Consider the following 55,816-nt stretch of genomic DNA (forward strand, 5'->3'; position numbering starts at 1 on the left):
TAGTTTATAAACCTGCTCTCCGATCACACCCTGGTCCAGTCGCGCAGCGACTCGGAGTCCGAGGCTTCGTAGTACAAAATCCGGCGGATTGTGCGTCGTCTGCATCTCAGCTGGCAGAGCCGTTGGCCGAGAGCCGTCGCGTAGCGAGTACATCAACTCATATGCGTATGTAATTGCATCGCGCACCAGGGCTTCCCGATCCGATTGATCAATCTTCGGAAAAGAAACGCAGATTCGAGCGAACGAGCGCATCTCGCCCACCATCGCGCCGAGCTGACGCCGGGCCTCCCACCAACGGTCGTAGCAGGCGCTGTTGCGGAAGCCCAGAAAGATCGACAGCGCGACTCCAAGCAACGTAAAGGGCGCTACTGTCCATGCCCGCAGTGTCGTGGCATAGCTATTGTTCAACCACACGACCAGGCAGGACCACAACAGAATAGATGCAATCTGAGGTGCAATCCTGCGAAGGATTGACAGCCGCCACATGCCTATCAGTTCCCAGAAAGTTGGTTTATCCCGAACGATCACCAAAGACTCCTAAGCTGAATATAGCTAAATCTTTGGTTAGAAAGCATAGATCGTCGCCCAGGAGAACAACTGCCTTGATTCAATCCTCATCAGTATGTCTCGTCTGATCTCGATAGGGCTGCTCGCATACTTGGGCGCGTCCAATATAACCGCGTTTGTGAGAACGCTCGCACCGTGGACATGTGACAACCTCGTCATAGCACTTCCAGTAGAGACCAGCCTGAATCACCCAATCCGAGAGCGCGCCGGAGAAATAGCAGTGCACCTTGCCGACGTAATCCAGGCAGCTTTCTCGCTCGCACTGACAGTCGCACTCGCGAGCGATATCGTCCTTATGGAGCCAATATCCGTTGTCGAGTCGAATCAGTTCAGCCTGGGCCGGCTGCCTGGGCGCAAGAACCTGAAGGTCGCTAAGACCAATAGTCTCCTTTTCAAGCGCCGCACGTATCAACCCGATCACCTTGTCCTTTTTGGCATCGGCGCCGATCTTCAATGCCGTTTTGCGAACTGCGGGGGCATCCCGCAGCAGTTTCTCCAAAACAATGACGTTCGCCGGAGTCAGTTTGAGGTTTTTGACGCCCTTGTTCTGATTGCAGTGCGGATGACAGGGCAGCCAGTTTTCGAACCCGTTTATATTGAAGTCCTCAGGAAGACCCCAATGGACAAGGATCGTGGCAAGTTTTTGGGGCTGTTTGAGAAGGGACTCAGGAAGAAAGTGATCGATTGTCGTGCTCTCGAGGCGCAATGGCTCTTCGCACAGCCAGCAACGTTTCTCATGGTGCCACCAGACGGCATATCTTTCGGCAGCAGAAAAAGTTCGTTTATTCATACTTTCGATTACACCGCTCAAACTCTTGAGCCAGTAGAACATGGATGGATAAGTACCTCCTCCATGGCGTAAACCCGTTGATCCGAGGAGTTCAATATTCGTGCGCAATAGTGGAAGGCGAGGCATTGGGTTGCGAAGAATAAGGCAGCCGCAGCCGAATAGGCGAACGCATGAAATCGCGGATAAGTAAGTCGGGAGGATCTTCGGCTATCGCTGAGGGTCTTCCGATTTGCTCATTTCTGCATATGTTTTGTCTATTTCTGCATTAGTCTCAATCCAAGGAATCTCGCGTCTTTATGCATCTGAGTAGCTCTTTTCATACTGATACCCTAACCTACGATGAAAAGCATCCGTCGTATTCTTTTCCCCGTCGACTTTGGCGCACGTTGTATTGCCGCCGCGGATCAAGTCACAATTTGGGCTAATCAATTCATGGCTGAGGTCGTGACGTTGTACGTCGTCGATCCACGTGATTTTAGTAACGATCCCGACCGCTATGCAGATGATTTCTTCGAGGCGAGACCTAATCTCGAAAAACGAGCCCAGGACGATCTTGAGTTTTTTTGTAACCAATATCTTAAGAACCTTACCGTTTGGAGAATCGTCAGTTCGGGCGATACCGCATCGCAAATTTCATCCTATGCGGAGTCTGAGAAGACAGATTTGGTGATGCTTCCGCGAGATCACCAGAACATCGGGTCGAGATTCATCGGCGATTCGATTACTGGAAAAGTCCTGGAGACCTGCTCTATCGCCGTCTGGACCTCCGAACACGTGAAGAGCCAGAGGGCAGAAGTCCCAAAACAGATCCTATGTGCTTTGCACATAGGCGACGAACTTTCGCTCGATGCCGAAAACGAGCGGCTGTTGGAGACTGTCAATTCTGTCGCGAGTTGTTTTGGAGCCGAAGTGACATGCCTCTATATCGGCGACGGGAATGCCACTTCGCTACCGGCAATAGCCAACAGACTCGCTGGCGTTCGGCACAAGATCCAGGCGATCGGTAGCCTGGAGACCACATCAGGGAGCGTTGGGTCTGGAATACAGAAATCAGCCAGCGAGCATCAGGCGGATTTGATCATGGTTGGAAGATCGCGCCCCGGGACATTGTCATATGGGGCTCAGGCATCGGTTCTAAAGATTGATCACCGGGCAGAGTGCCCCGTGTTGAGTATCTTCTGAAACCTTCGGCGAACCGAGCCTTTGTCGGTTGGCCGTGGGTTTACGCTGCTGTGTGAAGAAGTAGAGTTTGGCCTGCATACCTTTCGGTGTCGGTCGGCTCAGTCAGCCAGTGCGATATGCCAACTCGCCACGCTATGCCCCATGGGTACTCATAGCTTTCAACGAGTGCATTGGATTTTGGCGTAAGCTCATGATACTAAGCGGCTCCCTAAGCGGGAAGTCTTCCGTCGTCTCACGTTCTCGAAGGGAAGTTATCAATGAACCTGCGCTCGATTGGCCTGTTTCTCTTGTTGTCTGCCATGCCCGCTGTCGCTCAGGTTTCGACCGGCATCGATGTTCTGGAGCAGCAGAATTTTGCGCCGCTTAAAGAGATTGCAGCGAAACATGGTGGACATCTGCGGCTTGGAGTGCTGACGAATCCGGTCGGAATTGATGCTCATGAGAGGAGGACGATCGATGTCTTGCGCAAAGACGCCGCCGCCGCGATTTCTGGTCTGAGCGTCAACGTCATCTTTACTCCGGAGCACGGGATTAAGGCCGCTGTTGATAAGTTTGATATCGATAACGGCACGGATATCGACAGCGGCTTGCCTATTGTGAGCATCTCCGGCTCTACTCCGGCCCAAAAGCGTCCCTCTGCTCAGCAGCTTAGCGGTCTCGATGCAGTTGTGATCGATCTGCAGGATGTGGGCGCGCGCTACTGGACCTTTCAAGTACTCATGGGATATTTTCTGGAAGCATCTGCAGCGAACCACGTAGACATAGTCGTCCTGGACAGACCAAATCCGATCAATGGTGTGGCCGTGCAAGGCCCACTGGCCACGCCAGGGCGTGAGGATTACACCTGTTACTACGCCGAGCCGCTGCGTCCCGGAATGACCATGGGAGAGTTGGCCGAACTCTTCAACGGAGAAAAACATCTCGGCGCGCAATTGACCGTTGTGAAGATGACAGGCTGGCACAGAATGGATTGGTACGACGATACCGGTCTGCTTTGGGTGAATCCGTCACCGAACATTCGCAGCCTCACGCAGCAAATGGTGTATCCGGGAATCGGGGTGATTGAGGGCACCAACGTCAACGTGAAAGGTCCGGTCGAGCCTCCCTTCGTACGTTTTGGTGCGCCGTGGATTGTTGCCTCCCAACTCGCGGCTTATCTGAATGCTCGCAAAATTCCCGGTGTGAGTTTCATGGCCATCTCGTACACCCCGCCGAGCGGCGAAGAGCCCTATCCCTACCGTGGAAAACGAGTGGAGGGCGTCGAAATCATCGTCAACGATCGCAATGTGCTGGACGCACCGGAGCTTGGCATCGAGGCTGCATTCGCCCTTTGGAAGCTCTATCCAAACCGCTTTCAAGTCGACAAAGTTGATCGCCTGTTGGTGAACCATAGGGTCTTGGACCAGATAAAAGCTGGCGAAGACCCGCGTAGAATCGCGGCGGGATGGCAATCTGAGCTGGAAGCTTTCAAGAAAGTGCGAGAGAAATATCTACTCTATAAGTAACTCGCTTATCCGCGAATTGAGCTGCCGGTCCCGACTCCAAGCTTCTTGGTTGCACATTTCTATGGCGTCCCTTCCCAACTTATTGAGTTGCGGCGGTACGACATAGTTTTGGCGCTGGAGAATACACCCAACTCAAATGCTTCGCGGTGGAGATCACGCGGGCAGAACAATACTGCTGGGCGTCGCCAAGAAAATTCAACCCAGACACATGCCAACGCGTCTGATAGATACACGGCTGATCTCGACCAGCTGTGATCTCATGCTGGGGACTGGAAGCACGATGCCAACTTTTTCAGATCACTTTTCTACTGCACTCCCTTATGATCGATATCTCGCAAACGGCACAGAGGAACAGCAACGGCGCTGGATGCAGGTCTACGACATTGCGCAACTCGATGCCACGCAGCAGCAGTTGGTAGCGGGTTTCCAGCGGGAGATGAAGATCCTGATCCATAGCGGTATTTGGTGCGGAGATTGTGTCGAGCAATGTCCCTTGATTCAGCGAATCGCCGAGGCTAATTCTGCGAAGATCGATTTACGGTTTGTCGAACGTCAGATGAGCAGGGAACTCGCGGAGGAGTTGCGAATCAACGGCGGAAGCCGAGTACCCGTCGTCCAATTCTTCTCTGAAGATGGATTATGGTGTGCCACGACTGGGGATCGGACGCTCAATCGCTACCGTGCCCTCGCTTTGAAGCGGCTTGGCCCAAGCTGTCCCACAGGTATTCTTCCACCCGAGAAGAGTGAGGTGGAGGCTACGCTCGCCGACTGGCTCAACGAAGTAGAACGCGTGCAATTGATGCTGCGGCTTACCCCGAGACTTCGGGAAAAGTATCAGGATTAAGAAGCATGACGGCTCATGGTGGTGCGGCGCCTGCATGTCGTTGCCGGCAGCTTTGTCTGAGTTTCGAGGTTAGAATCAGCCTATGAAATCAGGTGAAGCTCTCGGACGAGCCTTTTGGATATGTGCTGGGTTCACGCTCTTCAGTGCGATCGTGAGTGCGGGTTTTTCGCTCCTGTCACTCCGTATGGCTGGCGGACACCAATACGCACTCTATGCGGCTTCGCGCAGTGCGGCACTTCCTTTGGCGGTAATCTATGCGATGGCGCTCCGGTCAAATGGCGGTGTGGCAACGCTTGCCGTTACGATGACCCTGGTGCAATTATTTGACGGTTTTATCGGGTTCCAGCTTCATGATCCTGGCCGGGCATACGGGCCCCTTGCGTTTGCCGCGATTAACTTCGGGCTGTTCGTATGGATGAAACGTACTGCGTCGGCTCAAAACTCATGGTTATAGCAGGCCATCTGAGATCGCAGGCTCCACGGCGTCCGTAGTAGGGCCGAACACTATCAGCGGTGATTAAGAAACACTATCAGCGGTAATTAAGAATTGACCCGGTTCTTCGGGGCATGGTAGCGTCACAACATGACGTTTCCTCTGACCTATTGTTGTCGCTGCAACCAACCCTTCGTCGGTTGAGCCGCGACACACTCAGATTTTTCTGAAACGCCTTCTTAAGCTCATCCGAATTACTCCATCATCAGCCCATGTACCTGTAAACAAGCCGGCACTTGTACCGGCGCTTGTTTGCGACGGTTCAGCTTTGGAGAAATTCCATGCAACTTGCAACAGAGGAAGACCTTGGTCCTGAGACCAGCAGCCCGTCGGTGTCAGCCCGCGCCATCTTGAAAACGACTGAACAACTCGCCAGTATCGTCTCGCAGTTCGCGTCTTCGGATGGATGGATAGAAAAGGTGCGGTTACGGGCCGAAGGGCGCTGGTACGAGCGTCTGTATCACGGTCCGGACCACGACATTTGGGTGATCAGTTGGCTGCCAGGGCAATCCACTGGCTTCCACGACCACGGTGAGTCGTCCGGAGCTTTCGTCGTAGCGACCGGGATCCTGGAGGAACTGCGTGAAGGTGGGCGGACAGTCGCAATACATCCGGGCGAGCCGCGGGCATTCGGTCCTGATTACACACACGATGTCCGTAACTTCTCCGTCGCGCCGGCCATCAGCATTCATGCATATTCGCCTCCTCTCAGCGAGATGAACGAGTACGAACTCGATGGGGATCAACTGGTCCCGCGGGGACGCCCGTCTCGGCAGACTGAGACGCACGACCAGGAGTGGCCCGTGAAGGGTGGGAACTCAGCAGAGCGGCCCGGTGGCCGGAGCATTGAGCAGGTACTTTTAGCGGCCCGCGCCCGACTGCGTCGGCTGTCTCCGATTGAGGCCTATGAGGCGACGGGCGAGACAGAGGCGATCTTTGTCGATATTCGTCCCGAGGGCCAGCGCACAACAGAGGGTCGTATTCCTGGGGCGGTGATCGTTGAGCGCAACGTGCTCGAGTGGCGGTTTGATCCAGCCTCCAGCGCGCGCCTACCGATCGCGGCAAATCATGACGTTCAGATCATCGTGTTTTGTTCGGAAGGCTATACCTCAAGCCTCGCGGCGGCTGCTTTGCAGGATCTCGGGCTCTGGCGGGCGACGGATATGGTGGGGGGATTCCATGCCTGGCGAGCGTTGGGTTTGCCAATTGTTTCGCCAGATTAACTTCCCGAGAGCTCTCTTGCTGATGGGCGCATGTTCGATAGGCCCGTATGTTGATTCATTGACGTGTTCAAATCCACATGAAACGCCCCCAAAAACTCAGCCAGAATGAGCTGTCAGTTGCGGGTCTTTTGAGCGCATGGACGACGCCTGTGTGTAACGGCGGAACCCTTCGCTGCAGAGGCTTGGTGAAACTATTCTCACTAAACGCGTTGTGCGCCGGCACGCGAATCCTTCCAGTTGTTGTTTCCTTATAATCGATTCCTTGGAAGTCATATTGCGAATGTAGCAATCGCTATCTTCGATAGGGATCGTTGGGTATTGAATACGGATGCTGGAATTTCCCCCATTTCGCCTGGACCTCGTCAATTGTTGTCTGCTACGCCGCGAATACAATGGTCGCGAATCGCGCATTCCTCTTGCGCCTAAGACATTTTCTGTCCTGAAATATCTCGTTGAAAACGCGAATCGTCTTGTCACACATCAGGAACTGCTGGACACCCTTTGGCCGAATACATTTGTGGAACAAGGGGTACTGAGCGGATACATTCGAGATCTGCGAGCAGTGTTAGGCGACAGTCCCCGTAACCCTCGTTTCATCGAAACTGTGTCGCGCCGAGGATATCGCTTTATAGCTCAGATTCAGCAACAGAATATGGAGCGCGAGAACTTCGTAGCCTCGGCGTCTCCCAGGCTGGTTGGCCGAGAAGTCGTTTTATCGGTAGTTGAAGGGCGATTTCAATCTGTCCTTCAAGGACACCGGCAGATGGTCTTCATAACCGGGGAACCCGGCATTGGGAAGACCTCTGTATGTCTTCAGCTATTGGAGCAGTTCGCGGTGGCGAGTATTCCGCCTTATGTGGCATGGGGACAATGTATCGAGGGATACGGGGGAAGGGATCCATACTTCCCCATGTTCCAGGCGATAGGGGGGCTTTGCCGGGAGGTTGGTGAGTCGGTAATCCAGACCATGATAGAAAAGGCTCCCACCTGCATCGTTCAGCTTCCCGAGCTTCTAACCCCACAGGAGCGGGAGGCAGTGCAACGTGACGTGATGGGTGCAACTCCGGGGCGCATGTTGCGGGAGGTTGTAGAAGCCCTGGAGGCGATCGCCGCAGATCGCCCGCTTGTTCTGTTTCTCGAAGACTTGCAGTGGGTGGATAATGCAACGGTCGATGTCATCTCCACGATTGCACGTGGTCGCCGTTCCACTCAATTATTTGTCATGGCAACATATCGACCTCTCGATGCTTTTGTGACGAATAGCCCCATCCGGCGGGTGAAAGAGGATCTGGTTGTGCGCTCCCTTTGTATTGAAGTAGAACTAACTCCTCTTACCCATACAGACATCTCCAAATATCTTTTGTTCTCGGGCGCAGAGCACGGACTAAATCAAGCTTTAGCCGATGTTCTCTATCGTCTTTCCGAAGGAAATCCCCTCTTTGTTGTTGCAGCGCTTGAGCATGCCCTCGAGCAAGGGGTGCTCGCTCGAGAGGGCAATCATTTAATGCTCAAGGGATCCTTATCCGAAATGGATCTCACGATACCGAAAAGCCTTCGCCCGCTTGCGGAAGCACAGATCAGTCAGCTTAGTAGCTTCGATCAGCAGATTCTGGAGGCAGCCAGCATCTCCGGTCCCGCGTTCTCTCCGTTTCTGATCGGTCCGGCCTGCGGAATCGATTGGCGCGAGGTCGATGACGTTTGCCATAGACTGGGCGACGGAAAACACATCATTCGACCAATCGAGCGCCTTGACTCCGTGGGCACAGCATTTCCAGCATATGGGTTTGTTCATCTTTTGTACTGGGAAGTCCTCTACCAGCGCCAGGCGCCTGGGCGCCGATCGGAGCGCCATCGCCTGATCGGCGAACAACTCGAACAATTTCACCATAATCGTCTCGATACAGTTGCCAGCGAACTCGCGTATCACTTTGAACATGCTTTCGACTGGAGCCGAACCGTTAACTATCTGACTCTGGCAGCGGAGGGCGCTCTGCAACGATATGCTCCGCGGGAGGCTCTCGACCTTCTTGAGCACGCTCTGACTTGTGTCACTCGACTTGCTGACCAAATAAGGCAGACAAAAGAAGTGGCAATACTTGCACGATTAGCCAGTCTCTATTTCGCGCTCTTTGATCCTCGTTGTATCGAAGCGCACGAGCAGCTTATTCAGAAGACGGCAGCCTATGGAATGATCGTACCGGAGATTCAGGCCTATCAGGGATTGGCCGCGTGTCTGGCGTGGGTGAGCTCAGAACGGTGCCTAAAGGCTATAGAGCGTGCCTTAGCTTTATCAGCTGAGGTCGACGATCCTGTAATTCAGACACAGATTCGATTCAACAGCTTATCTTTCCGTGCCTGGGCCGGCGATTGGACCAACAGTACTCTTGTTCATTTACGCGAGTCCTTCGAAGCCATCAATCGGCAGGATGATCGGCGACTGGCCACTCCACATTTAGTGGAATATGGCAGGATTCAATGGGCATGTTCGGAATACCGTGATGCGCGGCATTACCTCACTTTGGGCATGAAACAGCTGGAGGAGCGTTCAGGCGAACAGAATCCTTTCCTCAGCTCCGCGTACCAGCAGGCTCAGTTCTTCTTACCGTCAAGTCTTCTCTTTCTCGGAGATCCAGGCGAAGGTTTGAGACAGGTGCATACCTTTATCGAGATGGCAGACAAAAACGGAGATACCTTTCCCGCCCAGGTTCTTCGTCTGAACCGGGCATGGATACATCTGAACCTGATGGACTTTTCAGGCGTCGTGAAGCAGTGTGATCTTTACGCTGATGACAAAGGCAATTTCGGCGACAGTTTCAAGTTTCTTTCGCGGAGCAGATTGATTCTGGTCGGTTCGGCTAAGGTTGGACTGAGACTTCATGAGGAAGCCCTCGATCTTCTCTTGCGGGCACGGAGCGAGATGGAAAACCAGACTGTCATGCTTGACTGGTACCTCCGTTTGCCTCTCCAATGTGCGCTTGCGGAGATGTGGCTTGAGCAGAAGGTGCTGGCGAATGCGCGTGAGGAAGCGGATATGTTCCTCGGCACCGCGCTGTCGACCGCGGAGCGGACTTGGCAGGCTCTGGCCTGGGATATGGATGCCAGAATCTCGATTGCAGAAAACGACCGAAAGCGTGCCGAACGTTCGATTTCGATGGGCCTTGACCTAGTGAACGGGCATCAGCTGCCATTGGCAGCCTGGCGCGTCTACGCCACCGCTTCTGTGCTTCACCGGTCTGATCATGCTCGGATGATGAGAGAAAATATCCTCCAAATTGCGAGTTCGTTCCCCGAGAGCCATCCTCTGCGTGCCGCATTTCTTTCCTCGAGAGCTGTTTCTGCGGTCCTGCCCGAGAACGATATCGTGCGCCTTCTGTAGGGCTGAACGGTCGGCCGCCTGGTCAGCAGGCATTCTCCAGAGAATCTCCAGAACAAATTCACGAATTCGGAGGGCGCCTCCCTTTACCCTCTCTAAGGAAGTGCCCAGTACGCATACGAATTTCTTGCCTACCTGTTCACTGGCTGAACTAACGCTGTCTGTAAATCTCCGGAAAGTTAAACGAAGAGGTGGCCGCACCTATGCGATCAATTGAAAGAACGGATGCTCCTGAATCAAACACAAACGAAATCAAGGAAATGTCGCGTCGGAAGATTCTAATCGGCGGGGCGACCATGGTCGCAGGCATGAGTCTATCCCGAGCCGCCTCGGCTCTGTCTACCTTCCGATCCGATTCCACAAACATAAAGGGGAAAAGCATGTCGCATCATCTCGACTCACCTATCGCTCGGCAGGACCTTCGCCTCGACATCACCGACCTCTATGCATTTCGAGGAGAGACCGGAACGGCGTTTGTGATAAACGTCTGCCACTCCATCGGAAAGCCGCCAATTACCGGCTACCATCCGGAAGGCATGTACGAGTTCAAGATCGATCTCAACGGCGATGCTGTTGAGGAACTTACCTATCGCTTTACGTTCGAAGAGCGCGACGCGCAGGGAAAGCAGAAGTACACTATTCGCCGCATCAGCGGCAAAGACGCCGTCGATCCGCACGCGCCCGGTACGGTGGTGGCACACGGAGTGACTGACGAAACTGTAACCTCGCCATCAGGACTGCGTGCCTGGGCTGGTCACGCCGGTGACCCGTTCTGGATTGAGCCAGATGTTCTCCATGCCGTTGGCCACGCGTTTGAAGATGGGACCAAGGTGGATCTCACGGGGTGGGATCCAAGCAAAGCACACAACTTGTTTGCCGGTCATACCGTGTACGCAATGGTATTGGAAGTACCCGATGCCGAACTGCTTGCCAGTGCAGGCGACAATCGAAAGATCGGTGTATGGGCTGTGGCTACACTCGCAACGGATGCAGGCGGATGGCGTTCGATCAACCGTATCGGACTACCGATGATGCCTCCGCTGTTCGCTCAGTACGACGAAGATTTCGGCAATCGGCTCAATGCCGGACACCCCTCTGAAGACTTCGCAACCTACGGAGGGCACATTACCAAGTCCATCGGATCTGTGGTCGCCGCATACGGAACGGCTGAAGATCCGCACGCATACGCCGAGAAGATCGCCCATCGTCTGTTGCCCAACATGCTTCCTTACACCGTTGGCACTCAAGCATCGCTTGGCTTCGTCGAGTGGAACGGTCGTTCCCTCACGGACAATGCGCCCAATGTCATGTTCTCCACCGCGGCGAACACTCCGATCCAACTCGGGATCGGCAAGGAATCGGTTACTTCAAAGCCTCGCAAGATGTTCCCTTACGTTCCACTGGCAGTGTAAGAAATCGATCGACTGGGCCGGAGCCGAGCCCAGTCGATCAACCGTTTTCCGGCTGACAAATTCACCGCCGGAGTTCAGATGCGCAGTTCAGGAAACAATGCTTTCGGCGACGTGAGGGTCAGAATATTCGGCATTTACGGGCTATTACTGATCTTCAATGTGGGGGCATGGCTCTGGGCTCTGATAGCCTTTCGCCATTATCCAGTGCTGTTAGGGACAGCGTTTCTTGCCTATAGTTTTGGTCTGCGGCATGCTGTCGATGCAGATCATATCGCGGCAATCGACAATGTGACTCGCAAGCTGATGCAGGAAGGCAAGCAACCGGTCGCAGTCGGATTGATGTTTTCGCTTGGGCATTCAACAGTGGTGTTCGTTGGGTCGATAGCGATTGCCTCGGCAGCTTCGGTGCTTCAGCACCGCGTCGATGCCTTCCGGAGTATCGGTGGGATGATCGGCACCCTGGTATCGACCATCTTCCTATTCGGCATCGCCTTCGTGAACCTCACCGTGCTGCGTGCCGTTTACCATGTCTTTGTACGTGTCCGCAATGGCCTGCCCTATGTCGAGGAGGACCTGAATCTGCTTTTGGCAGATCGGGGGTTGCTGGCACGCCTCTTCCGACCAATGTTCTCGATGATCCGGCAGAGTTGGCATATGTATCCGCTTGGGGTTCTGTTTGGGCTCGGGTTCGACACAGCTACGGAGATAGGCCTTTTAAGTATCTCCGCGACGGAAGCCTCGAAAGGGCTGCCGGTGATGTCCACGCTTGTTTTCCCAGCCCTCTTCGCGGCAGGCATGTCACTTGTCGATACAACAGACAACATCCTGATGCTGGGAGCTTATGGATGGGCATTCGTTAAGCCCATTCGGAAGCTCTACTACAACATGACCATCACGCTCGTCTCGGTGATTGTTGCCGTGGTCGTGGGCGGCATTGAGGCATTAGGCCTATTTGCCGGTCAATTTCATTTTGGCGGAATGTTTTGGGACGCTGTGCGTAAGCTCAATGAGAACTTTGGAACGCTCGGATACCTCATCGTCGGGTTCTTTGCGTTGAGCTGGATCATATCGGTTGCCTACTACAAATGGCGGCGCTTCGACGACATCACACTGTTTGAAGGTTCTTGATGAGCCAAGCCCCGAAGGTGAGCTGCGGGTCGGTGCGAATTGGTTCCGCGAAGCGCGTCCCACAGGCTAATAAAGTCAATGCGCGCCGGTTACAACGTTGCCTGGGTGTCCCCGTAACGGAAGAGCTTACTTAAGCGCTTGCGTGAGTAAAGGATGTAGCTTCTCCCATAAGGAGACAAGCCCGCTTGATACACCAACGGCTTTGCTCAACCCGTCTAGCATCGGACCGATTACGGCGCGCCGACGAGCTTCTTTAGGTTTCGTCAGCTCCTCAGAAAGCGTCGCTAGCTGCTCCGCCATTTCTCGCTTTTGATCGTCAGCAACAGGCGCATTCGCCAGCGCGTCCGTGAATGCTTTAAGAGCTGCCGCCAGGTCCGTGTTCCCCTGCTTCTCCGTATTTCCAATCGCTACCGCTATGCTTTGCGCCGAACCGGTAGTGATCGCTCCAACCGTGCTACCCCCCTGCACATTCACGCTGTGAATCGTGTTGTATTGTGCAGAAGGCTTGGCAGGTATATTTATCCTCGGGGTTGTAGAGCCTAATCCAACCATCCAATCCATTTCGGCTGTCACGTGATTTTGGTGCGCGTACAGGAGCCGCAGTTGGTCGTTAGAGGCTTCCAGTTTCGCCGTTTCTGTTTGCTGCAGCAGAGCGTAACAGCCAACGCAAAGGGGATGATTTGCGATGTTTACGAGGGCCGGTTTTCCGCACTGGTCACAGGAAGACATGTAGTTGAAGTCTGACAGAAGAACGGCATACAGACCAGTGTAAATTCATGCTCCCGTGCTTCGAGCCCGTTTGAGATCTTTGAACCCACCGTCTCAGCCAAGGCCGCGCCGATTGATTGGTACCGACAATTTCGGGTTTTCGGACGTAAGTTCGCTTAAAGAGTGCATTGGTGATTCTTCACTCGATGAAAGCAAGTGCTATGAATTCAATCACAACCAAGCCATGGCACCGCTCTTCCTACCAATGTTCTCGATGATCCGGCAGAGTTGGCATATATATCCGCTTGGGGTTTTGTTTGGGCTCGGGTTTCGACACGGCTGCGGAGGTAGGCCTTTTGAACATCTCCGCTACGAAAGCCTCGAAAGGGTTGCCGGCGATGTGCGCTTGTTTCCCAGCCTTCTTCGCGGCAGCATGTCACATGTCGATACATGCGACAATATCCTGCTGCACGAAGTGCAGGATGAAAAAATCAAGCAAAGAAATATAACTATTTGTTTTAGTTAGCAGAATAACTACATGTATTGCTTGAGGCTCTGACGGCATTCAAGATTCCCACTCACCATTCTAAAAACAAATAATCTAGTTCCACAACTATTTGTGCTTGTGGAAGTCATTTGACTCATCGGAGCCAAAGGACATCCCAGGTCCCAAGTGGGAGCTCGGTGTCCAGTCAAGCTTTCTCTCGGTTTATCGTCTCGAAGGGTCCTGCACAGCAGGATTGGCCTTCGCAAAAGCGGCGCGGCGCACTTAGCTCATGCAAGTCAGCTTGGCGCACCTCTTTTTAAAGCCATTGAGAACATAAGAGGGTTGAACATAAGCATATTCAAGAGCAAGCTCAGATGTTGCGAGTTCAGCGCTCGATTTTGCCATGGGGTGCAGACGCTGCTGGCTCCGATTTAAGAAGATGATGACGCCAAGTGTGTCGTAGCGACGATTGTGCTAATTCGACCCCTGCTGTCCGCTGGATACTCTATAGAACCCGGCCGGCACCATTTAAGTAGCCCTATTTATGTCTCATGGTATGCCTGTTGTAGGCTGGAGAAGAACGTATTGCGAGACTTCTATGACGGTGCCAGAACGCTGGACAGGTGACGAGTGCCGCAATGTAATGAGCGCAATCCCCGTATACGTGTGGTCAGCGCTGCCCGACGGCACGGTTGATTTTGTCAATCCTCAGTGGGAAGAGTATACCGGCCTCCCCGGGAGCGCCGCTTTTGGTTGGAAGTGGGCATCGGTAATTCATCCTGAGGATGTAGAACGGTACACCTCAGCCTGGAAACTATCGCTTGAGTGCCTCGACCCGTTGGAACAAGAGATTCGCGTTCACGGCAAAAATGGGATTTATCGATGGTGGCTCATTCGATGCACTCCTGCTTATGACGAATCCGGCCAGCTCCTGAAATGGTATGGCGCAGGTTTCGATATTGATGACCGCAAACGTGTGCAGGAAGAGCTGCAACGTCATCATGAAACCGTTCGTGATCAAATTGAGCAAGAACTTCGCGATACGATCGATGCGATTCCAGTTCTTTGTGGAACGCTATCGTCTGATGGAAACGTCGACTTTTTCAACCGGCGCACGCTCGAATATTATGGCCTGTCTTCCGAGGAAATGATTGGTTTTAACTGGAAGAATGTGGTCCATCCGGATGATTTACCCCGCCTCGTAGCGGCTCAACTTGAATCTTTTCCTGCCGGACGGCCGCTAGACATTGAGACGCGGTGTAGACGGGCGGATGGGGTATACCGCTGGGTGATCCATCGCATCGTGCCCAGATATGGCGAGCACGGGGAGATTATCAAATGGTACGGCATCACCTTCGATATCGAAGATCGGAAGCGGGCTGAGGAAGCGGTGCTGGAGCAGCGTGTCTTTGAACGTACGAGGATTGCGCGCGAGCTGCACGACACCCTGCTGCAGAACTTTCAAGCGACGCTGCTCATGTTGGGGGCTGCGAAGAACCTTCTCGACGGTGGGCCGGTTAAGGAAACGCTCGAACAAGCCCTTGTTACGGCTGATCGCGCCATTGCTGAGGGGAGAGAGGCAATCCAGGGACTACGTCTGGGCACGGAAGAACCTGGCGATCTCATCACGGTACTTACCACGTTGGGCAAAGGATTAGCCGCCGGGCTCGGGACCGGCGGCTGCCCTTCGTTTCATGTAGAGGTTTCAGGAGTTCCAGCTCGGCTGAACCCCTCCGTTATCCACGAAGTCGTGAGTATCGGTAGCGAGGCCCTTCGAAATGCCTTCCGTCACGCTCGTGCAAAGGATATACGACTGCACTTTCGATACGAGGCAGAGGAATTCCGACTTGCCGTAGTTGATGACGGAACAGGCATCGATCCCGCTATCCTGGCAACGGGTCGCGGCGAAGGCCACTTTGGTTTGGCAGGCATGCGCGAACGTTCAAAGATTGTCAGCGGCAACTTCACTCCCTGGAGTGAACGTGGGCTCGGGACCAGAATTGAACTGAAAATCCCGGGGTCGCACGCCTACGATGTCTCGTGAACAGCAAGAACCAGGTTAAATGCACTCATTACCTCCGTGTCTCTATCACCAGCCTTCGCGAATTGGCCACGCCTGGTGACTGTATTTGCGCATCACGCTTATGTTCGGAGGCGCCCCCTTCACTAAAATGACCGTGGCCTCGGAATAATCGTAGATATTGATCCAAGATAAACCGTGGCCCTGAGCCTAGGAGCGCGCACACACGAAAGTGTAGTTCGCATACCCATCTACAGCGGCGTTGAAAATGAAGACGACTAGAGCACAATTGGCTTGCTTAGCCGAACAGGTGAGGAGCAAGCATGTCGAATTCAAGCGATATCAAAAGCGTCGTGATTATTGGTGGAGGTTTTGCCGGGCTCAATTGTGCACAGAAGCTGGCCGCGCATAAGAATCTTAAGATCACCATTCTTGACAGAAACAATTATCAGCAGTTTCAGCCATTGCTGTATCAAGTCGCCACAGGCACTCTATCGCCAGACAATGCAGCGTTCAATCTACGGGCTGTGTTAGCCGGACACGAAAATGTAGACGTTGTCATGGCGGAGGTGAAGTCCGTTGACCTCGCCACACGGACAGCTTATTCAGTCGGTGGCGACGAATTTCAGGGAGACTTCCTGGTGCTTGCCGCAGGCGCAGAGCCAAATTTCTTTGGCATCCCTGGCGTTCAAGAGCATGCGCTACCGCTTTACTCGCTGCTTGACGCAGAGCACCTGAGATCACGCCTTATCGGTGCTCTTGAAACCGCAGATCGAGATGCCGGCAAGAGAACGGAACCGCTGCGGTTTGTCGTGATCGGTGGGGGTGCTACGGGAGTTGAGATCGCCGGCGCCATTGGTGATGTACTGCAGCGCACATCGTTGCTTGCGTTCAAGCATGCCGATCTAAAACACGCATCGGTGACGTTGATCGACATGGGGAAGACTGTTCTCGGCCCGTTCGGCAAGCACTCTCAGGAGTATGCAACGGAAATGCTGAAAAACCGCGGAATCGAGTTACTGCTCGGGGTCTCCGTAAAGGAGGTAGCAAAGAACGGTGTCACCCTCTCGGACGGTACCCACATTCCTGCTGAACTGGTGATTTGGGCCGGAGGGCTTAAGGGGGCGGCTATTTCCAACTCACTCGGTATCAAGGCAGGGCGCGGCGGTAGAGTCGATGTTCAACCAGATCTAAGCGTCGCAGATTTTCCTGGAGTGTATGCGGTTGGAGATTTCGCAAACTTCCAGACCGTCGATGGCCAGGCGCTACCGCAACTAGCCTCGGTTGCCCAGCAAGCAGGTCGCCATTGTGCAAAGAACATAGCCGCAGCCGCACTAGGTAACTCCGGCAAACGTTTTGAATATCACGACAAGGGAATCATGGCTATGGTCGGCCGGAACGCGGCAGTAGCTGAAGTAGGTTCAAACCGGCATACGGTGACCGGAACGCTCGCATTTGCCGCGTGGCTCGGAGTGCACGCCTTGTTGCTGACGACGGTACGCGCGAAAGTCGAGACCTTCGTTGAGTGGGCATGGGAATACTTCGGCCATGTTCACGTCGACGCGATTCTGGATCGACCTGACGTTGACTGGTCGAATGGGATGAATACTCCACCCGTGGATTAGCACTATCGCCACTATGCCGCTCGCTGCTCAAACAGGTCAGCCTCTGTGAAGAGAAACACAAAACCCCTCAGCTTCAGACAAGGAGAAGAAGAAATGTCCTCGTACAAACCCATTCAACGCATCGCGATTGTTGGTACAGGTGTCATCGGCGCAAGCTGGGCCGCGTATTATCTCTCGCGCGGATTCGATGTGGTCGCTACCGATCCTGCACCAAACGCAGAGGAAGGCCTCCGGAAATATGTGGCGGAGGCATGGGGATTGCTCACTAAATATGGACTGGCCCCAAATGCATCGATGGAAAGGCTGGAATTTGCATCTTCCATGCAGGAGGCGCTCCGCGAAGCAGATTTTGTGCAGGAGAATGGACCCGAACGCCCTGATTTCAAAATCAAGCTGTTCGCCGATATGGATGATGCTACCCCGCCGGAATCCATCATCGCTTCCAGTTCTTCCGGCCTCACCATGGACGTCATCCAATCGGGCTGCAAGCGGCCGGAACGTTGCGTGATTGGTCACCCGTTCAACCCCCCGCATGTAATTCCTTTGGTCGAGGTCGTGGGCGGTGCCAAGACCTCAGAAGAAGCCATTCTGCGAACGATGGAGTTCTACACATCGATCGGGAAGAAGGCGATTCGGCTGCACAAAGCTCTACCCGGCCATGTGGCGAATCGTTTCCAGGCCGCTCTCTACAAAGAGGTCTTGTATCTGGTTCAGGAGGGTGTGCTTAGCGTTGAGGATGCCGACATTGCAATCTGTTACGGGCCGGGACTTCGTTGGGGAGTCATGGGGCCGAGCCTGCAGTGGCATCTCGGCGGAGGCGCCGGGGGTATTCACCACTACATGGAACACCTCATGCCCCCGCTAACAGCTTTGATCGGATCGCTTGCTGCTCCAGATGTCACCGATGCACTCAAGCAGACCGTTGTCGACGGAGTTCTTCATGAGGTGGGTGAGCGTTCCGTCGATGAGTTAGCAAATCAGGAGAACGAAGTGCTTCTTGGGCTTCTAGCATCTCGTTCCAGGGTCGGGCTCTGATCTCACCGACTGATAACCAGAAAAGGAGTGCTGCATCTATGTCTGCAATTGAAAGCACCTCAAAAAGCGCGCTAGAAGGTGCGCGGATATTTTTTCTCGATCTTGGGGCAGGCCGGATTCTGTCGGCTCGACCCGATGGGTCCGATCTGAAGGTCATCATCGGGGGCGGTCAAAGGCACCCCGATGGACTCGCTGCAGATCCCGAGCGACGACATCTCTACTGGACCAACATGGGGAACCCTGTTGCGAACGATGGCTCCATCTTCCGGTCCGATCTCGATGGTGGAAACATCACGGTCATCGTTCCGCCCGGATCGACTTTCACGCCTAAACAGCTTCAGATCGAAGCGAAGTCGCAGAAGCTCTATTGGTGTGATCGCGAGGGTATGCGCGTCATGCGCTGCAATCTCGATGGCACAGAAATAGAGACGCTGGTGCAAACCGGGGAAAACGACGACGATCGACATGACCAAACCCGGTGGTGCGTAGGGATCGCAGTCGATGCGGACGGCGGAAAAATCTACTGGACCCAGAAGGGCGGCGACAATGCTGGGCAAGGGCGTATCTTCCGCGCCGGCATTGAGATTCTCTCGGGCGAAGGACCTGCAACCCGCTCAGACATCGAGCTGCTGTTCGAGCATCTTCCCGAGCCGATAGACCTTGATATCGATCCATCAAGCAGGATGCTGTATTGGACTGATCGCGGCGATCCACCACGAGGTAATACAGTCAATCGCGCTTCAATGGATATAGCCGCGAACTCTCACACCGAATCGCAAATCGTGATTACACACTTAATGGAGGGAATCGGTCTGGCTCTCGACGTGAACGGCGGACGTATGTTCGTCACCGACCTTGCCGGGTCTGTGTACAGCGCGAATCTTGATGGGACGAATCCCAAAATGTTGTTGGCCGCCGAAGGAAACCTGACCGGTATCGCCTACGTGGCTTGAAGCAAACTGCGCTGGGTGCCCACTGATGTCCTCACACACACTTTTGACGGTCACGAAAGGAGCATTATGTATTCCTATCAACCTGTGAATAACCATCAGGACCTGCTGAATGTGGTCGACGGTCTGCTATTAGAGGCTGGGCTCCAGCGCGAAGACTTTGGCGGCCAGATTACGTTTGCGGGCATGGATCCTATCCGTCCGACCCACCTCAAGGTAGGTTGCGCTTCGGCTTCTGTCAGTGGCGCGAACGCTATAGCCTCGGCAATCATCTGGAAGCATCGGACCGGTGAGAGCCAGGATATCCATATCGACCTGCGAAAAGCCTACGTCACTCAGAGCCCCTGGCAAGATTTGCTTGCCGGCTACACTCTGGTCAACGGCACGCCTCAGATGATGGGCGGCAATGTCGGGGAACTAGGCTCGCATATTCTTCCGACCCGGGATGGCCGCTTCGTTATTCTCACCTCGCTCTACGCCTCGAACACAGAGCGAATCATGCAACTGTTGGACAGCGGAACGTTGCCCAAGCAGCTTGAGCACGCTACGCGTAAGTGGGATTCGGCAGACCTGGAAACCGCGGCCCAAGACTCAGGCGTACCGTTAGTCATCTGCCGCACGAGCAAGGAATTTCGCGCCACAGAACAGTATCAGCGCCATGCAAGTGCGCCCCTGATCGATATCGAGAAGATTGGCGACAGCGATCCGGAACCGTTGCCTCCAGGTGCACGGCCACTTTCAGGTATTCGCGCGCTCGGTATGACGCATGTCGTGGCGGGGCCTGCGGTGTTGCGCCAACTCTCAGCGCAGGGAGCAGATGCTTTGAACCTGAATACGCTGAACTGGATCGAACAGCCTACGATGTATTGGCAGACCCAGGCCGGAATTCGCCAAGCATACATGGACGCACGTATCGACGGCAACCGTAAGGCGATTTATGAACTCGTCAAAGATTCTGACGTATTCGTCGAGAATCTGCGTCCGCACCTGGCGGATAAACAGGGGTTCTCAGCGGACACGCTGGCGAGCATTCGTCCCGGAATCATCTACGTCAAGATCAAGCTCAACACACCTACCGGACCGTGGGCCGACTGGATGGGATACGACTTCACCGCCGCGGGTCTTTGTGGAATGCTTTGCGATCTCGGTTCAGCAGACCAACCCCAATTGCCACACGGCGTGCAAGTGGTATGCGACTTTCTGACCGGCTATCTGGCAGCCATTGGGGTACAGGCTGCATTGCTGCGGAGGGCTAAAGAGGGCGGCAGCTACAAAGTGACGGTCACCTTATCCCAAACAATCATGTTCGAGCAGGCTCTCGGTTTCGTAGACAACGCAACGCTTCTCAATCTCGACAATCTGGGCCCGGACCACAAGCCGATCAAACCTAATCTTCAAACGGGCCTGACAGCATTCGGCGAATTCACACGTCTCGGTTCACAGATCGAGATGTCGAAGACGCCCGAATATTGGGCAGATCCGATCATCGCACCGATCGGTTCCTCGAAGCCGGAGTGGTTATCCCGATAAAAAAGGGCGGCCCTACTCGGGTCGCCTTTGTCTTTCACATTTGGCAGAACGAGCCATTCGATTCGCACAGCGGTGAAATGTCTAGGCCGCAGCCGTAGCTCCGGCGCCAGGAGGGACCTTGGACGCGCTTACGCTCCATCGAATTCACTTTGGTTTCACGATCACGTACCACTACCTCTTTCCGCAGCTGACCATGGGGCTGGCATTGTTGATCGTCATTCTCAAGACGTTCGCGCTACGGTCATCCGATCCGGAGGTCTCGAAAGTATACGAGGACTCCGCTCGCTTTTGGGGAAAACTATTCGCAGTTAACTTCCTTCTTGGCGTCGTTACTGGCATTCCGATGGAGTTCCAGTTCGGCACCAACTGGTCCGAATTTTCTCGTCGAACTGGCGGCGTCATTGGTATGCCGCTCGCGATGGAAGGAATCTTCTCTTTTTTTCTGGAGTCGGCATTCCTTGGACTCTTTCTCTTTGCCGAAAAGAGACTGTCTCGCCGTATGCACTGGCTTTCGGCATTTCTCGTTTTCCTCGGTTCCTGGATATCCGGATTCTTCATCATTGTCACGAATGCGTTCATGCAACATCCAGTCGGCTATCGCATTATGAGCAATGGCGTCTTTGAAGTTACGAGCTTCCGAGATCTTTTGCTGAATCCATGGGCGTGGCTGGAGTATGCGCACAATATGTGTGCAGCGGTAGTGACGGCATCGTTCTTCATGTCCGCTGTTGGGGCGCTCTACCTGCTTCAGGGGCGAAAGGGTCCATATGGGCGTACCTTCCTAAAGCTCGGAGTGATTGCCGGGATCATCTCCTGCACGCTGCAGGTTTTTCCAACGGGAGATCTGCACGGCAAGTACATGGCCAAGCATCAGCCTATGGCGATCGCGGCCATGGAAGGACAGTTCCACACAGAGAAAGGTGCCGGGATGGTGCTTTTCGGTCAACCCAACTATGAGTCCGGAACTATCGACAATCCCCTTGTTGTCAACAAAGTTCTGAGCTTTCTCATTTATGGCACAACATCTGCCGAGGTCCAGGGACTCGACCATTTCCCGAAGGATCAGTGGCCAACCACACTTCCACTGCTTTTCTACAGCTACCACATCATGGTCGGTCTCGGGACGTGGTTTGGCGCATTGATGGGACTATCAACTCTCCTGCTATGGCGCGGCAGGCTCTATTCTTGCCGATGGATGCTTTGGCCGATTCTGCTTAGTTGGCCTCTACCTTACATCGCGACCACCGCGGGATGGATGACCGCAGAGATCGGCCGCCAGCCTTGGCTTGTCTATGGTCTCATCCGGACGTCACAGGGTTACTCCCCGCATGTGAACGCAAGCAATGGCCTCTTTTCGTTGCTCGGCTTCCTTGGAATGTACAGTGTGCTTTCGCTTCTGTGGATCATCCTTCTCTACAACCACGTTCAGTCCGGACCAACCGTTGCAAAGAGCGACCGGGCATCTGCCGTCACCGCGTGAGGAGCAAAACAAATGGGTACGCTGTGGTTCTGGATTGTCGCACTGATGTTGACTGCCTACATCGTTCTCGATGGGTTCGATCTCGGGGTCGGCACGATCTATTTATGGATTGCCCGCACGGATTCGGAACGCTCTCAGGCGCTCCGCACCATTGGCCCCTTGTGGGACGGAAATGAAGTTTGGTTGCTTGCGTCCGCCGGCACACTCTTCTTTGCGTTTCCGCTGCTGTACGCGACCGCGTTCAGTGGATTCTATCTTCCCTTGATGATCGTTCTCTGGCTGATCATTCTTCGTGGGATCAGCATTGAACTTCGAGGTCATTCTTCAGAGCCTCTCTGGCGAACGTTTTTTGAAGCGATCTTTTTTCTCTCAAGCGCTCTGTTAGCTATCTTCTTTGGCGCTGCTCTTGCAAACGTCGTCCGTGGAGTTCCTGTAGGTGCGGACGGGTACTTTTTCCTTCCGCTCTGGACGAACTTCCGCACCGGACCCAATCCTGGCATCCTTGACTGGTACACGATTCTTGGCGGCGTCCTTGCGTTGACGGCCCTCTCGCTCCACGGTTCTCTCTACCTCGCGTTGAAGACCGAAGGGAACGTAGAAGAGCGTGCCACCCGGCTCGCGAAGCAGGGCTGGACCGCAACACTCGTCCTGTCAACAATAGGCATACCAGCTACCGTTTTGGCTCGGCCCGCTTCGCTCACTGACTACCTGCGCCATCCAATTGCATTCATTTTCCCATTGATAGGTGCTGCCTGTCTGATCGCGATTCGTCTTACCCTGTCGAAGGGCAATCAGTTCCGTTGTTTTCTCGCCTCTTGCGGCTATCTATCTTCCATGTTTCTCGGGGCGGCGTTCGGTCTTTTTCCAGTTATCCTTCCCGCTGTTGGCACTCAAGGGCGGGACCTTACGGTGGAGCAGGCTCTATCCCCGCCGCACACGCTACGGGTCGGTCTGGCCTGGTGGTCCGTAGGAATGTGTCTGGCAATCACATACTTCTGCATCGTCTATTGGCTCTTCCGGGGGAAAGTTCCTATCGACGATGGCGGTTACGAACACTGAGGGCAGGAGCGAGAGTGGCCGATGACACGAACAGATATCTTAAGGGTAGACATTACACTGAATTAACGATCTTAGACGGGAAGTGATTCTCCGCCAATGCGATCGTGCTCAGAAATCAATCGCCTAAACTGATATGTGGGCGGAGATCATCAGAATCTGCCAGGTGCAGCTCGGCAAGACAGAAGGGCGGAGGCAGACATGCTACCGAAACGGATTACTGTGATGTGCGTAGACGACCATCCGCTCATGCGGGATGGTATCGCTTTTGCTCTTCAGCAGGAATCTGACATCGAACTTGTGGCTCAGGCTGAAAACGGAATCAACGCCGTCAGAGCATATCGCCAGCATCTTCCAGACGTCACACTCATGGATCTGCAGATGCCGGAGATGGACGGCATCGAAGCCATGTCGGAGATCCTCGCAGAGTTTCCGAAGGCTTGCATTGTCATGCTTACCACTTATGCCGGAGATATCCAGGCAAGCCGAGCGCTCAAACTCGGGGCGATGGGATATTTGCTTAAGGGGCTCCTTCGTACAGACCTCGTTACGACGATTCGTGCCGTCCACTCTGGTGTTCGCTGCGTTCCATCAGAAGTTGCGAAGGGAATTGCCACTCATCTCGCGGTAGACCACCTTTCCGAGAGAGAGCTTCAGGTGCTCCGTCTGGTCGCGGATGGAAATTCCAACAAGGTGATAGCAGACCTTCTGGGAGTTACCGAAGATACGATCAAGGGCCACATGCGAAATGTCATGCTGAAATTACAAGCGAACGACCGCACCCATGCTGTGACCATAGCGGCAAAGCGCGGTTACCTGATCGGCTGACGCGATCCAATGATCGCTAGAATCCAGTGACTAAAACAGGTTGCTTCAAAAGTCCTCCCTCCCCGGCTTCATGGAATAAAACATCCCCCTGCTCGTCTCTGGCCCACCTGATAGCCCCACGAAAGTGTAGCTCCGCGACTACCGCAAAGGTCGTTCTTCAAACTGCGACATCTCGTTACGCTTCAAAGAGGCCAAGGGCGTCTCTCCAGAGACGCTTCTTTAGGAAGATCCAGCACCGGTCGAACCTAAAGGAAGGGGCGAATGAAGACAATGATGATCGCCCGAGGGGCATATGCGAAATCAAATGTTTGCGGTTGCCGTCCACCCCGACCCACCTCAGTTGCCTTCGTGACAGTTGAATCACTGTTCTTGGTCGGTTGTGGCGGAGCGCCTTCCATTACGATAGCCGGCGCCTACTTTCCGGCATGGCTTCTGTGTGCCCTTATTGCAGTCCTTGTCGCGGTGGTTGTACGAGGTCTGATGGTCGCGACTGGACTTTCGAACCATATTCCTTACCAGCTGGCGGTTTGTTCATCAATCGGTGTCATTGTTGCCCTTGTCGTTTGGCAGCTCTGGGTGGTGCGCTGATGATGGAAGCTCGCGGAATTCGTAGGCGCAACCCTTTAGGCGTGGTTATTGTCATCCTTCTTGTTGTGCTGGCCATTTTCTTCTGGGTCCAGACGTCACTGAGGGCGAAGCCCAGCACCGATGACGCAAGCATCGACGGGGAAGTCGTGCACATCGCACCACTGGTCGGTGGGCGGATCATTGCATTGGCGGTCCATGAGAACCAACTAGTGCACAAAGGCGATCTCCTGTTTCGGATCGATCCCGTTCCATATCAAATCAACGTTGTTGCAGCGGAGGCCAACCTCGATGTAGCGCGTGCGACGGTAGGCTCTAAAAGACGTTTTGTTACGACGCAACGTTGGGACGCGGATATTGCAAATGAACAGATCAGCCGAGCGAGAGATAATCTAGCCCTCTCACAGAGAACACAAGAGCGTCTCGGACCGTTGGCGGCTAAAGGATATATTCCGCAACAACAGTTCGATCAGGCAAAGGTCGCGACTCAAGATGCGACAACCTCACTCGCGCAAGCAGAAAAACAGCAAAGTGCCGCACAAGGCGCGGTGGACACGGAAGACGCCGTCGTCGCGGGTGTGCGGGCCGCTGCCGCCACGCTTGCCAATACACGCCGTGCTCTATCAGACACGGAAGTGCGAGCCCCGCATGATGGACGTATCGTCGGCTTGACGATATCCACCGGCGAGGTCGTTGCTCCATCGCAAGCGCTGTTCACCCTTATCAACACAGAGGAGTGGTTCGCTTCAGCAGACTTCCGAGAGGTTGACATCAATCGAATCGAGTCTGGGGTTTGTGTGACCGTCTACTCGATGATCGATCGCAGTGTGCCGATAAGAGGTGTCGTGGAGAGTATCGGATATGGAGTGCTTGACGCAGATAAGATTGAGCTGCCCAGAGCAGCTCCATACGTGCAACCTTCGCTCAATTGGGTCAGGGTAGCTCAACGGTTTCCGGTGCGCATTCGCCTGGAGAACCCGCCAGAACGCCTGGTAAGGCTTGGTGCCAGCGCCGTCGTGGAGGTTGCACATGGCCGTGCGTGCAGATAGCGGTATTCGATGGGCATCCGTATGGCCTCTTATTCTTGAGTCTTCTCAGGCTCGGCTAGCATTCGCCGCGCGTATCGCGTTGACCTGCACGCTCGTGGCCGTTTTTGCAGAAACCTACAAAACCCCTGAGATCGCCCTCACTGTCTATTTGGTGTTTTTCCTAAATAAGCCAGACCGTATGTCCAGCATGGCGCTGACCATCGCGATCACAATACTCATAACTTTTGTCGTGGCTCTACTGCTGCTTCTCGCGGAACCGGTTTGGGCAAGCCCAGCCGTGCGAGTGCTCGTGATGGCATCGATCTCGTTCGTCATGCTGTTTTTCGCCTCCGCTAGCAAACTGAAGCCGTTGGCTTCCACGATAGCGCTTGTTCTTGCGTATGCGCTGGATGTATTAGGTTCGGTTCCGATAGGGGAGTTGGGGACGCGGGGTCTGCTCTATGCGTGGCTCTTTGTCGGAATTCCCGCGCTCATCTCAGCCTTCGTAAACCTGCTCGTCGCACCATCTCCACGGAGCCTCGCACAGAGGGAGATCGCGGAGCGGCTTCGTGCCGCCGCGGAGCTTCTGGGTGAGGGCGATAGTGCTGCGATTCGTAAGTTAGCGCGGCTAGCGTCGATGGACGATGCGGAAACTCAGGTTCACCTCAAGCTCGCCGGTCTCGAGAAGACAAGTAGGGATGAGGATATTGCTGCGTTGAAAGGTGCCTCCGATTGTGTCGTCATCGTGCGTTCCGCAGTACAGCTCATGCTGGACGAACCTCAGGCAATGCCTCCCCAAAACATCAAGCGGACAATTGAGATCAGACTGCTGGAGATAGCTTCTATCTTTGCCGCCGGTGGATACGCAGCCAAGGTCGATTCGGTAGACATCGATGACGCTTGCACGGACCTCGCCGCTTCAGCCGTGGCCTTTCTCAACGCCGGGCTCACGCAGTTTGGCGAGTTGAGACTGCCACAGAGTTCGAAGAAGCCAAAAGAGAGCACAGGGTTCTTCGTGCCAGACGCGTTCACGAACCCCGTGCATATGCAGTTCGCGTTCAAGGTCACGGTGGCCGCTATGCTCTGCTATCTCATCTATTCCATCCTCAGCTGGCCTGGTATTCACACGGCGCTGATCACGTGCTTTATCGTCTCACTCGGAACGGCTGCGGAGAGCGTTGAGAAGTTGACTCTGCGCATTCTTGGATGCCTGATGGGTGCTGGGCTGGGGCTACTGGTCATGCTCAAGGTGATTCCTTGGGTGACGAGCATAGAAGTTCTGGCAGTGCTTGTTTTTGCAGGCGCGTTCCTCGGAGCCTGGATTGCGGCCGGCGACAAGCACATCTCCTATGCTGGATTTCAGATTGCGTTTGCATACCTTCTCTGTGTCATCCAAGGCCCGGCGCCTTCCTTCAACATGGTGGTTGCCCGTGATCGCGTGCTCGGCATTCTTCTGGGAAACGTAGTTTCGTACTTCGTCGCGACTCGGATATGGCCGGTCAGCGTTGGTCCGCGTATTGATGATGCCCTTAACAGGGCCAAGGAGAATCTGGAGGGCATGGTCGAATCCATCGATAGATGGTCCCGGTGGCGTCTGGCCTCTGAGACTCACTCGATATTGAACGGGATCACGAGCGATATTCATTTAGCCTCCTACGAGCCTGCATCGATCCGTCCTGGAAGCACCTGGCTCGATGCGCAACAACATGCGGTAGAAGCGGCTCGAAGGTTGGAACCCGCGCTCCTCAGCTTTGCAGAGTTGGCACCCGAACAGGAAAGAAGCCGCCTTCGCGACCTCCTGGACTGGCGGGCTGCGGCAGGATCCTACGCCAACCTGAACAGTCACACTGAAGCTAAATTGCTCGTGCTGCTGGAGAATCTGGTGCGGGTTCGAATCAGCGCGTTCCAGCAGGCTTTGTCTCACCTCAAACGGGCGGAACAAGATGAATAAAACGCTCTTCATCCTGATCGCACTATTGATTCCGTTCAGCACATCTCCCATCCATTCGCAGAGTGTAGACCGAGCCTCATCATCTCCTAAGGGCCCTCTACCTGATCGCGCGAGGCGACTGAGGCTTCCTGATTCGCCGTTCCCACCGGGAAGTTTTGTCTTGTCGCCGAATCCAGATGCAGGACACATGCCGGCGCCTCGCACTGCACTCTCCAGAGACCATGAATACGATCTGGTGGAGTTGATAGACATTGCCGAACGAGAAAACCCAGAAACCCGGCTGGCTTGGGAAAGAGCGCGTAATGTGGCTATTGGTGAGGGCATGGCCGCGAGCACCTATTTGCCCGTTATCACTGCCAATGTGCTTGGCGGTTATCAGGGAGCGAACGGTCAGAACAGTATCTTTGGAGCCACCGTTCCTGGTTCCGGAAATGTGTTCGGCAGCGTGGAGGCTGTGTCCGTGGAGTGGCTTCTTTTCGACTTTGGCGGAAGAAAGAACATTGTTGGTGCGGCGAGAAAATTGACCGATGCGTCTAACATCGCTTTTACCGGCGCTCATCAACAAGTCATCTATGCTGTCTCCGTTGCCTATTATGCATATGTCGCGGCAGTCGAACGCCATCTGACCGCTATAAGGGCACTGACTAACGCCAAGGAAATCGAGGCTGCTACCGAGGCGCGTTACAACCACGGCGAAGGCACAGTCATTGAAACTGCCCAGACTCGCAACCTATCAGCACAAGCGCAATTCACTGTGGTCAACACACAAGGAGCCGAACAGCAGGCATACGCGACGCTGCTTGCGGCGACAGGGGTGTCGCCGCTGGAAACGATCCGGATTGCGCCCGTCATGCACCATTCGCTCTCCACGGACAATCTGGCGCCCGTCGATCAGATCGTTCGTGAAGCTCTGGCCCGTCGTCCGGATGTGCTGGCAAGTTACAACACGCTGCAAGCGAGTCAGTCCTCCGTGAGAGTCGCCGAAGCCCAGAACCGCCCGAAGATCTTCCTCTCGGGTACCGGCGCTTATGTCAACGGTCAACTTGGACTCACAGCAGTTCCTGCTATCGGAGAGCAGTTACCGACCCTGAATATCACCGGTAATCAATGGAACGGAACGGTCTTGGTGGGAATGTCCATTCCGATCTTTGACGGCCATCGGCGTGCCAACGCAATTCGTCAGGCGAAGAATAACGAGGACAAAGCTTCGGCGACTCTCGATCAGCTACGCCTAAACGCAATGCGGGAGATTGTTTCTGCACAAATCGCTCTGCGGACCAGCTTGGCGGCAAACGATGCAGCACTCGTCTTGAAAGCTGCCGCGCAGACCTCCTATGACGCAACCCTGGATTCCTACAAACAGGGGGTTGGCACAGTGACAGCAACTGTCGACGCCGAGACACATCTCTTTCAGGCAGAGCTTGCCGAAGATGATGCCTACACATCTGCTTTGTCCGCTGCGGCCACGATTGCTTTTGCGACAGGAACGCTCGGAACAGCGCCCCGATGATGGGACAGTCACACGAAATTTACACAGGTGCTGCGGCCAAGTCACATGGAACGCTTTGCCGGCAGGGAACTCGCACTTGCTCCCAGCTAGTTCTTGTCAGGAGTCATATGCTGCGACTAAATGAAATAGATTGGAGGCGAAGAATGCGGAGAGCTTCCGTCTGCGTAGCCCTATGTATCGCTGGTTTTTGTGTCCTTGTACTGAATGCTCAGACCTCACGTGGCGTGGATCAGAACGCACCGGAAAATACGGTGGATGCCAGGCCTCGGATTGGCCTTGCCTTGGAAGGAGGAGGCGCTCTTGGTATCGCCCATATTGGCGTCCTTATGTGGCTACATGATCATCGCATCCCGGTCGATGAGATAACGGGGACAAGCATGGGAGCGCTGGTTGGCTCTCTGGCCGCCTCTGGACATTCCGCCAGAGAGCTTGAACACTTGGTAACCGATACAAATTTCGACGGTCTCTTCACATTGAAGCCCTCCATGAGCGATCTCAGTTTCAGGAGGCGAGCGGATCAAAATGAGTTGCCCCAGGCTCTATCGATAGGTCTGCGCCATGGGACGCCGTCAATCGGAAACGCGCTGATAGCGGACGGCGAGTTGAATGCCTTTCTTGCTCGGCAATTGAGTGCGTACAACAGCGAGAATCTGGACTTTGACGCATTGCCAATTCCGTTTCGCTGCGTTGCGACGAACCTAACAACATTGCAGCCCGCGGTGTTTCGCTCGGGCTCCCTTCCATTTGCCGTACGCGCCTCCATCTCGATCCCAGGAGTATTTCCACCTGTGCGAAGGGGGCAAGATACTTTGGTCGACGGAGCGATCATGGACAATCTACCTACAGATGTGCTCCGTAGCGAGCTGCATGCTCAGATTGTGATTTCGGTGTATCTCGGTGATTCACCACTTTCAGACCAGGATGCGACTTCTCTAGTAGGAATCTTCGCGCGCACGCTCTCGGCTGGGACTAGCCGGAATGTCCAGCTGAATCGTTCTTCCGCAGATATCGAGATTTCTCCTCAATTAGACAACTTCTCGGTGACGGATTACACCAAAGCGAAAGCTCTTATCAAGGCTGGATATGATGCTGCCGAAAAGCAGGGAAGCAAGCTACTCCCGTTAGCAATATCTGAGTCTGATTGGCAGGTCTATGAAGCTGCACTAACGGCGAAGTTGAGGCGTCTGCCGGCTAACATCCAGGTGACGAGCGTGTCAGGCTCAGACCCATCTGTCTCTGCACATGTGGCCGCGGTTGCGAAGCGGTTAGAGAATCGTCCCTTTGAGCCAGAACGGGCGGAAGCCGTTGTTTCGACGGTGAGAGGTAACGGCGCCCTGGATGCATATTATGAGACCTTCAAGAGCTCGGCCGCGGGATCGAACACTGGCGGCAATACATCCGTTTTGCCCGATGATGGGGTTAAAATCTATTGGGACAAAAAAGCAGACGGGCCGCCCTACTTGTTGTTGGGGACTGAAGTCGTGGCTTCTACTTCGAACGTTACCAGCAGCATTTTCGACATTCGATTCGTCGATCAAAACTTGGGCGGCTACGGCTCGGAACTGCGATCGGATGTCCGTGTTGGATACCTCACGCAAGCGGGTACCGAATACTATCGACCGCTGGGGACCTCGAGATTCTTCATTCAGCCGAGCGTACAGATTCTCCGGGAGCCCGTTTACCTCTGGGAGGATCAGAAACGAGTGTCTGAGCGATTCCTCCAGCACGCGGGTGGCGGCTTCGATTTCGGTTTGGCGGTCAGCCAAAATCTGCAGGCGTCGCTAGAGTATCGGGCAGCAACAATTCGGTGGAAACTTGTCAGCGGAGCGGACTCGAGCCCCACACCGCAGCTTTCCGGACGTGTGGAGAGTGTAGCGGCGCACTTTGTCTATACCACGAGAACCGCAGCGATTGCATCGCCGCATGGCACCTTGATCGACTTCACGGCTGGCCATCTTTTCGACACCTCAGCGAGTGCAGATGCGCCCTTTGCCAAGCTGAGTGCAAGACAATCGTTTACCTTTGCGGGGACTAATCTCATCAGTCTGTCGACTGAGGTAAATACGTACTTTCGAAGCACGGTAGCTGACCCCTTGCGTTTCACGCTTGGCGGCCCCCTGCGTCTCTACGCATCGTCAGTCGATGAATATCGTGGCACGGATACCGAACTTCTACGTGCAATTTATTTGCGACGAATTGCTTCACTTCCAACCGGCATAGGTCAGGGAGTTTATCTAACCGGAGGATACGAACAAGGCAATGTATGGTCCCCGGAGCATCCGGCTATCTTCAGACAGGACGGATTTGGAGGAGTTTTGTTGAGCACACCTGTCGGCGCGATTACGCTCGGCGGCGCTATAGGCGGTGACGACCACCGCAAGATCTTCTTTACCTTCGGCAAGTTATTTTAGACGGCGTCTGGAAAGGGATTTCGATTGAGCATGAATCCAGCAGCGATGAGTGCATTGGCGGTCTTCGGAGGCGCAGCTATAGGGTCGCTCTCTCCGGTTCTCAGCAATTACGTTCTGCAACGGCGAGTTGCGCGTAGAGATTTAATTAACCGCGAGATCGCAGAGAGGCAAAGATTGTATTCCGACTTCATTTCCGAAGGGACACGCCTTCATGCCGATGCGATGACCAATAACACCTTCGATCTTAACGAGTTGGTGAGTCTGTACGCCTTGACGAGCCGCATACGGCTGGTCTCCCAGGAAGAGGTGGTGCATGCGGCGGAAGAGATAGTCAGGAACATCGTGCAGCGGTATGGGGAAATCAATGTGACCCTCGAAGACTTGAGGGAGGCAGCCCTCGCTTCCAAAGCCGATCCTCTTAAGCGGTTTAGCACGACCTGTAGAAAGGATCTGCAAAGGCTCGCTCGATTGGCAGGATGACACATATCTAATCTGTACTGTCACAGGCATTTTTGTTTACCTCAAGATTGATAGGTATGGTGACATCCGATGACCTTCATTCGCCATTAGGGCCCAGTTGGCGCTCCGTCTTCTAACTGAGTTTTTTGTTCAAAGAACTTCCTTTAGACTATTTGTATCTCATAGAAATAAGGGGCGTCAGTCTACTGGATTCGTAGCGGCACTGGAGATGAAATTTCCCGTAACGGAGTAGGCCCCAGGGCAAATTCATGGCCGACAATAAGACCAAGCCTACAGCGATGAGCGTTCCGGCATTCCTCGATACATGCCTTGACGAGACGCGCCGCACAGACGCCAAGACTCTAGCCAAGCTTATGCAAAAGGTCACGGGCAAGAAGCCCGCGATGTGGGGACCGTCGATTGTCGGCTTCGACAGATACCACTACACCTACGAGAGCGGGCGTGAAGGCGATATGCTGATCGTCGGCTTTTCGCCGCGCAAAGCTGCGAACGTTTTGTATGGCACGATAGGCTTTGATGGCGCGGAGGTGTTGCTAGCCAAGCTCGGTAAGCACACCACCGGCAAGGGATGTCTGTACATTAAAAAACTCGCGGATGTGGACATGAAGGTGCTTGAGACACTTGTTGGAAAGGCCGTCGCATCAACGAGGGAGCGATACCCAGAGCAAGTGTAGCCTCGTCGTTTTGCGGTTCGGCTGGATTCGTAACAAATTGCACAGATCAATGCCGATAGGTCAGCTTGTTGTTAGTGATGACAACGTGACGCTACACAGGAGGCCGCCCTTCCGTTTGTCCTCACATCTCGCCCTTCGGGACAACACCGTCACTCGGCGAACCGAAGGAAAGGACCTCTGATTCGCCGAGCATTTATGTTTACGACTTTATGAATTCGAGAAGATCGGCATTGATCTGGTCTGCATGTGTGGTCGGCATGCCGTGCGGAAAGTCTTTGTAGACCTTCAACGTGCCGCGCTTCAAGAGCTTAGCGGCCAGCGGGCCTGAGTCGGCGAACGGCACGATCTGATCATCTTCGCTATGCATCACCAACACAGGAACGGTAATCTTCTTGAGGTCGTCAGTGAGGTCAGTTTCCGATAAGGCCTTGATGCAGTCATATTGCGCCTTGGTTCCACCCATCATTCCCTGGCGCCACCAGTTATCGATGACCCCTTGCGAAACCTTCGCGCCGGGCCGGTTGAACCCATAAAAAGGACCCTCGGGAACATCGCGATAGAACTGAGCTCGATTGGCCATCCCGGCACGAAAGCCGTCGAAGAACTCGATCGGCAGACCACCCGGATTCGACGCCGACTTTATCATGACCGGAGTGATGGCACTGATCAAGACTGCCTTGGCTACCCGGCCGTCGCCTCCGTACTGGGCGACATAGCGCGCTACTTCGCCGCCACCAGTAGAGTGGCCGATGTGGATGGCGTCTTTCAGGTCGAGATGCTCCACCAAGGCGGCGCTATCGGCCGCATAGGTGTCCATGTCGTTGCCGAGATCGGTCTGGCTTGATCGGCCGTGACCGCGGCGATCATGGGCGATGACCCGGTACCCACGCAGCAGGAAGAACAGCATCTGGCTGTCCCAATCGTCTGCGCTGAGCGGCCAGCCGTGATGGAATACAATCGGCTGGCCTGTTCCCCAATCCTTGTAGTAGATCTCTGTACTGTCCTTCACTGTGATGTTGCTCATGAGTCGTTCTCCTGTTGGGTTATGTTTCTTGTTAATAGGCAGTTACTTCACTTCGGCTATGGCGAAGGCCGGCGCAAGGCGTTAATTAGAATGGGACCGGGCGCACTTAGACGAAACTCCGTCTCAGCTAGTAGAGTCGAGGGTATTCCTCATGAGAAGAGTCCCAAGTGACAAAAACGGCGCCGAAACTGCCACTCCTTCGAAGAACCGAACCTCTGAGGTCGGGATTGTGCTCTATTCCGGAGCGCAAATGTCAGCTGTTCTTGGATTGACCGACCTGTTTACGGTCGCGAACAGACTTAGTGTTGAACGAGCAGGTGCAGACGCCAGAGAACTCCGGATCAGCCATTGGCAGGCAGAGAACGAGACCGATCGCTTCGTGCGTGTCTTCGGCTCCCATCCGGATAGCCTCCCGCAACAGGAAACATCGATTGAGTGTCTGATTTTGCCACCGACTGTAGATGTAGATCCTCAGGAAAAGCAGTCGGTGAGGGATTTTGAGAAATGGGTAAAAGCGCAGTATGCGACTGGCACGCTACTCTGCTCGGTGTGCGGGGGGGCGTTCTGGCTGGCCACAATCGGATTGTTGGATGGCCGCTCGGCCACTACACATTGGTCCTATGCTGAGTTGCTGGCGACACGCTTTCCCGAGATCCGCGTTGAAAAGGACAAACTGATCATCGATCACGGGGATGTCATGACGGCGGGAGGCGTGATGGCCTGGATCGATCTTGGATTGAAGTTGATCGACCGTTTCATTGGCCCTACGATCATGCTGGAGACCGCCCGTTTCTTCCTTGTCGATCCGGCCGGCCGTGAGCAACGCTTTTACGCAAGCTTCTCCCCCCAAATGAATCATGGAGACGTGCCGATGTTGCAGGTTCAGTTGTGGCTTCAGTCTGGCAACGCAGAATCGGTCACTATTAGCGAAATGGCTGCAAAAGCTCGATTGGGAGAGAGAACCTTCCTACGCCGGTTCCAAAAGGCCACCGGACTTACACCTACCGAATACGTACAACATTTGAGAGTGGGGAAAGCCCGCGCTTCCCTGGAGTTTACGTCCCTGACAATCAATGAAATCTCATGGAGCGTGGGATATGAAAACGCCAGTTCGTTTCGTAAAGTGTTCCAAAGAATCATGGGGCTAACGCCAAGAGATTACCGCCGCCGCTTCGGAGTCGGTGACAGGCAAAATGGTAATTCGGTAAATGGGTGAAGTCGGGTACTACTGTTGCCCCCGAATCATCAGAGGATCAGTTGTCGATACAGGCCAATGCATTCATTGAACGCTCGGGCCGAGCGGATCACTTCCGCAAACAGCCTTTGTACTAACGTTTATGAGGACTCACCTTTTTCGGCAGCTCAGGAGACGGTAGCTTCGCCCGTTGAGTGTCAGCGATCAAGTCCCTTTGTCGAGACTTCGGACCCAGATGGTACGTGGAACGGTTCTACGGAGATACGCTCGTACCGCACTTCCAGCACGGTCAGGGTTTCAGTGCCGCCCGGCGCATGAAGAAACACTTCATCGTCTTCTGCCGCTCTCATTAATGCGCGCCCCAGGGGTGAGGCCCAACTGATGTGGTTGCGGTCGAGATTGACTTCATCTGTGCCGACGATGCTCACCACTCGCTCTGCCCCCGCGGCATTCGCATAGCGCACGGTGGCTCCAAAGAACGCCCTTGTCGCCCGCTGCCCTGTTCTCGGAGCTTCCGGATCTACCACCTCCGCGGCTTCGATTCGTTTTGTCAGGAAGCGAACCCGTCCATCGATCTGCCGCAGTCGTCGCTTGCTGTACTGAAAGTCGGCGTTTTCACTGCGATCGCCATTGCCCGCAGCCCACGCTACCACCTCCACCACGGCTGGGCGATCCTTGGTGAGCAAAAAAAGGCGCTCATCTTTCAGGCGTTCGATCCCGCCTGGAGTGATGTAGTTTTTGTCGTGGTTCGCCGCGGGCTCCTCTACTTTCGGTCTTCTCGTAAACCCTTTTCGCATCCAGCGGCCCTCCTTAGCGAGCGCCCGGAGCAGTCTTTTGCATGACACGAAGATCCCGCCGTTGCGCCCACTCCAGGAACGATCGTTCGTCCTTCACCTCGAAATAATTGCTACGCGCAACGCCGATCCAATTCGCCATATGGGCCTTACTCCACTTCGGTCTCAGAGTGCATCGGAGACCCATAATTGCAGCTGATATCGTACATTAAATAGCGTTGTTCAGAGATTCAATGACTCAGTGGGCTGGAATAAAGCATGTCTTGACCGGGCAACTGTTTGTTCATTGAAAGAGAAGACTGAGCATTCTTCGGCCGGACAAGTTGCTTACCCCTGTCGCTGGTCTCTCGCGCGCTCTACCAGTATGACCAAGGCTATAAACGACCAGACGATAGCAATCAACATCACGGTTGCTCCGAGCAGAGGAAAAAGCCAGACAATCTGAGAGTTTCGAAAAGCCAGACTCCCAAATGCCGCGGCGAAGCAGTGGAATTAGTTGCCTCCAATACCACTTCGAGCGCGGGAAGGTTTGCATGAACATCACTGAAGACAACTATTCGATAGCTCTGCCGAATTGTATAGCCTCAAACTTTGAGTATCTCGAAGCGTGTCTGCCGGTGATATGCAATCTTTGCGAAAATAAGATGGTTCAGCTAGGCGGAGTGATCTAAAAGTTCTGTGATGGAGCGAGCTATACGCTCGTTGTCTCGCTGGGGGGTAGCAGTGATAGGCAGGAAGATTGCGGTTTCTTCGCGGCGGCAGAGAATATTGCTTGCCACAAGACGGCGCATCGTGCTGATCGCCGACGTGACACTCCCGCAGTCCAGGCCTATCCAGTTGGCATAACAGTGTTCTGTGGTCCGGAGACCGGTCGCATCTTGAAGCGTATGCTCGATGCTTTTGCGGACGTCCGCATCCTCGCTCATTTTCCAGGTAGGTTGGAGCAGCGGTGCTTGGTTGTCGAGCTGATAGAAGAGGTTTGCGATTCCAAGCTTCTGGAGGCGTATGAGGTGGCCGCTCCAATAGTGGGTCGTCTTGGCGATCACTGTGATGACGTTCTTGATCTCCTTCTCTACTCGGAAGGCGGGCCCGGCAGGAAGCAGGATCGCGTCCCCGTCCAAGCGCACAGACACGTTCTCCATTGTGATGGCGCGGAGCAGCCACCCGGCCATAGCGTCGTTACTGCAAGGCACGCGCAGCCAACCTGGTGTGTCGGAGGGTGCCACCCGCAAACGCGCGGCGAGTTCGACGCCGCGCGCGATTTCGTCGCAGACTTCGGCGTAGCGAACCGGCTCTGCGGCGATCGACTCCGGGGTGCCGGGTTCCAACAGCTTGCCTTTGTGTGGCGGGCCGCCTGCCATCGCAAGGTCGCAGAACGAGCCCCACATGCGGTCCCATTGAACGTTACCGTTTACATCGAACGCCAGCGGCGCTGATCCCATAGACACGGGCTGTACCTCGTCGGTGCGGCCTCGGTAGATACTGGGTAGCAGCGTCTGCAGACGATCCTCGGCCGTCTGGATTGCGTTGGACAGGTTCGGTTGTGTAATGGTTTCGTTCATGATCATTGCTGAGGTGCGTTGTGCTCCCAATCGATTGCAGTATCACTCACAAGTATACGAAAGATCGCCTGTCCAATGGTGATAACAAAAGCGGCACATTCGTAGCGGATACCTATTAACTTGTAACCATTATTGGAATTGCGATTCGATCTCAATTTCGGAACGAACCTGCGTGGCCCATGCTCAGCGACGAAGGGAAGATCACTATCGACGTAGAGATGGTCCAGAAGTGACGCCCCTCAATTCAGAAGAGAGTTCAGCGGGCGCAACAGACGGTAAATCTGCGGCGCCGCCGTCGGACTCGGCTGCGGACGTGGTCACGACTTCCGTTTTCGCGCTGGTCTTTGTCTTCGACACTTGCCGGGCCGCCTTTGTCACTCGGGCCATCTCTTCCTTGGCAAGCTCAAGCGTGTTCTTGAGTTCAAGGTGTGCACCACCGAACTAGGCACGCGTCGAGGGTAGATGTTGGTCGAACTCCTCGGGAGTTCCGGTAAGGCCGACGGCAGTGGCAAGAGCAGCGACTCATTGTGCCAGTTTAGACGCATTGCAGGGATGGTCACGACTCGCCTTCCCGTTCCTGGCTACTGCAGGCTGCGCTTTCCTTTCCTGAGGAAACGCGGGCTGTTTTCTGACGGGCTAAATCAACTGATCGAAAATCGGAAGTGGGGAGTGTATGCCTTCCGGTCCATCCATCTCGCTGGCTGGCGCGTCATCGTTTGCTGCCGCTTCGTCGAGCAAGAAGTTGCTAAGGCCCACTCCAACCAGACGGTAGAGTTGCCGAGGCCCAAGGTCGATTCGACTACGCAGGCTGAGCGCAAGCTCAGTGAGCTCAGCGCATGTCGAAATGGAACTCGGCTGCGTGAGACTACGTGTGAGGGAGTTGAATTCTTTCGTCTTTAGCTTCAGGACGATCGTCTTTGCCTTGCGGGCATTGCCGTGCGATGCGGTCCAGACTTTGTCTGCGAGCCGCCGAATGTGAGGTTCACACTCTGTGAGCGGAATATCTTCGGGGAAAGTATCTTCGGCAGAGACCTGTTTTCGAATTCGATTGGCGACTACGGGATTATGATCGATGCCTCGAGCCAACTCGTGGAGCCGCGAAGCCCAGCGACCGAAGTGAAGCTCCAGGGCAGGGAATTCCATTGCGCGGATATGGCCGACCGTGGTGATACCAGCCTCAGCCATTCGTGCTTCTGTCACCTTGCCGACGCCGGGAATACGGCCCATAGGAAGTGTCAGAAGAAACTCCTGGGCCTCATGGGGCTGGATCACAAAAAGACCGTTCGGTTTCTTCCAATCCGAAGCGATCTTCGCAAGAAATTTGTTCGGAGCGACGCCGGCTGATGCGGTAAGGTTCAATTCCTCCCGGATCTGCTGCCGAATGGTTTTCGCAACAAGCGTAGCAGTCGGCAGTCCCAGCTTGTTCTCTGTCACATCGAGATACGCCTCATCGAGCGATAGCGGCTCGATGGCATCCGTGTGACGTTCGAAGATGGCTCGGACTGCATGGGAGACAGCTTTATAACGAGTGAAATCCGGAGGGATGAAAATAGCCTGCGGGCAAAGACGTTCTGCGCTTACGGCGGGCATCGCGGAATGTACGCCATAGCGCCGCGCTTCATAAGAGGCGGCGCAAACGACAGACCGCTTTCCCGTCCAGGCGACAACGACCGGTCTGCCGCGCAGGGCGGGATCGTCCCTTTGCTCGACGGACGCATAAAACGCGTCCATGTCTACGTGCACGATCTTGCGAATACCCAGCTCTGCGACTAAGTCAGGCATTGCATAACTCGCACGTACTGTAGTGCTCTGCGAAGGCGTCCCACTCACGGAGGTCAGCAAAATCGGAGTTTCGGAGGTCCACAAGGTCACTCGGCTTCAGAGATGCGAAGTCCGAAGGCCACTGCTCTCCGAAGCTACGCAAAAGTGCGGTTCCTTCCGGACAAGGAGGCCCCTTATCCACCGGGAAAAGCCGCTCTATAGCTGCGTCGCTCACTTGCCTCGCCATTACACCCCGCTCGACATAGAGGTATTTTGCCATATTCGCCTTGTATTCGCCTAGTCTTTTAAGGCCAACCAGCGTGTATTGCGGCAGAAGCGGAATGTCGCTGCTTGGCGCGACATAGCGAGATGATTCGGATGTGCATCGTAGTTTAATGATGGTTCTCAGGAGACAAGCGATGCCCATACGTCCGACATGGTCCGGTTCTGTCCAGATTTCACTGGTTTCGATCGCTGTAAAGATATTTCCAGCTACCAATCCGGGGCGGCAGGTCGAGTTCCATCAGATAGATCGCAAAACTCATGAGCGTATTCATCATCGAGATGTCGACGAAGGTGGTGATGTGAAGAAAGCAGACATCGTGAAGGGCTACGAATACGCCAAGGACCGTTATATCGAGATCGATCCGGAGGAGTTAAAGGCGCTCCGGATTCCAACAGCGACGACGATGCAGATCAAGCAGTTCGTCAAGGTTGAAGAGCTGCCGACATCCTTATATGAGCGGCCGTACTTTGTTGCTCCGAAAGACGAGGTTCAGGCCAAGGCTCTCTCGATCATGCGCAAAGCTCTTGCCGACACGAACACGCTCGGAATTGGAGAGATTGCATTCAGCGGCCGCGAGCATCTAGTGGCGATTGGAGCACCTTTAGACCCTAAGCAGAATGGACTCATGCTCTACCTACTCCGCTATGAGGATGAGCTTCGTGACGCGAAGTCCGCCTTGTCAGGCGTAAAGCAATCCACGGTGGCCGCTGATGAGTTGTCTTTGGCAAAACAGCTCATTAAAGGTGGTACGTCAAAGTTTGATCTATCCGCGTATAAGGACGACTATGAAGCCGCCGTCAAGAAGCTGGTCGATGCAAAACGGAAAGGAAAAGAGTTGCCCGCGCCCGCGCCAGAACCCACAAGCACGAAGGTGGTCAACATCATGGATGCTCTACGTAATAGCCTCGCCGCAGAGAGAAAGCCGAAGAAGACTGCAACTAAGAAGACCGGACGCCGAAAGAGAGCCGCATAGCCATTGGCTGTCCGAGTATGTTCGCGTTCGAGACGCCTTGGCGCAGTCTGCTTCAAATATTCCGCGCGATCTCGTTTACTCTTTTCAACTCGTTCGCTGATTCCTGGTCTCTGTTTTCAGTCGAAAGGAAGCAAATGACTGCCCTCGATAGAAATCAGGCTCCCATCGATTGAAGTTGAGGGGGCTTACCAATAGTGGCCGCATGGATCACAACAGCAGACTTGCAGGAACCCTCCGCGAGGCGGCGTTCGGCTCATGCCTGTGATTGAAGCTTCATTTCTGTTGACGTCCGCATTCGTTTTCATGCCCTGGAGCGCCTGGCGAAGGCCGAGTACATTGTGCCGCCAAACCGAGATGGCCGCGTTGTCAGTTTTTCCAACTGCTCCACTCCAAGCTCGTTGAGAAGTTCGCGAAGCCTCACAGAGCCGACCGGATATGGCCCCCACGGATTTGGCTTGGAGCGCTCGTATTCGACAATCAATAGGCTATCCGTCAACGATAAGAGCCTTCTCAGGAATGTGTGCTGGTCCCTAATGAAGTGCAGGGCGTTTGCCAGAAGCATTCCATCGGTCGACGGAATGCATAGGCTAGGGCTCTGGATGTCCCCAATGATCTTGCGAACTTCGACTTCGTCGTACTGGTCCGGAATCCGATCTAATGCTCGTTGATCGAAATCGATTGCATAAATCGTGCTGCCTGGCGCGAGCAACTGAGCAAGCGCAGCGGTGAACGCTCCGTTGCCACAACCAAGATCGCACCAGGATTGTGGTCGTGCCCAGTCAATGAGGGGTGTCCGTATAAGTGCAGTGGTCTCGTTGATCTTCACTCGTCCACTTTACTTTAGCGAGTGGCGTGAAGAAATATCCTGACAAGTGAATGCTCAGGATATTTCGCGATGGGGAGGATGATCTCCGAGTCGTGACAAAGGGGCCTATCAGGCGCTTCGCCGCCTCGATGAAGCTGTCTTGGCACCCCTCACCAGACCGATACCTCTCTTGGGTTCAGACTTAACACTCGCAGCGGGTTTCTTCGTGGGTAGTTTGGCAGCCTTCCCATCATCCCCACCAAGACTCTTTTTCAGCGCGTCCATCAAGTTCACTACGTTACCGCGAACAGGCGTTGAATCTTCATCGTGCGGTGTGGGCAAATGTTTCACTTTCGCATCCACCAACTCACGAACAGCGACCTCATATCCGTCCTCAAACTTGGATAGATCCAACTTCGCCGCTCTCTTCGCGATGAGCGATTCGGCCAGCTCCAGACTCTCGCCATTTACGTCGACATTTCGAAGATCGCGATAGAACTCTCCTTCGCTTTTCAGTTCGGCTGCGTAGCGCAACGTATAGGCCATCATCCCGCCACGTTCATCATCTCCTGCCGCTCGAATCGCAACGATGTTTTCGCGACCAGAGAACGACACCTTACCGATCGCGACTTTGCCGGTCTCCTGCAATGCCTTTCTGATGGTCGCAAACGCTTCCAGGCTGTCCTTCTCCGGAGTCACGTAGTAGGGCTTTTCGATGTACTCTGGCAGCAGTTCTGCGGCGTCCACGAATTGCGACACGTCTATGGTGTGCTTCGACGGAACCTTGAGGTTGTCGAGTTCTTCGGACTCGATGATGACGTACTGGCCTTTTGCGTATTCGTAGCCTTTAACAATCTCGTCTTTAGCAACAGCAGTCGCAGGAGCTTCGCTGTAGGCCGAGACCGAACTGTCCAGGACCTTCTGATGACGGACTCGTTCGCCAGTGCTTCGGCTTATCTGATGGAACGCAATGGAGGCTTTGCTCTCCGTCGCCGTAAAGAGCTGAACCCCGAAAGAGACGAGTGAGACCTGTATCCGACCGGACCAGTAAGGACGCGCCATCTTTAGCTCCTAGGACGTAGCACTAATGGGATTCCCATTAAACCCCAGGGTTTGCCTTAATTCCAGTGCAATCTGTCAGGTGTCATTTCTTGCGGAGCTTGTATTTGCCTATTATTCGCCTGACGGCTCCGCGTTATGGTCCCTTTCGGACGACCGCCAGCGCTGGTTTGATCATTTGGAGTGAGGAATAAGAAAGGAAACTTCCAGAAATGGAGGCGAGAGGATACTCTCGCCTCCATGGTATTACTTGACCACTTCGGCCTTCTTGGCGGCTCTTGTCTTCGCGGCATCAGACATCTTGTTCCGAGTCTCCGCAGAGACCGTCCTCTTCTTCGCCGGAGAAGTCGACTTTACGGATCCGGTCTTCGCTGGAGCGGACTTCTTTGATGCGGTGGCCTTCTTCGTTGGTGCCGCAGTCTTCGCGGACTTTCTGGCGGTGTACTTCCGCTTTTGTGGCGCAGCATGTGTTGTGCTGGTCGGAGTTGTTATCGAAGGCGACTCTTTCACGAGTGAGTCGCGGATCCTGGTTACACGCTCAACCTCTTTGCCCAACCGCGCTAACTCTTTGTTCAGTTCACTGATTGCTCCGTCTATGCTCATCCATCCTCCGATAGACCAAGCCTAACATCTGCTGCACAATTCAGGGCCATGTGCTGGCCGGTCAAAACACCGCCGAACGCGGCAACGAGTCCAACGCCTGAGCCTACGAGGGCGGCAGTGACAGCGTCCATGGTTTCTCCGATGAACAATTGTACTCAGGCCTTAGCTAGGGTATCGGAGCTTTGCGACTGCGAATGGGATGATGACAACTAGCTAGCTGCGCGCAGGTCTTCCTAGTGAGCGGCGCTGTAAAAGACTGGCTTCGCCATAGCTTCAATTCTGGCAGCCATCTCCTCAGCGGGGATGCGACCCCGGGTCGTCGTCCGACCTTTTGGAGGACATTTGTGCTGCACCACTAGGGAGCAAGCAGATGTCAGAGGAGCATAAGCGCAACCTGGAACAACCTGCAACTGTGTTGATGGTTTCGGTACGAGTGCGACGCTGGTTGCTGTCGGCCTACTCCCCAATCGTGTGCAGCACAACCTCTCGTCTATGAGGGCGGACTCGGTGTTCGAATAGGTAAACACCTTGCCAAGTGCCCAGTACGAGACTGCCATTGGCAACCGGTATCGACAAGTGGACCTGGGTGAGCGCTGTTCTTAGATGAGCGGGCATATCATCGGACCCTTCAGAGTTGTGCTGGTATGGCCCATTCTCAGGTGCAAGCCTTCCGAAATAGGCTTTGATGTCTTGGCGCACCGTTGGATCGGCATTCTCCTGAATCAAAAGCGAAGCTGACGTGTGCCGGCAAAATACGGTGAGAAGGCCGATTTGAATCTTTTGATGCCTCACCCATTCGCTGATGGTCGACGTAAACTCATAGAGGCCTTGGCCACGTGTCGATATTTCAAGGTTGTGCAATGCCTGCATCAATATTCTGTCTCCGGAATTTCTAATTATGTTGGAACTGAATCGATTCGTTTGGATGCTGATGTCTGGCCTTACGGCGCGCCGCACTGCTGCTGTTGATCCCGTCGAAGCGCTTCGAGCCGAGTAATTACGCTCCGTAATGTAGCCATAGGCTGGAGGCGCCCTTTGCGATTACTAACCATCTGCCGTCTTGTGTTCTTCTAATCCCTTTCGCGTCTTCTTGGGTCAGCGGGCGGCTGCGAGGACGGCGGGACGAAACTGTGCGATGAACTCTTCAGTCGTGGTCGAGCCAAAGGCGACCGCAGCCGTGCCGCCAGCGAGGATGACTTCGACGTCGGTGATGCCGATGAAGGCGAGGACGCGCTTGAGGTAGCCGGACTCATAGTCGGACCCGGCAGAAGACAGACCTTCGTCGTAGGTGCCGCCTGAGGCAATGATGATCTTGCAGGTTTTGCCGGTGACCAGACCTTTGCGGTCGGGCGGTCCGGAGTGGGTGACGCGGGGGCGCACGATCAGGTCGATCCATGCCTTTAGATTGGCGGGGACGGTGAAGTTGTACATCGGCGTTCCGATGAGAATCTCGTCCGCGGAGAGGAGCTCGGCGATCAGTTCGTCGGAGACTGCCAAAGCTCGTTGCATCTCGGGTGTGTGCTGGTCAGTGGTTAGGAAGATGCCGGTAATCCATGGAATGCCAACGTAGGGCAGGTTATTTTCCGCGAGGTCGCGCAGCACGACCTTGCCGTCAGGGTGCTCTATCTGCCACGCTGCGACAAAGTCATGGCTGAGCGAACGCGAGATGGAGTTGAGACCACGAGGGCTGGATTGGATGTTGAGCAGCGTAGGCATATGATTCCTTTCGAGGGCGGCAAGCGTGGCGTGCCGGATAGTCAATATGCTTGACCATCTAATCCAGAGTTCACCATGCCAGATGCAATATGGTCAAGAATATTTACTAAAAATGAAAAAAGGTCTGCATAACGTCGCACGAGGCTTGATGGTGGCATCACGAGCGCACACGGCTGCCGTGACTGCGCGGTTGGCGCAGCGTGGATACGATGATTTTCCGTTTGCCGCGGCGAGCCTGCTGTGGTTGATGGATGAAGGTGGTACGCGGTCGACTGTTTTGGCCCAGCGGGCCGGCGTGAGCAAGCAGGCAATGAGCCAGCTGGTGAGATTGATGGAGCGGCAGGGGTACCTGGAGCAGGTTCCGGACCCGACTGATACGCGGGCGAAGGTGGTGCGGATGACCGAACGCGGTGAGGCGGTGAAGACCGCCTGCGTCGAGGTGAGGGAAGAGTTGAACCACAAGGTGGCAAAGGCCCTGGGAATGGATGAGGCTGGGCAGTTGGAGGCGAATCTGGACGCAGCGGCGGCTTTGTTCGGGGAGATTGCTGGGACTTGATGGTGCATGCATCGGCTGGCCGACCAGTCGGCCCGTGAGTGAAGCGTTGAAGAAAAGTCCTTCACGCTCTTTGTCGGTGACGGCGTTGTATAACTACGAATCGCCACGAGTGTAGTTGAAGTAGAGCGGCTTGCGCTCCCACATCCGCGTCTGGTCACTCGCGAGCTGGGTCAGCGCCTCGGCAACGTCAACGTAAGACACGCTGCCGCGCTGAATATTGCTCAACGTCGTTTCCGGACGGAGCAAACCGCGCGATGGCGCTTCTACCATTTGGCCCATGCGCGCATAAACGAAGCGGAAAGCAGGGGGTGTATCCTCGAAACACCAGTGCAGCGCTCGCTCCATCTCACGCCAGCCCTTCCGCGCGATGAACGTCCGCAGCAGCCAAGCCATAGTTGCTATCGGCCAACTGTTGATCGTTCCTCCTGGCTCAGGCAATAGCTGGCCGCCGATCATCAGGAGGACGCAATCACTAAGTCGCCCATCGGCATCCAGTGCCTCCACCGTTGCGCGGGTGATGACGCCGCGATCCGCATTGTTGGCGGGCTGCCCCTTGGCATGGCCAAACGGAATTGCGCTCGAAGCATCGATGATTGCGTGCGGTCGACAAGTCCGGACGGCTGTGGAGATGGACGCCGCGTCCCCGAGATCGCCCTTGAAGATAGTGACCTTCGAACGCAGCGCCTCAGGCACTTTGGCTGGGTTGCGGACAAAGGCTGTGACAGCCCAACCTTGAGCACTGGCGCGCTCCACCACGAGATGGCCCGCTTTGCCGGTAGCGCCATAGACCAACAGGTTGCGAGCTTTAGATTCCGTCATATCGATCCTTACCGTGCGGTGGCTCACAGCTTTGAGAAGAAATCCGTCTGTTCAAGATCAGCCAGAAGCCTCATGTGCGTCGGGCTCCAACCCAGGCGCTCTCGTGTGAGCTTACTCGATGTTGGATTGTCGAGTGGCACCGCCGGCCCGATGAATCCGAACTGTTTCTTAGCCTCCTCAGGCGTTTTGCTGACAACCGGTACGTTCAGCCGCTGCCCGATCACCTCCGCAATCTCGCGGAACGGAATGCCTTCCTCGTCGACACCATGATAGGTTCCGCCGGCAGGTCCCTGCTCAAACGCCAACCGAAACAGGTGTGCAGCGTCCAGATGGTGCACCGAAGGCCACCGATTCATGCCATCGCCCACGTACGCCGACTCCCTCTTCTTGCGTGCCATCGGGATGAGTAACGATGCAAGCCCGTAAGCTGTAGGCCCGTGAACTATCGGCGGCAGCCGGATAGCGGACGTACGAAGCCCACGCGCCGCCCAATCCTTCAGCACGTCCTCATTCTTGGCCCGGATACCTCCGAAGGCTCTCGGAGAGTGATCATACGTTTCGTCCTCGGTTGCGAGCAGTTTCGGCTTCATTCCCAACGTTCCAAAGGTCGCCACCAGCGGGCTGCCTTTACCCAGAGCCGCTGCTATCGTCTCAATCGCACGGCGGTCTGTCGCGGCGGCGGCTTCCATAAACCTTTGGACAATCCCGCTGGGTGCGCCACCGAGAAAGACACCGAGACGAGTACCCAGCGGAACGTGCGCAAGTTGGTGATAGAACGCCGTATGGATCGCACCATCCGCGGCCGAAGCGCCACGGCGCAACCCCTCCAGGTCGTCAACGGTGCCTAGCTGCACCTGAGCACCGGCTTCAACCAGTTTCTTCCCGGAAGCCTCTGAGCGAGCCAACCCCGTGACCTGATGGCCTGCGCCGATGAGTTCCTTGACGATGGCAAAGCCGATGAATCCTGTAGCCCCGGTCACAAAAACGCGCATAGTCCTGTCTCCTATGCAGCAGCCTAAGGAAGATCAGCGATAGAATCTATGCGATGGAAGACGCATTTCTATCGAGATCGTCCAGAATTGCAGACGACCCGCTTTCAGACGTGCTTTCGCTGCTCAAACCGCGCGGCTACCAGTCCGGCGGAATCGATGCAGGTGGGGATTGGTCGTTCGAGTTCCCAAAGAGCAACGGCTTCTTCTGTCTTGCGCTCGTCTCGGGCTGCTGCTGGCTGTCCGTCGATGGTGTCGACGAGCCCGTCCTGTTGCAGGCGGGAGAGTTTGCGGTACTGCCGCATGGGCCGGCGTTCCGTATGGCAAGCGATCTGGCAGTCGCGCCGGTCGATATCTTCTCACTGAGAGCCGAGAAACTGAACGGCAAGATCCTTACCTGGCAGGGCGGCGGGGCCTGCCTCGGGCTCAGCGCGGTCTTCACCTTCGCCGGAGAGCACGCAAACATCTTGTCCGAGGTGCTGCCGACTCTCATCCATATTCGCAATCCTGCAGACCGCGCGGTGCTGCAGTGGTATCTGGAACGCATGATGGCCGTCCTCCGCAATCCGCAACCGGGCGGCGTGCTCCAGGGCGAATACCTCGCGCAGATGATGCTGATCGAAGTTCTTCGGCTCCACATGACAGACAAGATGACGGGCGGAGTCGGTTGGCTCTTCGCACTTGCCAACAAGCAATTGAGCGCGGCCATAGCAGCGATGCATGAGCGTCCAGGGCATCGCTGGACCGTTCGGGAACTCGCCGAGCGCGCCGGCATGTCGCGGTCAGCCTTCGCGCTGCGCTTCAAGGAGCAAGTGGGGACTTCCGTCATGGAGTACCTGATTCGATGGCGAATGCTTCTCGCTGCGGAGAGGCTACGGAACTCGTCGGATGCGGTCTCGTCCATCGCTCTTTCGCTTGGATACGAATCCGAAAGCGCGTTCGGATTCGCGTTCAAACGAGAGATGGGCTGTTCTCCACGTCAGTACTGCCGTGCACGAGCTTCTGCTTCGAAGACTTCCGTTTCCTCAGAACCCACAAGTATGACTCCGTCCGAGCCCGCTGTAGAAACGCTGCCTCCACAAGCCGCCTTGCAGACTTCCTGATTTCGACCAGATTGATTCCTGACCCATAGGTGCGCCTTAGTCCCGTGATCTTCGATTGAGAGTCAAGGCCCAGCGTGTCTATCACGCAACTCCAGCATTCGCTGGAGATGATTACGCAGGAGTTGACCGCGGTCTATAAGTTCGCTCCAAACACTTCGCCAGAGGCCTACGGCAGGGCGGAAAAGATGCTTAAAAGCGGCCATTTCACCTTCACTGACGACGAGATCGACGATTTTTTGCCCCCGGCACTCCGGAAGAATAAACCGACGTCAGGGACATAAAATAAATTTATGTGCGGACGTTACGAGAGACGCGGCGACAAACAGGCTATGGGAGCCTGACTGCTTAGGTGCCGCAGAAAGTCTGTCGGACACATTCCTCGGGGCTGGCTGGCGTGACATACCGTTCCAAGTCCGGCCTTTCCTCGTACGGATGTGACAATATCTTCAGCAAGTCCTCGAATGGCTGGAAGTCCCGGCGCTCGACGGCGGCGTCAAGTGCCGCCTCTACCACGTGGTTCCGTGGGATGTACGCCGGGTTTGCCAACCGCATGGCCGCAGCGCGTGCCTCCGCGGATACGGGCTCTTCCTCCAGGCGTCGGCGCCATTCAGAAGCCCATAAGTCGTAAGCCCCTGCGTCAGCGAACTGCTTGCGTACTTCCTCGTCTCCTTGCGATCCGGCCACAGCATCGCACAGCCGGAGGAAGGTCAGGGTGAAGTCGGCGCCGTTACTGGCCATGCGCTGCATCAGGTCGTCGGCCAGCGCTGCATCACCCTCGCGTTCCCTGAACAGGCCAAGCTTGCGACGCAGGCCGGTAGCTCGAGCAGCTGCGAACTTGAAATCGAAGGCGGCCAGCGCCTCGTTGGCCGACGCTTTGGCGGCCGATTCGCTACCCTCTTCGGGCTCCAGGATGGGCAGTAGCGTCTCGGCGAGACGCGTCAGATTCCAGAGCGCAGCGCGGGGTTGATTGCTATAGGCGTAACGTCCCTGATGATCGATGGAGCTGAACACCTTGTCTGGCTCGTATGCTTCCATGAAGGCGCATGGGCCGTAATCGATCGTTTCGCCCGATATGGAGGTGTTGTCGGTGTTCATCACGCCGTGGATGAAGCCGAAGAGCATCCATTGTGCGACCAGATACGCCTGCCTAGCGATTACGCCATCCAGCAATGCCCGATATGGCCGCTTCTTACCTGCGGCCTCAGGATAGTGCCGGGCGATTGCATAGTCCGCTAGCCTGCGTATACCCTCCGTGTCAGCCTGAGCGGCGAAGTACTGGAAGGTGCCCACGCGGAGGTGACTCGCCGCGACTCGGGTCAGAACGGCTCCGGGCAAGACCGTTTCGCGAAACACCCGTTCGCCAGTGGCGACCGCGGCCAGGGCGCGGGTGGTTGGCACGCCCAGCGCCGCCATTGCTTCACTTACGATGTACTCGCGCAGGACCGGACCGAGCGCGGCTCTGCCGTCGCCACGGCGGGAGAAGGGAGTCGGACCGGAGCCTTTGAGCTGGACGTCGTAGCGCACGCCGTCAGGCCCCATCACCTCCCCTAACAAGTTGGCACGGCCGTCGCCGAGCTGCGGAACGAAGTATCCAAACTGGTGTCCGGCATAGGCGAGTGCCAGGGGTTCGGACCCCTCGGCGACTCGGTTGCCTGCCAGGATTTGCACTCCTTGTTCGCTCGCCAGAGCGCGCGGGTCGAGCTCAAGGCTACGGGCCAGTTCCAGATTCAGCTTCACAAGGCGCGGGGTCGCTACCGGTGTCGGATTTACCCGAGCGTAGAAGCGCTCCGGTAATCTCGCATAGGTGTTTTCGAAACCGAGACGGACGGCCTGGCGGTCGGAGTCGGAGGTGTCGGGTAACGGCATTGAGGGAAGATCTGGTGAACTCATGGTCTATTGGATGTCGGCATGTTGTATTCGCTTCGGCTTAGGTCCGTGACTGCGATTTTCATATAGGTGCCGTAGCAGCGGCGGCGCAAGCGGGCTTTGAGCGTTACGAAGCTGATGTCGGAGACGGCGGATCAGACCTCCTTCGCCCCTTTCTCGCCCTCAGGCCCTCATACCTTCAAAGCGAGAAGGGAACTGCCGTCCCCTGATTGCCAAAGCCTAGTGCCGGTGTTGGTGCCGGTTCGTACCCGGTCATAAAGCGTTTGCCAATTCCGCTCCTTATGCCGGAACTGTCACCTCGGGAAAACAGTGCCCCAGGAAGAAACCGTCCCACACCGATGAATTACGCGAGTCGCAATGAGTGCCTCGCGTAATTTGCACCAATCGACAGGGGCAGAGAAGGGCCGGATTCTTTGTAGTTTCGAGAACCCCGTTTTTCTTGCACTACGGATAGGCGTCTGATCGACGATGAGAGCCTTGGCGATTTGGCCATCAATGGACACCTAGCGGATAAGGCACAACTACTGGTAGTTGTTGCAAACACCGTTTTGCAGGGGGGCAAGGAAAGATCGTGCCCTATGATGCAGGGGAAGCGGATCGTCGAGGAACAATGGAGGAGCACGATCAGTGGAATCGTGGAGCGCGAGGAACGATTCCTCGTAAAAGTGGCCAGATTTCTTTCAATCTTGCGCATCAAGGCGGGCCAGCCACCCCCCGATCACTCGCGCGCACTCTTCCGGCGCTTCCTCCGCCAGCAGATGGCCCATCCCCGCCAATGTCACGCGCTCGCTATCCTCAAGATGCTCTTCCAGCTCCGCTGCGCTTGTAATCGGAACGATCGGGTCTTCGTCTCCCCAGATCAAAAGAGTTGGAGTGGCGATTGCCGCCTTGGTCAAAACTTCACGCAACTCGCCCATATCCTGGTCCCACGTCCCAAGTATTTCGAGCACGCGACGCAGTGTGTTGCGATTCCGTAGCACGCTCAGTTGCCGCCGCAAATGCCACATCCGGATGCGGCTCTTCGACCCCGCAGCCTCGTTGTACGCTCGCAGAATCATCCAGTTCGGAGCCAGTGGAATACTCAATGCAAGCATGCGGCCAGGCTGTCGGAGATAGAAATTCACCACGCGGCTTCGGTATCCGCCAAAAGGATGCGCTGGAGACATCAGCACCAACCCCTTCAACCCCGGGGACCCCATCGCCGCGAGCCGCAAAGCGAGCACTCCCCCATGGGAGTGTCCGATGACAACCGGTTGCATCAGGCCGATGCTCTTCATGAAACTGTGGATCAGCCCGGTAAGACTCGCCTGACGAACATCCAGCTTCTTCGTCCTGTCCGCCGGCTGCGCCGCAAGCAGATCTATCGCCACAATCCGCCTGTCCGCCGACAGTCCGGCGATCAGCTCAGTCAGCGTCTCCGCCGTAGCCAGCAGCGCATGAATCAACAGAATCGGTGGGAGGATCGGCGGTACATTTTGTCCTTTGACCGCTTCCCGCTCCATGTAGGCGAGACGAACCCCGTTGACCACGACGTCAAGGTACCGGTGACGCATCACCGCCCGAAAGCCCGTGATAGATTCCGCATACTCGCAGCATAGCGAAAAGGGAGCTTCCTCGAAAGTCCGCTTTGCGGCGAGTTAGATTGAGGTTTCCCAAAACCGGTTTCTGTGGAAACGGAGCCTATATGAAATCAAACAGTGGTTGGGGCTGCCGAAAACTCTGTTTCGCGGCTTCTTTGGATAGAAGCCACCCGATTACGGGGCTGCTGGTCGCGGCTTCTTTGTTCTGCCCGACGCTAATTGTGCTGGCCCCAGTGATCAGAGGTGATGGGAGGCGCGGAGCGCCAGTCGATGCGCTGGCCGGAAAGGCGCGACTTTGGGCGGCGGCTGGCCATCAAGAGCTGTGAAAGGTTCTGCGTGAGCAGCAGCAGGCCATAGCCGGACCCATGGGCGTGATGATGAGACATCAGGTCGAAGGAGAGGAAGAACATGGCCGCGACCGTCAGCGTCGCATAGACACCCACGACCAAGGGGGTGTCGAAGGTAACGCGAAAGCGTTCAATCTGCTCTGGGGGCCAGCGCTCTGATTCGATGCCGGTGCGCAGGTCATAGCTAATCCATAGGGAAGCGATGAAAGCGCCGAGCGCGGTCACGGCGAACAGAGTGAACCACAGAGCGAAGGCGTGTCCCGAATGGACGCGCACCAGCGGCGCAACAAACCATATCACTGCGGAAACAAGGCCGAGCACGACGCAAATGACTGCCTGTTGCATGACCGAAATGGAGCGGACACGCTGCATGTGGGAATTATAGAGGGTCTCCGATGCAGGCGAGACTAGAAAGGGGCTCCGACGCAATCGCGAATTGAGGGTGGTGGTCTGCTAAGGGCATGGCAGGGATTTCAAAGAGAGCCAAACTCTCTACGAAGGGATCTTAATGACGATACCCTCCGAACCTTTCAGCTCGACAAAGTTGCCTACCCGCTCTGCGCGACGACGAGAATCAGTACCAGCGAGAACGATCCCGGATTCTGCAGCCACCTGAACGGGGCTGTGACCGAAATTGAGAAAAACCATGAGACGCACGTGATCTGTGGCTAGTTCGTAGTTTAATAAATCGCCTAAACTTGTTACGGAGCGCAACTGGCCACTCACCAAAGCGGGATGCGCGCGCCTAAGTGCGATCAACCTGCGATATAGGTTCAGCATGGATTCTTCGTCGCAGTTCTCAACTTCAACATTCACTGCTCGGTGGTCTGCTCCGAGAGGTAACCAAGGCTGGCCGCGCGTGAAACCGGCCGTATCAGAGCAATCCCATGTCATAGGACTGCGTTCCGGATCTCGTCCCATCCCAATTCCGGGCTGCCTCTTTTCCGCGGGGTCCTGCACATCTTCCGGCCGGACGAACGCGTTGGTCATGCCTATCTCTTCGCCGTAGTAGATAGTCAAGGTTCCCGGAAGAGTGAGCAAGAGCATAGCTGCTATTGCGGTTTGTGAAAGGCCGACTCTTGTAGCAATGCGTGCGTTGTCATGATTCCCTAATACCCAGTTTGGCCAGGCTCCCGGCGGCAACATTGTCATATATTCGGAAATAACCTGGGCAATGGCTCGCGCGTTCCATGGACACTGGAGAAGGAGGAAGTTGAATGGCAGATTCGCGCCATTCAAATCCTGTCCGTAGTATGTCATCAGGTCCTTTACAGGAAGGTATATCTCGCCTATGAGGACGCGTCCGGGATAGCTGTCAATCACGGCCCGCATTTCTGCTACCACCTCGTGGACCTCCGGACGATTGGAGTTGTATACCGGTAGCAGGCTGTTGCCGGAGGACTGGTCTGGACCAAAGTCAGGATTCGATGGATTGTCGCGATACTGATCGTCTTTGATGATCAGCCACATGACATCGACGCGAAATCCGTCGACACCCTTGTCCAGCCAGAATCGCAGAGCGTCGTACATGGCCGCCCGAACTGCCGGGTTGCGCCAATTCAGATCTGGTTGCTCTTTCAGGAAAGAGTGATAGTAATACTGGCTCGTAAGTTCATCCCACTCCCAACCCGAACCGCCAAAATTGCTCATCCAATTATTCGATTGATCGCGCCACAGATACCAATCTCGTTTGGCATTTTCACGCGAAGATCGACTTTCCAAAAACCACGGGTGCCGATCGGAGGAGTGGTTGGGAACGAAATCGAGAATCACCTTTAGATCTCGACGGTGAGCTTCAATGAGCAGGCGATCGAAATCTTGCAAGTTTCCGAAGATTGGATCAACGTCGCAATAATCAGCGACGTCATATCCGAAATCGGCCATGGGAGATCGATAGATAGGCGCGATCCAAATAGCACCGACCCCGATCCCCACCAGATAATCGAGCCGCTGAATAATGCCATCCAAGTCTCCTATGCCGTCTCCATTGCTGTCCTGAAACGAACGCGGATAAACCTCGTAAATCACTGCAGATTGCCACCAGGCGAGATTGTGCATCTAAAATTGCTCCTCGAAGATTTTCGAACTGAAAGATCGCCCCATGATCAATGACCTCTGGTACAAGAACGCAGTCATTTATTGCCTCTCAGTCGCAACTTATATGGATGCAAATGGAGACGGTAGCGGCGATTTTCAAGGCCTGATGCGCCGCCTGGATTATCTGCAGGGGTTGGGCGTCACGGCGATCTGGCTGATGCCGTTTCAACCATCTCCCTGCAAGGATGACGGCTACGATGTAGCAGATTACTACGGCGTCAATCCCCAGTACGGGACCCTGGGCGACTTTGTTGAGTTCACCCACGGCTGCAAACAGCGTGGATTGCGCGTGCTAATCGACCTCGTGGTTAACCACACCTCCAATGAACATCCGTGGTTCCAGGCCGCACGTCGCGATCCGCAATCCAAATATCGTAACTGGTATGTTTGGTCCAAAAAGAAGCCCAAGAACGCTGCCTCAGGTGTGGTCTTCCCCGGCGTGCAGAAGTCGACCTGGGACTACGATGAGGTTGCCAAGGCCTACTACTTCCATCGCTTTTACGATTTTCAACCGGATCTCAATACTTCCAATCCTGAAGTTCAAGCGGAGATCCTCAAGATCATGGGCTTCTGGTTGCAACTTGGAGTCTCCGGCTTTCGCATGGATGCCGTCCCATTTGTCATCTCTCAGAAGGGCGCAAATGTTACCAAAGCTGAAGAGCAATACGATATGCTACGCACCTTCAGTCAGTTTTTAACCTGGAGAGAAGGAGAAGCAATCATCCTGGCCGAAGCGAATGTGCTTCCAGGTACCGACATGAAATATTTCGGCTCCGCCGGTGAGCGCTTGCAGATGATGTTCAACTTCGAGGTCAATCAGCACCTTTTTTATGCGCTCGCAACCAGCGATTCTCGACCCCTCGTTAAGGCAATGCGATTGACGAAGTCGAGACCCGCTACCGCGCAGTGGGGACAATTTCTCAGAAATCATGATGAACTCGACCTCGGACGTCTCGAACCCAAGCAGAGGAAGGCTGTCTTTAGTAAATTTGCTCCCGATCCGGACATGCAGCTGTATCAACGCGGTATCCGACGTCGACTCGCCCCGACGTTGCAAGGTGATCGTCGCCGGCTTGAACTCGCCTACAGTTTGATGATGACATTACCGGGCACACCAGTGATTCGTTATGGCGACGAGATTGGCATGGGGGACAATCTTGCACTGCCAGAAAGAAACTGTGCCCGAACACCTATGCAATGGTCGACAGAGCCGCAAGCGGGCTTCACGAAGAGTGATCATCCGGTGCTGCCTGTGATTAGCGATGGACCATATGGCTTTCAACACGTAAACGTTGCAGATCAGCGTCGGGACCCGAACTCGCTTCTCAACTGGATGGAACGTATTGTCCGCATGCGCAAAGAGGTTCCTGAAATTGGTTGGGGCGACTTTTCTTTTATTTCGGTGGGGACTCCGGAGGTCCTGGTGATGCAGTACAGCTGGCGCAATAACTCCGTGCTCTGTATACACAACCTTAGCGGCGAGCCACGAGAGATTCGATTCGCGCTTCAAGCCGAAGAAATGCCCTGCATATTGGCTAATCTTTTATCCAACGATCACAGCCAACCTGATTCGAGTGGCCGACATTCCATACTTCTTGAACCGTATGGATATCGCTGGTTTAGGGTCTGCGGCTTAGACTACCTGCTCAAACGAGCAGAGATTTGAGACGCAATTTATCGCCAGTCGCAGCCTGAGCTAAGAGCCCATATGTTGGTCAATGAGGTCGCGGTAGGGACGATCATTACTGATCGCCCCCCGCACAGATCCACACGAGCGCTCATTAG

General features: G+C 55.0%; 49 protein-coding genes (1 of these 49 cut by a window edge). 31 read left to right on the forward strand and 18 right to left on the reverse strand.

Going from position 1 to position 55,816, the window contains the following annotated elements; translation table 11 throughout:
• Both GSQ82_RS10130 and GSQ82_RS10135 read right to left on the reverse strand, forming a co-directional pair.
• Positions 1-528 carry the 5' portion of a bestrophin family protein gene (locus GSQ82_RS10130; protein ID WP_158792129.1) on the reverse strand. Its footprint begins 363 nt before the window's first position, so 528 of the gene's 891 nt are visible here — the first part of the coding sequence; its start codon is at positions 526-528; its stop codon lies beyond the left edge, outside the window.
• Positions 529-607: 79 nt separating this feature from the next.
• The gene (locus GSQ82_RS10135; RefSeq protein ID WP_158792130.1) at positions 608-1,399 is read right to left on the reverse strand and encodes an HNH endonuclease signature motif containing protein; all 792 of its coding nucleotides are present in this window, start codon (positions 1,397-1,399) and stop codon (positions 608-610) included.
• Between the two features lie 297 nt (positions 1,400-1,696).
• Here GSQ82_RS10135 and GSQ82_RS10140 point away from each other — a divergent pair, with 297 nt between their 5' ends.
• The 8 genes from GSQ82_RS10140 to GSQ82_RS10175 all read left to right on the forward strand — a co-directional run bounded on the left by GSQ82_RS10140 (position 1,697) and on the right by GSQ82_RS10175 (position 12,517).
• A complete protein-coding gene (locus GSQ82_RS10140; RefSeq protein WP_158792131.1) occupies positions 1,697-2,539 on the forward strand; it encodes a universal stress protein in 843 nt (280 codons plus the stop codon).
• A 257-nt stretch (positions 2,540-2,796) separates the two neighbouring features.
• Positions 2,797-4,044, forward strand: a complete 1,248-nt coding sequence (locus tag GSQ82_RS10145) for an exo-beta-N-acetylmuramidase NamZ domain-containing protein (RefSeq protein WP_158792132.1) — start codon at positions 2,797-2,799, stop codon at positions 4,042-4,044.
• A gap of 280 nt (positions 4,045-4,324) precedes the next feature.
• Positions 4,325-4,888 carry a thioredoxin family protein gene (locus GSQ82_RS10150; RefSeq protein WP_158792133.1) on the forward strand — a complete coding sequence of 188 codons (564 nt, stop codon included), beginning with the start codon at positions 4,325-4,327 and terminating at the stop codon, positions 4,886-4,888.
• Positions 4,889-4,970: 82 nt separating this feature from the next.
• Positions 4,971-5,342 (forward strand): hypothetical protein, encoded by a 372-nt coding sequence (locus GSQ82_RS10155; protein ID WP_158792134.1) that lies wholly within the window; start codon positions 4,971-4,973, stop codon positions 5,340-5,342.
• 320 nt (positions 5,343-5,662) lie between these two features.
• Complete coding sequence (locus GSQ82_RS10160) at positions 5,663-6,604, forward strand: rhodanese-like domain-containing protein (RefSeq protein ID WP_158792135.1); 942 nt, start codon at positions 5,663-5,665, stop codon at positions 6,602-6,604.
• A gap of 328 nt (positions 6,605-6,932) precedes the next feature.
• Complete coding sequence (locus tag GSQ82_RS10165; RefSeq protein ID WP_158792136.1) at positions 6,933-9,980, forward strand: AAA family ATPase; 3,048 nt, start codon at positions 6,933-6,935, stop codon at positions 9,978-9,980.
• 377 nt (positions 9,981-10,357) lie between these two features.
• The gene (locus GSQ82_RS10170; protein ID WP_158792137.1) at positions 10,358-11,389 is read left to right on the forward strand and encodes a DUF4331 family protein; all 1,032 of its coding nucleotides are present in this window, start codon (positions 10,358-10,360) and stop codon (positions 11,387-11,389) included.
• Positions 11,390-11,467: 78 nt separating this feature from the next.
• On the forward strand, positions 11,468-12,517 hold the full coding sequence (locus GSQ82_RS10175) for a HoxN/HupN/NixA family nickel/cobalt transporter (protein WP_158792138.1): 1,050 nt from the start codon (positions 11,468-11,470) through the stop codon (positions 12,515-12,517).
• Positions 12,518-12,643: 126 nt separating this feature from the next.
• Here GSQ82_RS10175 and GSQ82_RS10180 read toward each other — a convergent pair whose 3' ends face one another.
• A complete protein-coding gene (locus GSQ82_RS10180; RefSeq protein WP_158792139.1) occupies positions 12,644-13,090 on the reverse strand; it encodes a hypothetical protein in 447 nt (148 codons plus the stop codon).
• A gap of 268 nt (positions 13,091-13,358) precedes the next feature.
• Between GSQ82_RS10180 and GSQ82_RS24725 the strand changes: the two genes are divergently transcribed.
• The 16 genes from GSQ82_RS24725 (at position 13,359) to GSQ82_RS10260 (ending at position 32,875) form a co-directional block, all read left to right on the forward strand.
• Complete coding sequence (locus GSQ82_RS24725; RefSeq protein ID WP_216847058.1) at positions 13,359-13,751, forward strand: hypothetical protein; 393 nt, start codon at positions 13,359-13,361, stop codon at positions 13,749-13,751.
• 559 nt (positions 13,752-14,310) lie between these two features.
• Positions 14,311-15,756, forward strand: a complete 1,446-nt coding sequence (locus tag GSQ82_RS10190; protein ID WP_158792140.1) for a PAS domain-containing protein — start codon at positions 14,311-14,313, stop codon at positions 15,754-15,756.
• A gap of 299 nt (positions 15,757-16,055) precedes the next feature.
• Entirely contained in the window at positions 16,056-17,357 is a 1,302-nt protein-coding gene (locus GSQ82_RS10195) for an NAD(P)/FAD-dependent oxidoreductase (RefSeq protein ID WP_158792141.1), read from the forward strand.
• A gap of 93 nt (positions 17,358-17,450) precedes the next feature.
• Positions 17,451-18,392, forward strand: a complete 942-nt coding sequence (locus tag GSQ82_RS10200) for a 3-hydroxyacyl-CoA dehydrogenase NAD-binding domain-containing protein (RefSeq protein WP_158792142.1) — start codon at positions 17,451-17,453, stop codon at positions 18,390-18,392.
• A gap of 38 nt (positions 18,393-18,430) precedes the next feature.
• Positions 18,431-19,345, forward strand: coding sequence for a 3-hydroxyacyl-CoA dehydrogenase (locus GSQ82_RS10205; RefSeq protein WP_158792143.1), 915 nt, complete (start codon positions 18,431-18,433; stop codon positions 19,343-19,345).
• Positions 19,346-19,411: 66 nt separating this feature from the next.
• Entirely contained in the window at positions 19,412-20,872 is a 1,461-nt protein-coding gene (locus GSQ82_RS10210) for a CoA transferase (protein ID WP_158792144.1), read from the forward strand.
• A 118-nt stretch (positions 20,873-20,990) separates the two neighbouring features.
• Entirely contained in the window at positions 20,991-22,352 is a 1,362-nt protein-coding gene (locus GSQ82_RS10215; RefSeq protein WP_158792145.1) for a cytochrome ubiquinol oxidase subunit I, read from the forward strand.
• A 12-nt stretch (positions 22,353-22,364) separates the two neighbouring features.
• A complete protein-coding gene (gene cydB, locus GSQ82_RS10220) occupies positions 22,365-23,411 on the forward strand; it encodes a cytochrome d ubiquinol oxidase subunit II (RefSeq protein ID WP_158792146.1) in 1,047 nt (348 codons plus the stop codon).
• Positions 23,412-23,609: 198 nt separating this feature from the next.
• Positions 23,610-24,236 (forward strand): response regulator transcription factor, encoded by a 627-nt coding sequence (locus GSQ82_RS10225; RefSeq protein WP_158792147.1) that lies wholly within the window; start codon positions 23,610-23,612, stop codon positions 24,234-24,236.
• Between the two features lie 261 nt (positions 24,237-24,497).
• Complete coding sequence (locus GSQ82_RS10230) at positions 24,498-24,824, forward strand: YtcA family lipoprotein (protein WP_216847059.1); 327 nt, start codon at positions 24,498-24,500, stop codon at positions 24,822-24,824.
• Positions 24,824-25,870 (forward strand): multidrug transporter subunit MdtN, encoded by a 1,047-nt coding sequence (gene mdtN / locus GSQ82_RS10235; protein ID WP_216847060.1) that lies wholly within the window; start codon positions 24,824-24,826, stop codon positions 25,868-25,870. The genes GSQ82_RS10230 and mdtN overlap by 1 nt, the downstream gene beginning before the upstream one ends.
• Before the next feature lie 292 nt (positions 25,871-26,162).
• Positions 26,163-27,800, forward strand: coding sequence for an FUSC family protein (locus tag GSQ82_RS10240; RefSeq protein ID WP_371417188.1), 1,638 nt, complete (start codon positions 26,163-26,165; stop codon positions 27,798-27,800).
• A gap of 187 nt (positions 27,801-27,987) precedes the next feature.
• Positions 27,988-29,310 (forward strand): TolC family protein, encoded by a 1,323-nt coding sequence (locus tag GSQ82_RS10245; protein WP_158792149.1) that lies wholly within the window; start codon positions 27,988-27,990, stop codon positions 29,308-29,310.
• A 224-nt stretch (positions 29,311-29,534) separates the two neighbouring features.
• Positions 29,535-31,721 carry a patatin-like phospholipase family protein gene (locus GSQ82_RS10250; RefSeq protein ID WP_158792150.1) on the forward strand — a complete coding sequence of 729 codons (2,187 nt, stop codon included), beginning with the start codon at positions 29,535-29,537 and terminating at the stop codon, positions 31,719-31,721.
• Positions 31,722-31,751: 30 nt separating this feature from the next.
• The gene (locus GSQ82_RS10255) at positions 31,752-32,201 is read left to right on the forward strand and encodes a hypothetical protein (protein WP_158792151.1); all 450 of its coding nucleotides are present in this window, start codon (positions 31,752-31,754) and stop codon (positions 32,199-32,201) included.
• A 248-nt stretch (positions 32,202-32,449) separates the two neighbouring features.
• On the forward strand, positions 32,450-32,875 hold the full coding sequence (locus tag GSQ82_RS10260; protein WP_158792152.1) for a DUF1801 domain-containing protein: 426 nt from the start codon (positions 32,450-32,452) through the stop codon (positions 32,873-32,875).
• Between the two features lie 199 nt (positions 32,876-33,074).
• On the opposite strand, the gene GSQ82_RS10265 is transcribed toward GSQ82_RS10260, so the two are convergent.
• Complete coding sequence (locus tag GSQ82_RS10265) at positions 33,075-33,899, reverse strand: alpha/beta fold hydrolase (RefSeq protein ID WP_158792153.1); 825 nt, start codon at positions 33,897-33,899, stop codon at positions 33,075-33,077.
• 250 nt (positions 33,900-34,149) lie between these two features.
• Here GSQ82_RS10265 and GSQ82_RS10270 point away from each other — a divergent pair, with 250 nt between their 5' ends.
• A complete protein-coding gene (locus tag GSQ82_RS10270; protein WP_254061554.1) occupies positions 34,150-35,115 on the forward strand; it encodes a GlxA family transcriptional regulator in 966 nt (321 codons plus the stop codon).
• 176 nt (positions 35,116-35,291) lie between these two features.
• Here the strand turns inward: GSQ82_RS10270 and greB are convergent, their stop codons facing one another.
• From greB to dinB, 4 genes are all read right to left on the reverse strand, one after another.
• The gene (greB, locus tag GSQ82_RS10275; RefSeq protein WP_158792155.1) at positions 35,292-35,891 is read right to left on the reverse strand and encodes a transcription elongation factor GreB; all 600 of its coding nucleotides are present in this window, start codon (positions 35,889-35,891) and stop codon (positions 35,292-35,294) included.
• A gap of 13 nt (positions 35,892-35,904) precedes the next feature.
• On the reverse strand, positions 35,905-36,030 hold the full coding sequence (locus tag GSQ82_RS25345; protein WP_256370071.1) for a hypothetical protein: 126 nt from the start codon (positions 36,028-36,030) through the stop codon (positions 35,905-35,907).
• A 511-nt stretch (positions 36,031-36,541) separates the two neighbouring features.
• Positions 36,542-37,450, reverse strand: coding sequence for a hypothetical protein (locus tag GSQ82_RS10280; RefSeq protein WP_158792156.1), 909 nt, complete (start codon positions 37,448-37,450; stop codon positions 36,542-36,544).
• 636 nt (positions 37,451-38,086) lie between these two features.
• Positions 38,087-39,232: a DNA polymerase IV gene (dinB, locus tag GSQ82_RS10285; protein WP_158792157.1), complete on the reverse strand. Its 1,146-nt coding sequence runs from the start codon at positions 39,230-39,232 to the stop codon at positions 38,087-38,089.
• A gap of 398 nt (positions 39,233-39,630) precedes the next feature.
• Between dinB and GSQ82_RS10290 the strand changes: the two genes are divergently transcribed.
• Positions 39,631-40,470 (forward strand): Ku protein, encoded by an 840-nt coding sequence (locus GSQ82_RS10290; RefSeq protein WP_158792158.1) that lies wholly within the window; start codon positions 39,631-39,633, stop codon positions 40,468-40,470.
• A 301-nt stretch (positions 40,471-40,771) separates the two neighbouring features.
• On the opposite strand, the gene GSQ82_RS25700 is transcribed toward GSQ82_RS10290, so the two are convergent.
• Both GSQ82_RS25700 and GSQ82_RS10300 read right to left on the reverse strand, forming a co-directional pair.
• Positions 40,772-41,296 carry a class I SAM-dependent methyltransferase gene (locus tag GSQ82_RS25700; RefSeq protein ID WP_158792159.1) on the reverse strand — a complete coding sequence of 175 codons (525 nt, stop codon included), beginning with the start codon at positions 41,294-41,296 and terminating at the stop codon, positions 40,772-40,774.
• 108 nt (positions 41,297-41,404) lie between these two features.
• Positions 41,405-42,337, reverse strand: coding sequence for a Ku protein (locus tag GSQ82_RS10300; RefSeq protein ID WP_158792160.1), 933 nt, complete (start codon positions 42,335-42,337; stop codon positions 41,405-41,407).
• Positions 42,338-42,635: 298 nt separating this feature from the next.
• Here GSQ82_RS10300 and GSQ82_RS10305 point away from each other — a divergent pair, with 298 nt between their 5' ends.
• On the forward strand, positions 42,636-42,962 hold the full coding sequence (locus tag GSQ82_RS10305) for a hypothetical protein (protein ID WP_158792161.1): 327 nt from the start codon (positions 42,636-42,638) through the stop codon (positions 42,960-42,962).
• Positions 42,963-43,393: 431 nt separating this feature from the next.
• Here GSQ82_RS10305 and GSQ82_RS10310 read toward each other — a convergent pair whose 3' ends face one another.
• Together GSQ82_RS10310 and GSQ82_RS10315 are read right to left on the reverse strand one after the other, a co-directional pair.
• Positions 43,394-43,807 carry a secondary thiamine-phosphate synthase enzyme YjbQ gene (locus GSQ82_RS10310; RefSeq protein WP_254061555.1) on the reverse strand — a complete coding sequence of 138 codons (414 nt, stop codon included), beginning with the start codon at positions 43,805-43,807 and terminating at the stop codon, positions 43,394-43,396.
• 225 nt (positions 43,808-44,032) lie between these two features.
• Positions 44,033-44,653 (reverse strand): FMN-dependent NADH-azoreductase, encoded by a 621-nt coding sequence (locus tag GSQ82_RS10315; RefSeq protein WP_158792163.1) that lies wholly within the window; start codon positions 44,651-44,653, stop codon positions 44,033-44,035.
• Positions 44,654-44,801: 148 nt separating this feature from the next.
• Here GSQ82_RS10315 and GSQ82_RS10320 point away from each other — a divergent pair, with 148 nt between their 5' ends.
• Positions 44,802-45,209, forward strand: a complete 408-nt coding sequence (locus GSQ82_RS10320) for a MarR family winged helix-turn-helix transcriptional regulator (RefSeq protein ID WP_254061556.1) — start codon at positions 44,802-44,804, stop codon at positions 45,207-45,209.
• A 93-nt stretch (positions 45,210-45,302) separates the two neighbouring features.
• On the opposite strand, the gene GSQ82_RS10325 is transcribed toward GSQ82_RS10320, so the two are convergent.
• Both GSQ82_RS10325 and GSQ82_RS10330 read right to left on the reverse strand, forming a co-directional pair.
• Positions 45,303-46,028: an NAD(P)-dependent oxidoreductase gene (locus tag GSQ82_RS10325; RefSeq protein WP_158792165.1), complete on the reverse strand. Its 726-nt coding sequence runs from the start codon at positions 46,026-46,028 to the stop codon at positions 45,303-45,305.
• Positions 46,029-46,051: 23 nt separating this feature from the next.
• Positions 46,052-47,020: an SDR family oxidoreductase gene (locus GSQ82_RS10330; protein ID WP_158792166.1), complete on the reverse strand. Its 969-nt coding sequence runs from the start codon at positions 47,018-47,020 to the stop codon at positions 46,052-46,054.
• 53 nt (positions 47,021-47,073) lie between these two features.
• On the opposite strand from GSQ82_RS10330, the gene GSQ82_RS10335 reads away from it, so the two are divergent.
• The gene (locus GSQ82_RS10335) at positions 47,074-48,120 is read left to right on the forward strand and encodes an AraC family transcriptional regulator (RefSeq protein WP_158792167.1); all 1,047 of its coding nucleotides are present in this window, start codon (positions 47,074-47,076) and stop codon (positions 48,118-48,120) included.
• 74 nt (positions 48,121-48,194) lie between these two features.
• On the forward strand, positions 48,195-48,401 hold the full coding sequence (locus tag GSQ82_RS10340) for a hypothetical protein (protein ID WP_158792168.1): 207 nt from the start codon (positions 48,195-48,197) through the stop codon (positions 48,399-48,401).
• Between the two features lie 64 nt (positions 48,402-48,465).
• Here the strand turns inward: GSQ82_RS10340 and GSQ82_RS10345 are convergent, their stop codons facing one another.
• From GSQ82_RS10345 to GSQ82_RS10360, 4 genes are all read right to left on the reverse strand, one after another.
• Complete coding sequence (locus GSQ82_RS10345) at positions 48,466-49,986, reverse strand: YdiU family protein (RefSeq protein ID WP_254061557.1); 1,521 nt, start codon at positions 49,984-49,986, stop codon at positions 48,466-48,468.
• Positions 49,987-50,687: 701 nt separating this feature from the next.
• The gene (locus GSQ82_RS10350; RefSeq protein ID WP_158792170.1) at positions 50,688-51,560 is read right to left on the reverse strand and encodes an alpha/beta fold hydrolase; all 873 of its coding nucleotides are present in this window, start codon (positions 51,558-51,560) and stop codon (positions 50,688-50,690) included.
• Positions 51,561-51,802: 242 nt separating this feature from the next.
• On the reverse strand, positions 51,803-52,306 hold the full coding sequence (locus GSQ82_RS10355; protein WP_158792171.1) for a hypothetical protein: 504 nt from the start codon (positions 52,304-52,306) through the stop codon (positions 51,803-51,805).
• A gap of 120 nt (positions 52,307-52,426) precedes the next feature.
• On the reverse strand, positions 52,427-53,992 hold the full coding sequence (locus GSQ82_RS10360; RefSeq protein ID WP_158792172.1) for an alpha-amylase family glycosyl hydrolase: 1,566 nt from the start codon (positions 53,990-53,992) through the stop codon (positions 52,427-52,429).
• 43 nt (positions 53,993-54,035) lie between these two features.
• On the opposite strand from GSQ82_RS10360, the gene GSQ82_RS10365 reads away from it, so the two are divergent.
• Entirely contained in the window at positions 54,036-55,697 is a 1,662-nt protein-coding gene (locus GSQ82_RS10365; RefSeq protein WP_158792173.1) for an alpha-amylase family protein, read from the forward strand.
• Positions 55,698-55,816 lie beyond the last annotated feature (119 nt).

It is taken from the genome of Granulicella sp. L60 (assembly GCF_009765825.1).
Taxonomy (GTDB): domain Bacteria; phylum Acidobacteriota; class Terriglobia; order Terriglobales; family Acidobacteriaceae; genus Edaphobacter.

Bases quoted from the DNA above. Each gene is read 5' to 3' on its own strand.
- GSQ82_RS10135 (WP_158792130.1), bottom strand. From the start codon at position 1,399: ATGTTCTACTGGCTCAAGAGTTTGAGCGGTGTAATCGAAAGTATGAAT.
- GSQ82_RS10140 (WP_158792131.1), top strand. From the start codon at position 1,697: ATGAAAAGCATCCGTCGTATTCTTTTCCCCGTCGACTTTGGCGCACGT.
- GSQ82_RS10145 (WP_158792132.1), top strand. From the start codon at position 2,797: ATGAACCTGCGCTCGATTGGCCTGTTTCTCTTGTTGTCTGCCATGCCC.
- GSQ82_RS10150 (WP_158792133.1), top strand. From the start codon at position 4,325: ATGCCAACTTTTTCAGATCACTTTTCTACTGCACTCCCTTATGATCGA.
- GSQ82_RS10155 (WP_158792134.1), top strand. From the start codon at position 4,971: ATGAAATCAGGTGAAGCTCTCGGACGAGCCTTTTGGATATGTGCTGGG.
- GSQ82_RS10160 (WP_158792135.1), top strand. From the start codon at position 5,663: ATGCAACTTGCAACAGAGGAAGACCTTGGTCCTGAGACCAGCAGCCCG.
- GSQ82_RS10165 (WP_158792136.1), top strand. From the start codon at position 6,933: ATGCTGGAATTTCCCCCATTTCGCCTGGACCTCGTCAATTGTTGTCTG.
- GSQ82_RS10170 (WP_158792137.1), top strand. From the start codon at position 10,358: ATGTCGCATCATCTCGACTCACCTATCGCTCGGCAGGACCTTCGCCTC.
- GSQ82_RS10175 (WP_158792138.1), top strand. From the start codon at position 11,468: ATGCGCAGTTCAGGAAACAATGCTTTCGGCGACGTGAGGGTCAGAATA.
- GSQ82_RS10190 (WP_158792140.1), top strand. From the start codon at position 14,311: ATGACGGTGCCAGAACGCTGGACAGGTGACGAGTGCCGCAATGTAATG.
- GSQ82_RS10195 (WP_158792141.1), top strand. From the start codon at position 16,056: ATGTCGAATTCAAGCGATATCAAAAGCGTCGTGATTATTGGTGGAGGT.
- GSQ82_RS10200 (WP_158792142.1), top strand. From the start codon at position 17,451: ATGTCCTCGTACAAACCCATTCAACGCATCGCGATTGTTGGTACAGGT.
- GSQ82_RS10205 (WP_158792143.1), top strand. From the start codon at position 18,431: ATGTCTGCAATTGAAAGCACCTCAAAAAGCGCGCTAGAAGGTGCGCGG.
- GSQ82_RS10210 (WP_158792144.1), top strand. From the start codon at position 19,412: ATGTATTCCTATCAACCTGTGAATAACCATCAGGACCTGCTGAATGTG.
- cydB (WP_158792146.1), top strand. From the start codon at position 22,365: ATGGGTACGCTGTGGTTCTGGATTGTCGCACTGATGTTGACTGCCTAC.
- GSQ82_RS10225 (WP_158792147.1), top strand. From the start codon at position 23,610: ATGCTACCGAAACGGATTACTGTGATGTGCGTAGACGACCATCCGCTC.
- GSQ82_RS10230 (WP_216847059.1), top strand. From the start codon at position 24,498: ATGAAGACAATGATGATCGCCCGAGGGGCATATGCGAAATCAAATGTT.
- mdtN (WP_216847060.1), top strand. From the start codon at position 24,824: ATGATGGAAGCTCGCGGAATTCGTAGGCGCAACCCTTTAGGCGTGGTT.
- GSQ82_RS10240 (WP_371417188.1), top strand. From the start codon at position 26,163: ATGGCATCGATCTCGTTCGTCATGCTGTTTTTCGCCTCCGCTAGCAAA.
- GSQ82_RS10245 (WP_158792149.1), top strand. From the start codon at position 27,988: ATGCCGGCGCCTCGCACTGCACTCTCCAGAGACCATGAATACGATCTG.
- GSQ82_RS10255 (WP_158792151.1), top strand. From the start codon at position 31,752: ATGAATCCAGCAGCGATGAGTGCATTGGCGGTCTTCGGAGGCGCAGCT.
- GSQ82_RS10260 (WP_158792152.1), top strand. From the start codon at position 32,450: ATGGCCGACAATAAGACCAAGCCTACAGCGATGAGCGTTCCGGCATTC.
- GSQ82_RS10265 (WP_158792153.1), bottom strand. From the start codon at position 33,899: ATGAGCAACATCACAGTGAAGGACAGTACAGAGATCTACTACAAGGAT.
- GSQ82_RS10270 (WP_254061554.1), top strand. From the start codon at position 34,150: ATGTCAGCTGTTCTTGGATTGACCGACCTGTTTACGGTCGCGAACAGA.
- greB (WP_158792155.1), bottom strand. From the start codon at position 35,891: ATGCGAAAAGGGTTTACGAGAAGACCGAAAGTAGAGGAGCCCGCGGCG.
- GSQ82_RS25345 (WP_256370071.1), bottom strand. From the start codon at position 36,030: ATGGCGAATTGGATCGGCGTTGCGCGTAGCAATTATTTCGAGGTGAAG.
- GSQ82_RS10280 (WP_158792156.1), bottom strand. From the start codon at position 37,450: ATGAACGAAACCATTACACAACCGAACCTGTCCAACGCAATCCAGACG.
- dinB (WP_158792157.1), bottom strand. From the start codon at position 39,232: ATGCCTGACTTAGTCGCAGAGCTGGGTATTCGCAAGATCGTGCACGTA.
- GSQ82_RS10290 (WP_158792158.1), top strand. From the start codon at position 39,631: ATGCCCATACGTCCGACATGGTCCGGTTCTGTCCAGATTTCACTGGTT.
- GSQ82_RS10300 (WP_158792160.1), bottom strand. From the start codon at position 42,337: ATGGCGCGTCCTTACTGGTCCGGTCGGATACAGGTCTCACTCGTCTCT.
- GSQ82_RS10310 (WP_254061555.1), bottom strand. From the start codon at position 43,807: ATGCAGGCATTGCACAACCTTGAAATATCGACACGTGGCCAAGGCCTC.
- GSQ82_RS10315 (WP_158792163.1), bottom strand. From the start codon at position 44,653: ATGCCTACGCTGCTCAACATCCAATCCAGCCCTCGTGGTCTCAACTCC.
- GSQ82_RS10320 (WP_254061556.1), top strand. From the start codon at position 44,802: ATGGTGGCATCACGAGCGCACACGGCTGCCGTGACTGCGCGGTTGGCG.
- GSQ82_RS10325 (WP_158792165.1), bottom strand. From the start codon at position 46,028: ATGACGGAATCTAAAGCTCGCAACCTGTTGGTCTATGGCGCTACCGGC.
- GSQ82_RS10330 (WP_158792166.1), bottom strand. From the start codon at position 47,020: ATGCGCGTTTTTGTGACCGGGGCTACAGGATTCATCGGCTTTGCCATC.
- GSQ82_RS10335 (WP_158792167.1), top strand. From the start codon at position 47,074: ATGGAAGACGCATTTCTATCGAGATCGTCCAGAATTGCAGACGACCCG.
- GSQ82_RS10345 (WP_254061557.1), bottom strand. From the start codon at position 49,986: ATGCCGTTACCCGACACCTCCGACTCCGACCGCCAGGCCGTCCGTCTC.
- GSQ82_RS10350 (WP_158792170.1), bottom strand. From the start codon at position 51,560: ATGCGTCACCGGTACCTTGACGTCGTGGTCAACGGGGTTCGTCTCGCC.
- GSQ82_RS10355 (WP_158792171.1), bottom strand. From the start codon at position 52,306: ATGCAGCGTGTCCGCTCCATTTCGGTCATGCAACAGGCAGTCATTTGC.
- GSQ82_RS10360 (WP_158792172.1), bottom strand. From the start codon at position 53,992: ATGCACAATCTCGCCTGGTGGCAATCTGCAGTGATTTACGAGGTTTAT.
- GSQ82_RS10365 (WP_158792173.1), top strand. From the start codon at position 54,036: ATGATCAATGACCTCTGGTACAAGAACGCAGTCATTTATTGCCTCTCA.